This is a genomic window from Pedobacter kyungheensis, assembly GCF_000812965.1.
GTDB classification, from domain to species: domain Bacteria; phylum Bacteroidota; class Bacteroidia; order Sphingobacteriales; family Sphingobacteriaceae; genus Pedobacter; species Pedobacter kyungheensis.
In genome coordinates this window covers 115,343-173,013 of record NZ_JSYN01000017.1, presented here as the reverse complement: position 1 = coordinate 173,013, position 57,671 = coordinate 115,343, and the positions used below count along the sequence as shown (strand labels likewise).

The following is a 57,671-nucleotide window of genomic DNA, read 5'->3' as shown; positions in this document are numbered from 1 at the left end:
TGAGCGACAAAAATTTCGATTTCAATTACCTGGATGGTTCTACCATCGATTTTTCTGACCAGAATTATATTTCGAATATCAGCGCACTCCTCACCTACTATGCCTATACCATTATTGGCATGGATAAAGATAGTTTTAGCAAAATGGGTGGCACACCTTTCTATAAAAAAGCGCAAAATATCATTAATCTGGCACAGGCCTCGGGCAATACGGGCTGGAAAGCCGCCGATGGTTTACGCAACCGTTTTTGGTTTAACGAGAATGTACTGAATCCGATTTTTAGCGAGCTGCGCAGCTTTATTTACAGCTACCATTTAAGTGGATTAGATCAGCTAACCGATAACGATAAGGGCCTAACCCAAATTGTAGCTGCACTACCTGCCCTGCAACAAATGGATAAACAGAAATTGGGCTCCATTTTCCCGAATGTTTATTTTGCCTCAAAAGCCGAAGAAGTAACCAATGTACTGGCCAAACTTAATGTACAGGAACGTTTAAAAGCCTACAACATGCTGGCCGAAATCGATCCGGCAAATATTGGTAAGTATGAAGGCCTGAAGAAAAACTAATTCAATGGTTAACTGGTAAATTGTTTAAATCGGTTAACTGTTCGGTAGCATATTCATTAACTAACCTTTTACTGAACAGATCTCACGGTTAACCAATTAACCAGTTTAAACAATTAACCGCTTTATACAGTTTGCAGTTACTAATGACTAATGAACCACTGAACAAGTTTAGACTTTGAAGTGGCAGACAGTTAACCGATTAACCAGTTCAAACGATTAACCTTTTTCGCCAGATGCAACTTTCTCTTCTCTCCTGCGTCTTATACCCAACAAACAATTAACCCTTTATTGGACTCCAGATTACAGTTAACCGGTTAATCAGTTTAAGCAATTAACCAATAAGTTAAATTTTTGTTAAAACATTTTGATATTACGAATATCTTCGTACATTTGATTACGAAATAATTCGTACAACCTGTAACATATGGCGAATAACAACATCAAACCAACAGAAGGCGAAATGGAAATCCTCCAGGTGCTTTGGCAAAAGGGGAATGCAACGGTAAGAGAGGTGCATGAGGCGTTGAACAAAAAAGACTCTGGCTATACCACTACCCTGAAGCTAATGCAGATTATGCACGAAAAAGGAATGGTAGAAAGAGATACTAACCAAAAAACACACATTTATAAAGCATTGGCCAGCAGAGATAAAACCGAAAAGCAATTGGTTAACAAAATGATCGATAATGTATTTAACGGATCGGCAGCACGACTGGTAATGCAAGCTTTGGGTAACCACAGTGCAAGTGCAGATGAGATTGATGAAATTAAAAAATATTTAGACAGCCTTAAATAAGGCCAAAAGTTGAGGGTTGAAAGGTGTAGGGTTTAGATCCCTAATTTGAAATGATTACCCGGGTTTAACCCGTTAAAAAATTAAAACCACCATTATGGAAACTTTATTACAACAATTCATCAAAGCATTTGGCTGGAGCATTTTAAACTCCTTGTGGCAAAGTGCTGTTATTTACGGTGTGTTATTTATCGTAATGCTTAGTTTACCTAAGCTGGCCGCAAAGCACAAACATAACCTTGCCTTTAGTGCCATTATTCTAATGTTTATTGGTTTTGGCTATAATTTTATCAGTCAGATGATGCTGAGTACCAATAATCAGGCACCTGCTATTACCCCGCAAAATATTCAGGTTTATCAATACTTTAATAATCTGCCGCCCAGCTTTAGCAGCAAGGCCGAACAGTATTTCCCGGTAGTGGTAGCTTTCTACATTATTGGTATCTTATTACAGCTGTTTGTAATTATTAAAGGCTACAACCAACTGGGAAAACTGAAAAAAGACAGTTTAAGTGCGATCCCTGAAAGCTGGAAAGCCATTTTCAGCCAGGTAACTACGCAGCTTAAAATTAAAAAGAGCATTCAGTTCCACTTGTCGGCAATTGTTAATGTACCCTTAGTTATTGGTTACTTAAAACCGGTAGTATTGTTTCCTCTGGCATTGGTAAATCAATTGGATAACGATCAGGTAGAAGCCATCCTTATCCACGAACTATCGCACATCAGGAGAAATGATTTTCTGTTAAACCTGATTAAAACAGCCATAGAAACCTTGCTTTTCTACAATCCATTTGTTTGGATGGCAGGCCGTTTTATCCACATCGAACGCGAACATGCCTGCGATGACCTGGTACTTAAAATTACCGGAAAACCATTAAACTATGCCCATGCCCTGCTTAAGCTCGAATTGCTTAAAGACAAAAACAGTCCGGCTTATGCGCTGGCTGCAACAGGCAAAACCCAAAATTTATATCAACGTATTAAAAGAATAACCAACATGAAAACGAATTATTTAAATGCCAAACAACAAATGGCAGCCCTAACGCTTGGTATAGCCTGCCTGTTTTCTATAGCCTGGATCAATCCAACAGAGAAGAAAAAAGAAACTAAAAAAACAACCAAACAGGAAATGGTGAGGTTTGTTGCTTCAACTCCAACTTTTAATCCTACTGCCTGCACCGATACCACCAAGAAACGCAAAATCAAAATTGTAACCATCGATGCAAACGGCAAAAAAACTGAATACAATTCGGTAAAGGAAATGCCAGATAGCATCCGCAAAGATTTTTACAGGGATGAACTTTTTGCAGGTAAAAACGCATTCAGGATCCAGATGGATAGCGGATTTAAATTTAAAGATTCATTATTCAGGGTTAAAATTGATCGGGAGTTTAATTCGCCTGAAGCACAGGCTAAATGGAAAAAATTTGGAGACGACATAGCCAAACAATATAACTCACCAGAAGCGCAAGCCAAATGGAAAAAGTTTGGAGATGATATTGCCAAACAATACAACTCGCCGGAAGCACAAGCTAAATGGAAAAAATTCGGAGAGGACATGCAAAAGAAAATGAACTCGCCGGAAGCGCAGGCTAAATGGAAAAAAATGGCTGAAGACATGTCTAAACAATTCAGCTCGCCAGAAGCGCAGGCCAAATGGAAAAAATTTGGAGAAGATATTGCAGCTAAAGTAAATACACCTGAATTCAGGGCGCAGATTGAAAATATTAAATTAAATGGCGATTTAGCAAGACTATCAGCTATCCGTGCTGATTCTTTAGGCCATCAATTCAGAGATACCTATTTTTTAAAATTAGATAACAGCAACAATAAGGTAAGACAAACCGAAGAGTACAAAAAGTTAAGAGAAAAATTTGATAAAGAGGTAAAAGAGCTGCAAGAGAAGATTGAGAAAAAAGAAAAAGTTGAGCGTGGAAACAAAGGTACCCAGGTAGTACCGGCAGTTATGCTTTACAACAACAAAAACTTTACCAGCCCTGTTAAAGCATTAAATGCACAAAACGCACTGGTAACCTATAAAGACAAAGACTTTAAAGTTGCTGATCAGCTGGCCTTAAAAACTTTTATCAAAACCGATAATATCAATCTGTTGGATAATAATAACATCAGTATTGTAGTTAAATAAAAGAAGCTAAACCACACAAATTAATTTGAGCAGCGAAGAGAATATTCTTCGCTGTTTTTGTTTTGCATCTACCTGTTGAAATAACTTTTTAGTATTTTCGCAAAGCTATGCTTCAAAAACTTTCTATTCGTAATTACGCATTAATTGATAGCCTGGATATCGAATTCGATAAAGGCTTAAATATTATCACAGGTGAAACTGGTGCTGGTAAATCCATCATACTTGGTGCATTATCGCTTATTCTCGGTCAGCGGGCAGAAAGCAAGTACTTTTTTAACCAGGATAAAAAATGTGTTATTGAAGGCAGTTTTAACCTGGCCGACGAAAATCTGAAAGAGCTTTTTGAAGAAAACGACCTCGACTTTTACAAAGAAAGTCTGTTGCGCCGCGAAATTTCTATTGATGGAAAATCGCGTTCGTTTATAAACGATACCCCTGTTAATTTATCGATACTGAAACAGATTGGCGAAAAACTGATCGATATCCATTCGCAGCATGCCACACAGGAAATTAATGATACCGATTTCCAGTTATTGATTGTTGATTCGCTGGCCAGCCATGAGGTACTTCTAGCCGACTACCGCAGCGGGTTTAAAAAACTGAAGCAAGACAATAACCTGTTAAAAAAATTGGTGAGCGAAGCAAGCGAAGCCAGAAACAGACAGGATTACGAGCAATTTTTGTTTAACGAGCTGGAGCAAGCTAAATTACAGGAAGGCGAACAGGAAGAACTGGAACAGGAACTGGAGCGCTTAACACATGCCGAAACCATTAAAAGGGCATTGCTTACTGCCTCGGGTTTAATTAACGAAAGCGAACCTTCGGCACTGCAAATTTTAAAAGAAGCATCGTTACAGCTGCAGGGGATAGAAAAATTCGATCCCGCTGTTAACGTACTTTACGAACGCCTGCGCTCGTCGATTATAGAAATTAAAGATATTACCGACGAGATTGCAACCATTGAAGAAAATACCCTGCATAGTGCCGATCGTTTGGAAATCGTAAACCAAAGACTCGATTTATTTTACTCGCTGCAACAGAAACACCGTGTAGCCAATAATACCGAGCTTCTGGCTCTTCAAAAACAACTGGAAGATAACCTGAATCAGCTTTTATCTTCTGATGAGCATATTGAAAAACTTCAAAAAGAAATTGCTCAACTGCAACAAGAACTACACAAAAAAGCCACGCTGTTAAGCACCAATCGAAAAAAAGCGATCAAACAGGTTGAAGAACAAACCAGCCTTACCCTGAAAAAAGTAGGCATGCTTAACGCCAGGTTATTTTTAGACCAGAAAGTTGTAGCCGACCTGAATAAAGATGGTTTAGACGAAATTAACTTATTATTTACGGCCAATGCCGGTCAGGCACCTGCACCGGTAAGTAAGGTAGCTTCGGGTGGTGAATTATCGCGCTTAATGCTGGCCATTAAAGCTTTGTTGGCTCAACATACTTCGCTCCCAACCATTATTTTCGATGAGATTGACACCGGTATCTCAGGTGAAACAGCCTTGAAAGTTGGTGAAGTAATTGCCGGTTTGGGCAAAAACATGCAGGTAATTTCGATTACCCACCTGCCGCAGATTGCTGCCAAAGGCGAATCGCATTATTTCGTACATAAACACGAGGATAGTGGAAAAACTACCACAGGAATTCGTAAATTGAAGCAGGAGGAACGTATTGGTATTATCGCCGAAATGTTAAGCGGTAAAAACCCAGGTGCATCGGCTGTAGAAAACGCAAAGGAATTGTTGGCGTAATGTATTTGTGCTGTCAGATGTTACCATCTGACAGATAGAAATTTTGAGTGCCCCAATACTGCATCATAGCTGACACCACAAAAAAATTTTCATTAAGCATTATTAAAACTAAATAATTAGTTTATATTTAATCGATGAAATCATTATTAATCTTATTCTCTCTGGTTATTGCCGGTACCCTATGTCCCGCGCAAAACTATACCCTTACCGGTGTGGTGAAAGATAAGCGTGGAGAAGCTCTACCTGGTGCTGGAGTATATGTAAGTGGTTATAAAATTGCCGTCTCTTCTGACAATAACGGGGCTTATAAACTAAGCTTAAAACCCGGAAATTACGATATCCTGGTACAGCTAATCGGTTATAAAGCGCTGAACAAAAATGTGGTTATTGCCGATAAAGATGTAAAACTTGATCTGGTTCTGGAAGAAAGCGTTACCCAACTTGATGAAGTAACCATCAAACCTGACCCTAACAGGGCCTATTATATTGCCTTATTCAAAGATTTTTTTGTCGGCACCACGCCTAACGCTGCGCAGTGTAAACTCATTAACCCCAATGTGCTTATTATCGATTACGATCAGGACAATGCTTTCCTGACCGTTAAAAGCAATCAGTTTCTCATCATCGAAAACAAAGCGCTGGGCTACCGCATCAAATACCTGATTAATAATTTCGAATATAGCCGCAAAACCAATATTGTTTATTATCAGGGTTTTCCTACTTACGAAGATTTAAAAGGTTCTAAACGCAAAAAAGCAGCCTGGGATAAAATGCGTTTAACTGCCTATCTCGGTTCTCCGCAGCACTTTTTCAAATCATTATTCAATAAAAGAGTTACCGAAGAAGGCTTTATCATTAACAAATTAAAAAGCGTTCCCAACAGTAACCGGCCTAAAGATAGCCTGATTAATGCCAGCATCAGGCGTTTTACACAGGCACAAACTTTTACGGGTAACATCCACCTCACCGTTGGCGATTCGCTAAATTACTGGATGAGGAAGAAAAACCTGCCTAAAGAAGTTTCGGTACTGAGCAAAGCTCCGGTATTACAGGATACATTAGCCCGCCCGACAAGCGAGCAGGCCATTCAGGAAATTAATTTTACCGATAAACTTTATGTGGTTTATACCAAAGAACCTGAGGATGCAGCATTTACGGGCAGACTTAGTTTTTCGATCAGCAGGCCACCCGAGTACTTTGGGCATCAGATCTCAACCATTACTTTACAGCAACCACCGGTTTATTTTTACGAAAACGGCGGCATATACAACCCACGATCGATGCTTTTTTCAGGCTATTGGGCCTGGGAAAAAATTGCAGATAGCGTACCCATGGATTATTTACCCCCAAAACCGTAAAAAAATCGTAGCTAAGTGTTAAAATCGTTAAAAATATTTTAGCTTTTTAATAAATATTAAGCCTTTTGGTTACATTCGTCTCCATGATTAAAAGCCTTTTAGCGTCGCTAATTTTCCTGATCTGGGGCGCTAACGCTATTGCTCAAAACACCTTTTCCATCAGTGGAATAGTACGCGATCAGAAAGATGGCTTACCGGGTGCAAGCATTTATTTAAGCGGATATAAAATTGCCACTGTGGCCGATAACGATGGGCGTTTCAAACTAACGAATCTAAAACCGGGCAGTTACGATTTACTGGTTCAGATTGTAGGCTATCTCCCCTACTCTAAAAGCGTAATCATATCTGATAAATCGGTACAGGTTGAGCTGGTTTTAAAAGAAAATGTTGCCCAGCTGGATGAAGTAACCGTTAGGGCCGATCCCAACAGACAAAAATACATTAACCAGTTTAAAGAATTTTTTATCGGCAAAACGCCCAATGCCCTGCAATGCAAAATTCTTAATCCTCAGGTTTTAAATGTTGATTTCGATATAACTAAAAGTACCTTAACCGTTTCTACAACTGAGTTTCTGGTGGTTGAAAATAAGGCTTTGGGCTACCGCCTGAAATATATGCTCGATCGTTTTGAATATAACTCACGCACGCATATTATTTATTATTCTGGTCACCCATTTTTCGAAGAACTCAAAGCATCAGCATCAAAAAAGAAGAAATACATTGCAGCACGAGAAGTGGCCTACTATGGCTCATCACAACATTTCTTCCGTTCGTTGTATGCCAACAAGGCCCAGGAGGAAGGTTTTATCATCAACAAAATGATCAAAGTACCTAATCCAAACCGTTATCCGGAATATGTAATTAATACTAATCTCGAGAAAATAAAAGCGGTGCCTGAGAAAACAGGGATCAGGCAAACCAAAGGCAAAGTAGATACAGCCCTGCTCGCGTTCTGGACCAAGCAAAAAGAAATGCCGCGTACCATTGATAGATTTTCGCGGGCTGATGTACTTACCGATACTTTGGTACATTACTACAACCAAAACCTCAAATATTTGAGTTATACCGATGCCTTATTGATTCAATACACCAAAGAGAAAGAGTCGCTGGCTTATTCTAAAACCGGTTTCTGGATTTTCAGGCCTTTAGATGTACCCGAAAATGAAATCTCTGTTGCCAATTTAACCGGCGAAGGTGTTCGCTTTTATGAAAATGGCGGCATTTACGATTCCAGATCGCTGCTTTATGAAGGTTACTGGGCTTACGAAAAAGTAGCCGATATGGTACCGATGGATTATATTCCGCTCCCTAAAAAGTAAAATCACCAGGTTTATTGTGGAAAAGTAGCATTCACTAAAATTTAAAATTGCTAATATTTTTAGTAATTTTATACTATGACTAGTGGAGATGAAAAACAGTATTTTAAGGGCCGGGGCGCTCAGGTTAACCCGCACAATCGCTTTTTGAAAGATGTTTACGTAAAAGAACACGACGAAGGGATAGATGACTGGGAAGAAAGCGACCGCAAAACTTCGTTTATTTTTGAGCATTCCAAAACCATTGTCAATAAGGTTGATAGTCCGGATGTAGGCATGGCTTATTCCTTAAATCCTTACCAAGGCTGCGAACATGGTTGCACTTATTGTTATGCCCGTAATTCGCATCAATACTGGGGTTATAGTGCAGGTATTGAATTTGAGCGAAAAATTATTGTGAAACAGGATGCTCCTGCCCTATTTAAAAAATTTTTAGAGAAAAAAGGATGGGACGCTACTACCATTTCCCTTTCGGGCAATACTGATTGCTACCAGCCTGCTGAAAGAAAATTTAAGTTAACCCGGCAGCTGCTCGAAATTGCCCTGGCTTATAAACAGCCTATTGGTATGATTACCAAAAATTCGTTAATCCTGCGGGATAAAGATATTTTACAGGAAATGGCCAAGCTCAATCTTTGCATGGTTTATGTTTCTATTAACAGTTTAAATGAAGATTTGAGGCAGGTGATGGAGCCGCGTACCGCAACGGCTAAGCAACGTTTAAGAGTAGTTGAAGAATTGAGCAAAGCCGGCATCCCGATGGGCGTGATGGTAGCACCGCTTGTACCCGGTTTAAGTGATCATGAAATCCCCAAAATATTAAAAGCCATTGCCAATGCCGGTGCCATAAAAGCGGGTTATACCGTTGTACGCCTAAACGGAGCCATTGGACAGATATTTGAAGACTGGCTGCGCAAAAATTTCCCCGACCGTTTTGATAAAGTCTGGCACATGATCCAGAGCTGCCATGGTGGCCAGGTAAATGACAGCCGCTTTGGTGACCGCATGCGTGGAGATGGCAACATTTCGCAAATGATAAGAGATAATTTCAGGCTGCATTGCCGTTTAAATGGCCTAAACGTAAAGGATATTATTTTAGACCACAGCCTGTTTAAAATCCCAAGTGATCAGATCAGTTTGTTTTAACCAATAATATGTGTTGGCCCGGAAATGTTTTCCGGACTGCAGGGATTGTGGATTTGCAATCCACTGGGATATAACTTAGTTTTAGCACCATGAATATTGCATTGGTAACCTACCTTGATAAAGGCGCTTATGATAGTGCTACTGTTGAAAACGAAGATGATAAGCTCTTGAATTTCTTAAAAGAGAAAGGCCTGAACATTGAAAAAATGATTTGGAACGATCCGAATGCGAACTGGAAAAGCTATGATTTGGCTATTTTAAAATCGCCATGGGATTATTTCGATTTGATTAATGATTTTTATCAATGGCTTAATCAATTGGAAAATTTAAAGGTTAGGCTACTTAATCCAATTGAAACTGTAAAATGGAATTCCAATAAACTTTACCTGCAGGAAATTGAAGCAGCGGGCTTGAAAATCACCCCCAGTACTTTCATCCGCAAACAGGAAAGTGTTAATCTGAACGAGTTTTTCGGAAAATATGGAGTAGATAAACTGATTGTAAAACCCTCCGTAAGTGGCGGTGCTAAAAATACATTTAAGGTTACAGCTGATAATGTGGCTGAAGTAAACCAGAAGCTAAACAACCTGCTGCAGGAAGAAGATTTTATTGTGCAACCTTTTTTACCCGAGATCCTCGAAAATGGAGAATGGTCTTTTATCTTCTTTAACGGCGCATACAGTCATGCTTTGGTTAAGCAGGCAAAACCAGGCGATTTTAGGGTTCAGCCCGCACACGGCGGCTCAGTACATCCGCAAAACCCTGGCGAAGAGCAGATTGCCACGGCACAGCAATATATAGATTCATTTGCCAAAAACTGCCTGTATGCACGGGTTGATGGTACTTTTGTAAACGGCGAGTTTTTACTGATGGAACTTGAACTTATTGAACCGTTTTTATTCCTGAATACGGATCCACAAAATTATGAGCGCTATTATCAGGCTTTAAAAGAACTGCTGCTATAGCCCGTGTTGTCAGGTATTGCTACCTGACAATTGGTTTGAATCAATAAATTATATATCTGACTTCACCGCGATGATACTCGTATTTTATTTTGCACCAAAAACCTGTGTCCAGTAGTTATCGGCGCGGGCAGCGCCCATTTCTTTAAAAGATGCTGTCATGATATTTTTGCAGTGGCTTTCGCTTGCCATCCAATCATTAAAAACCTGCAGCTCGGTAGTTTGTCCGGTAGCAATATTCTCCCCTACAGTTGTCCAGTTGTAGCCTGATGCGGTAACCCTCGTACCAACTGTTTCGCCATTTGCAGAGGTATGTACCATGCTTTTGATCGATGCCATGTATTTACTTTGATAAATCGCAGCTGAGGCCAGGTTAGCATTCCAGGTTAAGGCTGCTACAGGTGGCATTTTAGTGCTGCCACAATTGCATCCTGCCAAACGGATATCGTTAACCAGCTTTAAAAGCACATCGTTATTGATATTTGTAGTAGTAGAAGCTTCTATTTTTAAGGTTGTAGGGGTCTCAGGCGAGGTAGAATCGGTTCCTTTTTTACAAGACAAAAACGCACAGCATAGCGCTACGCACATTAATTTGGGGACGATAGATTTCATGACTATAGTTTGTTCATCGAAAGATACTATGTTTTTTATAAAAAGAACTATTCCGGAATCATTTTCATACTCCTTACACAGCTAACTACAACTGTATTGAAACAAAAAACTCCCGGTTTTTGACCGGGAGTTTTTTAATTATTTAGCTGAAGAATCTTCTTCGGCTGATTGCTCTTTCTTCTTTTCGCCTTTTTTGTGATTTACCGAAATTACATCTGTTGTTTTATCGTAATCGATTTCCAACACATCGCCTTCAGTTAATTCACCTTTAAGGATTTCTTCGGCAATCGGATCTTCCAGGTATTTCTGGATGGCCCTCTTTAACGGACGGGCACCGAAGTTACTGTCGAAACCTTTTTCGGCAATATATTCTTTTGCGTTTTCAGTTAAGGCAATATCATAACCCAAAGTATGTACGCGACCGAATAATGCTTTTAATTCGATATCGATAATTTTGAAGATTTCTTCTTTACCTAAGCTGTTAAATACAACTACATCATCTACACGGTTTAAGAACTCTGGTGCAAAAGCACGTTTTAAAGCACTCTCAATCACACCGCGGCTATGCGCTTCTGCCTGGTTGTTTTTAGCTGAAGTAGAGAAACCAACACCTTGTCCAAAATCTTTCAATTGGCGTGCACCAATATTCGATGTCATGATGATGATCGTATTTCTAAAATCAACTTTACGGCCTAAACTGTCAGTTAACTGTCCTTCGTCTAATACCTGCAATAAGATATTAAATACATCTGGGTGCGCTTTCTCAATCTCATCCAATAAGATTACCGCATAAGGTTTTCTTCTAACTTTTTCAGTTAACTGTCCACCTTCTTCGTAACCTACATATCCCGGAGGCGCTCCTACCAAACGTGATACCGCAAATTTCTCCATGTACTCACTCATGTCGATTTGAATCAAAGCATCATCGCTATCAAACATGAAACGAGCCAATTCTTTTGCCAATTCTGTTTTACCTACACCGGTTGGACCTAAGAAAATGAACGAACCAATTGGTTTTTTAGGATCTTTTAATCCAGCTCTTGTACGTTGGATGGCTTTGGTTAATTTCTTAATCGCATCATCCTGACCGATAATTTTCTCAGCCACTTTATCGTACATGTTCAACAATTTCTGGCTATCAGTTTGTCCAACACGTTGCACCGGAATACCAGTCATCATGGCTACCACCTCGGCTACGTTATCTTCCGATACTTCGTAACGTTTGGTTTTGGTTTCAGCTTCCCACTCTGCTTTGGCTTTATCTAATTCTTCAATTAAATTTTTCTCAGTATCGCGGAGTTTTGCAGCTTCTTCATATTTCTGGCTACGTACAACCTTGTTTTTCTCCAGTTTGATATCTTCAATTTTCGCTTCGATATCGATAATGTTCTGTGGAACATGGATATTGGTTAAGTGTACCCTTGATCCTGCTTCATCTAAAGCATCAATGGCTTTATCTGGCAAGAAACGGTCAGAAATGTAACGTGAGGTTAATGTAACGCAAGCCTCAATTGCTTCCTGGGTATACGTTACGCCATGGTGCTCTTCGTACTTATCTTTAATGCGGCTTAAAATCTCGATGGTTTCATCAGGAGTAGCAGGCTCAACCATCACTTTTTGGAAACGACGGTCTAAAGCGCCATCTTTCTCAATGTACTGACGGTACTCATCTAAAGTAGTGGCACCAATACATTGAATTTCGCCCCTGGCCAAAGCCGGTTTGAACATGTTTGAGGCATCAAGCGAACCAGATGCACCTCCAGCGCCAACAATGGTATGAATCTCATCAATAAACAGAATTACATCTGTAGATTTTTCAAGCTCGTTCATTACCGCTTTCATACGCTCTTCGAACTGACCACGATATTTTGTACCAGCTACCAATGAAGCTAAATCTAAGGTAACTACACGTTTGCCAAAAAGCACACGCGAAACTTTACGTTGTACAATTCGTAAGGCCAGGCCTTCTGCAATTGCAGATTTACCAACTCCCGGCTCACCAATTAAAATCGGGTTGTTCTTTTTCCTGCGGGATAAAATTTGCGATACACGCTCAATTTCTTTCTCGCGGCCAACAATCGGGTCTAAACGGCCCTCTTCTGCAGCCTTGGTTAAATCGCGACCGAAATTATCCAAAACAGGCGTTTTAGATTTGATATCCGAAACTTTTTTAGGTGTACTAAAGCTTTCTTCTTCGCGATAATCGTCGTCGCCACCTGTAGAGGCACTGTTCGAAATATCGTCTCTGAAGCCGTTCTTATTTACTTCTACCTCTTGTTTAAAAACATCGTAAGTAACGCCGTACTGCAATAAGATTTGTGAGGCGATGTTATCATCATCTCTCAAAACCGACAACAATAAATGTTCGGTGCCAATTAAATCGCTTTTAAATATTTTAGCTTCTAAGTAAGTAATCTTTAAAACTTTTTCGGCCTGTTTCGTCAACGGAATATTGCCTAAGTTTACTGTAACACTCGATGTACCGCGAACGGCATCTTCAATTGAGCGGCGCAATTTACCAGTATCAACTCCTAACGATCGTAAAATTTTTATTGCCATGCCATCGCCTTCGCGGATGAGGCCTAATAATAAATGCTCGGTTCCGATGTAATCGTGCCCTAAGCGGAGCGCTTCCTCCCTACTAAAAGAGATTACATCTTTAACCTGTGGTGAAAATTTTGCTTCCATAATACCTTTCTTAACAGCTACGTCCCTAAACTATAAAATAAATTATAAAAAGAGTAGGTGCTGTTTTCTTTATTTTATCAACAATTGCGCCATCCGGGTGGATAAAGAGGCCTATACACGCCTGAAAGCCCTAAAATTAATGTAAGAATGTCGTCGTGATAAATATTATTTTATTTCTATTTATCTACGTATTAAGTGTTACAAAGGTTTTAAAGGGATTTTTGCCAAAAACATCCGCTTAAAATAATTTTATTGTCGGTTTATTGTAAGTATTTCCCAACACTTAAAAACTGACAAATTGTATCTATTTATATAGGCAATTTACAAGTTTTGACAGAAAAATAAAAGGAACATGCCATCATTTAACATTTTATTGAGACAAAAGTCAACAATCTAATCACTCCTCTAAAACACCTATCTAAACTACTATACGGAATTAACATAAAATTGGTTGTTTTTGTTTAGGGGAAATACAGCAGAATCCTGCATTGATTTTTAAAAAAAGCAAAGCCAGCAATACGGAAACAAACGTTTGCGTATATATTAATTCACAATAGCAGTCATTAGAATCTGTCAAACCTGTAAAAAGAGTTTAAAGCCCGCATATTATCTATACTACACTTCATTTCGGGCAAACGTTTGCGCTGTATTAGGCATTTGAAGTTAATTTCTAAGGTAATAGTTTAGTAATAACCGGGTAAATAAAACAGCAGATATGAATATGAAAGTAACCTTTGCTCCTCCTTAAGCGCATCCAGTGCTCCAAAAACAAAAAACAACAAACTTAAAACTCGTCTAACCTAAAAAACATGAAGAAATTAATTTTAATAATTTCCCTTATGGCCTGTGCTTTTTTATTAAAGGCACAAAACCGCGCCATTACTGGTACTGTAACTGACAGTAAAAAACTTCCACTGCCGGGCATCACGGTAACCGTACTTGGCACTAAAACTGCCACACAAACTGATGCAAACGGAAAATATACCATTAATGCAGAAAATGAAAGTACCCTTGAGTTTAAGGCATTGGGTTTTAGTTCCCAAACCATTAAAGTTGGGACAAATACTACGCTAAACATTTCACTGACAGATGAAACTACAAATCTTGATGCTGTAACAGTTGTAGGCTACACTACAAAAAAGAAATCAGAAATTTCGAGTGCGGTTACTACCGTAAGTGGCGCTCAGCTTAACGATGTAACCTCAGTAAATCTGGGAAACCTGTTACAGGGTAAAGCACCTGGCGTTGTGGCAAGCTCAGCTTCTGGTGATCCGACAGCAGGCTCAACAGTCGTTGTACGTGGTGTTGGCACCATCAACGCAGGTATTGGGCCACTCGTTGTAGTTGACGGAAATATTGGCGGTACCTACAACCCTGCTGATGTGGACAACATTACCATATTAAGAGATGCTGCCGCTACAGGTTTATATGGATCGCGTGCTGCAAACGGTGTAATTATTGTAACCACTAAGAAAGGCAAAGCAGGAGAAACCCGCTTTAGTTTAAACTCAGCCGTGGGTTTTGCTAAGGCTACAACTGGTAATTTCCAATTGATGGATGCTCAGCAGCTCTACGATTATCAGAAAACATTTTTCACCACTCCTCCCGCCCCTTCATTAGTAAATACCAATACCAATTGGTGGGATGAGGCTTTTAGAACTGCCATGGTAAATAACCATACTTTAACTGCCTCTGGCGGAAGCGAAAAAAGTCAATTTTATATCTCTGGCAATTATTTTAAAGAAGAAGGTACACTCATCAATAATGATAAAACCCAATATAGCTTGAGAGCCAACCTTACCTCACAGCTGACTAAAAAATTAAAATTAAATGCATTGTTAAGTGGTATTGTAATTAATGATAATATTAACCCGGAAAGTGCAGTTTACCAGGCCTACCTGAATATGCCTTACGATCCTGCATATAATGCTGATGGTAGCCCAACCGATCCGAGAAATATACCGTCATGGAAAGGCAGAGACCGGTCAAACTTTTTACAGAGTTTACAGTACAACTATTCGAGGGCCAGAAGTTTCACCAGCACTGGCGACATTAACCTGGATTATGACCTGCTTAAAAACTTAACCATTTCGAGTTATAACAGGGCTACAATAGCAAGTGGCCGCTCTAACAATTATTATGACAGAAGAAGCCAAAGCGGAGCTACCAACTTAGGCACAGCATCTTTAAGCAATACTTTTGCTACCACCTTACTGTCATCAAACAGGATTAAGTACTCGGTAAACATTGGCCAGCATAATTTTAGCATTTTGGGTGTTGCAGAAATTGAAAGTTATAAATACGATGTAAACGGGATCACAGCAAAAGGGCTTCCTGCCGGAATGGATGCCATTAACACCGCTACAGATATTACCAACAAACCAACCGGCAGCTATGATGGTTACAAAAACATAAAATATTTAGCACAGGCCGATTATAGCTACCAGAGCAAGTATTACCTGGTTGCATCTGTTGTAAATGAATATGCTTCGCGTTTTGGGAAAAACAATCCTGCTGCCACTTTTTATCAGTTCGGAACCTCCTGGATTTTATCGAATGAAAGCTTTTTAAAAGACAATAAAACGATTTCCTTTTTAAAACTTAGGGCAAGTGCCGGTACTACCGGGAATCAGGGCGGTATCGATTATTACCAATCGTTTGGTCTATATAATTTAAATGCGGCAGCTTCGTACAATGGCCAAACAGGCGCTTTCCCAACACAGATAGCTAACCCTGATTTAACCTGGGAGAAATCAAGGACTTATAACCTCGGACTAGACTTTAGCTTGTTTAAGCGCATAGACGTTACTATTGATGCCTATGACAAGCGCAATTCGGATTTGCTGTTTGCAGTACCACTGCCTTCAACCGTAGGTTATGCGAATATCAGAAGAAATATAGGCGCAATCAGAAACCGAGGTATAGAGTTTACCATCAACTCCAAGAACATTCAGCTAAAAGATTTTAACTGGGAAACCAACTTTAACATGTCGTTCAACCGGAACAAAGTGATGGAACTTAATCAAGGCTTGCTGGTTGTAAATACCAGTACGCAGCCAATTGCCCTGGGCCATGATATGGATGAATGGTACATGCAAAAATGGGCTGGGGTTAATCCGGCTGATGGCAAGCCACTGTGGGAAAAACTAGACGACCCGACTGGGGTAACCAGTACCTACAACCAGGCTACGAGGCAATATACCGGTAAATCTTCGGCGCCTAAATTTAGTGGTGGATTAACCAATACACTGAATTATAAAAACTTCACCCTTTCTGCCTTCTTAAATTTTGTTTACGGCAACTGGGTGTATAACGATAGCCGTTTCTATTTCGATAATGATGGCGTTTATGAAAGCTATAACCAGCAGGTACTTCCTAAAGGATCGGTAAGGTGGACCACGCCAGGTCAAACAGATGCAACACATCCGCAGGCTAAGTTTGGAGGCAACCTGCAATCGCACCAAACTTCAACCCGTTTCTTAGAGAATGGCAGTTACTTAAGATTAAGAAACGTAACGGTGGGCTACAATTTACCAGCAAACTGGCTTAAAAAAGCTTCAATAAATGCGGCACGCCTTTATGTAAGTGGCGATAACTTATTTACTGCAACTAAATTTTCGGGTGTAGATCCCGAGGTAGATCTTACCGGAGGTATATCATCTTTCAGGTATCCTACAAGCAGGAGATTTGTATTTGGCGTTAATTTAACTTTCTAAACTAAAATGAAATTCGAAATGAAAATCTATCACAACCACATTATAAAAATAGCCATCGCAACAGCTGTTATTTTTTCAGCATCTTCCTGCCGGAAAAACTTCTTCCCTTCGGATAGGGTTGAAGATAGTGGCTTATTGAATACCATTGAAGGGATGCGTACTGCAACTTTAGGGAATTATGCAACCTTAAAAGGCTTAAACTACGAGAATAACTATCATTGGCTGGCAGAACTTCCTTCTGATGAAGTGGCACAGGGCCAAAACTCATCGAGCGATGTAACCAATTTATACAAATACACGCATTTGGTAAATTCGGCCAATGCAACGGCATACTTCCAACAAGCCTATTATATTGCCGCAGCAGCAAATAAAATTATCAGGCTTATTCCGGATAATGCCTCTGCCGATCAGCTACAGGTGAAGGGCGAAAACCTGTTTCTAAGGGCTATGCTACACTTTAATTTAGTACGCATGTTTGGAAGGCCATACGCACAAACCCCAACAACCAATCCAGGGGTACCTATTTTAAGCGAAAACCTAACCGAATCGGAAGCTGCTACCGTTAAAAGAAGTACAGTTGCCCAGGTATACGATTTTGTGCTGGCCGATCTCTTAAAGGCTGCACAGTTTATGACGGTTGAAAAGAGCAATAGCTTTGCAACCAAAATGGCAGCCTATGCGCTGTTGTCAAGGGTTTATCTCTACATGGATAACAATGCCAAAGCAATAGAATATGCCGATCTGGTAATCAATTCTAATAAGTACCAGCTGTTGCAAAACACGCAGTACCAAAATTATTTCAGGGTAGATCCTGAGACCAACCGCGAAAGTATTTTTGCCATAAAGCACACCAAAACCGAAAATTACGATTATTCTGCTGTAGGTTCGTTGTATTACAGTGGCGATGCCAACGGAAATGCGCTGGGTCAGGGTGAGAGCGGATGGGGAGAAATATATGCTTCTGCCAAGTATTATAATTTTCTAAACAAATTCCCTCAGGATAAGCGCAAAAGTTTTATTTCTCCGTATGTAGTAGGTGGCACACAGCAACTTAATGGCAAACTTACACCACCAGCTCCCATTTACTATGTAAATAAAAACAACTTACAGGAAGGTGTAATTAACCTAACTTCGCCAGTTTACCTTCGTTTGGCCGAACAATATTTAAACCGGGCAGAAGCTAATGCCAAACTAAACAAGGCACAATTAGCGCTTGATGATGTGAATGTAATTAGAACACGTGCAGGCATACCTGTTTATACACTAATTGATGTTACCCCTACGCATACCATTTTAGATATTGTACTGGAAGAAAGATGGCTGGAACTGGCCTTTGAAGGGCATCGGGCATATGATCTGTTCAGGAACAACCGTCCGGTAGTAAGAGATTATCCCGGAACACATTCTACAATTAATGGTTCAGTTAATCAAACCATCAATCCGACTGATGCCCGGGTAATTTATTTTATACCACAAACGGAAAGAGATAAAAACCCAAACTTATCTCAAAACCCTTAATCTCAAAAAATGAAAAGCCTTTCAATCCTGAAAGGCTTTTCATTTTACTAACGTTTACGGTATCTACTAAAAATTAATCCGTGCATTAAAAGTAGCACATTTTCCAAGCCGCAAAGGCTACATCTTATATTATGAAAATAGGCTGATAATTAAATTAAAACTGAATTAGAGCACCCTGTTTAAACGCCATTATTCCTTTGGATAGCGCACTGTAATTTCCTGCTGCTGAAATGGAATGTTAATATTATGGGCTTTAAAAGCCTCGTTAATGGCAACAATTAAATCGCTTTTTGTGGCCAGTGCCTGACCAATGTGCCTGCTCCAGAAATAAACCTTTATATCTATGGCACTGCTGGCAAATTGTTCGAATTGCACTACCGGGCCAGGGTTTTTGGCTATCCGGTCTTCATTACCCAATACCTCCATTAAAACCCGTCTGGCTTTTTCAAGATCGGTTTCATAGGCAACCCCAACCACGATTGATAACCGTTTACGGTTGCCACCCAGCGACCAGTTAATGAGGTGTGCATTGAGTAAATCGCCGTTGGGCATTACCACATCCGCGCCATCCCAGGTAGAGATAACACTACTCCTGAAACCTATCGATTTCATGGTCCCCCCCTGCCCGTCAACATCTACAATATCGCCTACGTTTACCGGTTTTTCGAAAGCAATAATTAAACCGCTTACCAGATTATTTACCAATGTTTGCAAACCAAAACCAATACCTACACCCAATGCTCCCAATATAATCGTAATCCTATCGACCGGAATGCCTGCAGCCGCAATGGCCAAAAACAAACCTATTGCCAAAATGGCAATGCGCACCAAAAGTAACCAACTGCCAATGCCATAACGTTTCTGATCGTCTTTATGCTCCAGGTGTTTATCGGTAGCGAAGAACGAAACTACTTTCGATACAATCATTGAAATCACAATAATGACAATGAACAGTAAAACGGTATTGATGCTAAAAGTGTAATCGCCAATGGTCCTGTCAGCACTAAAAAACTCCTTTAAAGGTTTCGAAAAATAGTTATAGGCTGGAAAATTGCGTCCGAACAATACTAACCAACCTGCAACCAGCAAACCATAAAATAATAGCGGCGCCCGTTTACCAACTTTAGAAAAATTAAGGTAAAACAGTTTTTTATCCTGCCCCGAGTAAATATTGAAAGCCAGAAACAATCCTTCGTTAATGAGCCTTACCGTCCAAAGGAACAGAATGGCTACCACTACATTTAAATAGCCGCTGATAAATAGTGTTTTGGCCATGTTATACCTGCCCAGTATGTTGGCCAGCATCGAAAATACCTCCAGCAATACCATAAAGCCTATCGAATATACGATCCACTTCTCTCTCAAGGTATCCCTTTTGCCTTTCAACAAAGTAAATAAACCAAAAACTACCCCAGCCGCTGAAATGATCAGAATGAGCCATCTTTCGGTTCTCGATGCCTGTAACACCAGGTTATCGACCGCAGCAAGCATAAAAAGTATCACCATGAAAGTCCATACCCGCATCCAATACTTATTGATAAACTTGCTGAAAATAATACTTAGTGATACACAGGATATGAGCCAGAAGATGACATTAAGTACAAAGGGTGGCGACCTGAAAATGAACTGAAATATACTGATTATGATGAGCAGGGCAGATAAAAAAGGATACCTGATTACCAGCTGTCCTTCCATATCTGGCCGCAACAGGTTTGATTCGGTATAAATCCCCTTAAGCGATTTAAGATAAGTGTAAGATAAAAACACCAATAGCAACAGGGTAAACAGCTTGCCGTAGTTATTTTCGGCGTAAAAACCCAAAGTCATGCCACCTTTTACCCAGGAGTGTGACAATATTTCGCCAAAAGGCCTGTAATGTCCTTCGGGATCCAACAGACTACCAAATTCTTTTTTAAAACTGTTATCCGCCATCGCTTCCTGGTAGGCAGCAATTTCATCTAAATGGTTCTGCAACTTAAACACCGTCACGTTTACCTGTGCCAAAAGGCTTTGGATATTGGTATTGGCAATTTTCAGCATGCTATCAACCGGTTTAATTTCGTAAGCTACCAATACCACCTTTTGCAGGTATTTGGTTAGCGAAACGGAATCCTGCGGAAACTTAAAAAGTGCGGGTTCGCCCGACAAAGAATCGAGCTGATAGCGAAAATTATTCAGCTGTTGCTGGTTGGCATCCAGATTGATTTTACGGGTATTGGCCTTATTGAGTAATTCGGTTAATATTTTAGCTGTTGCTGTAAGGTTGCGAAAAGTTTGCGCAGTACCTTTATTGATAAAAACTCCATCACTTGCGCGGGTAAAGTCTTCATCAATTTCTTTGAGTTCGGTTTTTATCCCCGGGGTATCCAAACCATTGTTCAGGTAATTCTTAGCCTTTTGTATCGCTTTGCGCACCTGTTCAAATATCCTGATCTGATCGATAACAGCCTTATCGGCCTCCAGCTCTGCTTTGCTTTTTTTGGCTGAACTTTTGGCAAAATCCTGCATCCGATCTACAAAGCTCTGCTTAAGGCTGTCAGATAAATCCCCTTTTTTCAAACTATCGGTATTTTGCGCCCTACCCCAGTTAAAAGTGCACATTAACAACAGCAAAAGAAACAGATTTTTGATTTTCATGGACAGTAGAATTAAATCAATAATACAAAAAACCTCCAGAACTATCAACCATAACACCTGTTATCAGGCATGCTATTGTTATCACCACCTCTATTCTCCAATACCCGAAGCTGCCGTTTAATCCACATTTTAAATCCATGCGAGTTAAGTAAAATAAGAATGGACTTTGCGAGTATACTAAAGACATTAAGTTTTTTGACAAACGTGATTTAAAGAGGTATGATTAAAATATTTTAAAAAACTTCAAATTAAAAAATTTCCATGGCAGCAATAAGAGACCTATGCCTATCAAACAATAAACAACCCGCTGTTTATATAAATATAACAATCCTGGGAGATAGTAGTAATCATACTTTTTATTATAAAACAATTGTACAGTATCGCCAACAGCATAATTAATACATCTTTTTGCAGGGAGCTCAATTGAATACCTTCTACCACTTTTAATGATCTTAATTGAAGATGTTGATTGGGAAGCAAAGCTACACCGAACCTGAGAAATAACCTCCTTACTTTTTGAGCTTTCAGCTTCCAAGATATGATTCTGGCGATATTTAAAAACTGAATGGATAAGAAACAATATTATTAGGAATAAAAAGAATAGCTGATTTTTATAAACTAAATTGTACATATTACATTATGACTTCAGGGAAGGAAATTTCCCGACCAATATTCCAGTTTTTTATTTGGGCTTTTATAAATAATTTATCTACGAGGGCTGCAACATTTTTCACCACCGTATTAGATGTCCAAAGTATTTATAGAAAATTTTTATTCTTTCAGCTATAGCTTATCCTACAGCTATTAACAAGTATCAGGCAGCTACAATTGTATAAAGAGGCATTTCTGAACGTACAATTTTTCATAGAGATAGCTGTATTTAATTAATCCGTTAATGTGACTGTAAATATAATCTATAAATCAACTCAAAAAGTCATTTATCTAAAACTTAAACATGTTAACATTAGTATAGAAGGATTTATATAGCCATCTTATCTCTCAAAAATAATATATACTTAACAAAGCCCTTTGTTATACTGTCATGGTTCTTATCTTTGTAAAAAAAATTGGAATTTCTGCAGGTTATCCACCTTATCATTACATTAAATTAATTAAATCACCTATATATAATGTCTGACGAAAAAATAATCTTTTCTATGGCAGGTGTAAATAAAATTTACCCTCCACAAAAACAGGTTTTAAAAAATATCTATCTATCTTTCTTTTACGGTGCCAAAATCGGCGTTATCGGTTTAAATGGTTCTGGTAAATCGTCACTTTTAAAAATTATTGCCGGTTTAGATAAATCGTACCAGGGCGAAGTAGTTTTCTCGCCAGGCTATTCGGTTGGTTATCTGGCACAAGAGCCAATTCTTGATCCCGAAAAAACCGTTCGTGAGGTTGTAGAAGAAGGTGTCGCAGAAGTTACTGCCATTTTAAAAGAGTACGAAGAAGTAAACGAAGCTTTCGGTTTGGAGGAAAATTATTCTGATCCAGATAAAATGGATAAGTTAATGGCCAGACAGGGCGAGCTTCAGGATAAAATAGATTCTTTGGGTGCATGGGAAATCGACTCGAAACTGGAAAGAGCCATGGATGCCCTGCGTTGCCCTGATCCGGATACTAAAATTGCTGTACTTTCAGGTGGTGAGCGCCGCCGCGTGGCCATGTGCCGTTTATTGCTGCAACACCCTGATGTATTGTTACTGGATGAGCCTACCAACCACCTGGATGCAGAAAGTATCGACTGGTTAGAGCAATTCTTACAAAATTACGAAGGAACTGTTATTGCGGTTACCCACGACAGGTACTTTCTGGACAATGTGGCCGGATGGATTTTAGAATTAGATCGTGGCGAAGGTATTCCGTGGAAAGGAAATTACAGCAGCTGGTTAGACCAGAAAGCGAAACGTTTGGCTCAGGAAGAAAAAACCGAAAGCAAACGTCAGAAAACCTTGGAGCGTGAGCTGGAATGGGTACGCATGGCACCGAAAGCCCGCCATGCCAAATCAAAAGCACGTATTGCCAACTATGACAAATTAGCCTCTGAAGATGGCAGAGAAAGAGAAGATAAATTGGAACTTTTCATCCCTGCCGGACCGCGTTTGGGTAATGTGGTAATTGAGGCTACCAATGTAACCAAAGCTTATGGCGATAAGGTATTGTTCGATAACTTGAATTTCTCACTTCCGCCAGCCGGTATTGTGGGCATTATTGGTCCGAATGGTGCCGGTAAAACCACTTTATTCCGTTTAATTACGGGTCAGGAAGAAGCCGATGCCGGAACTTTCCGCGTGGGCGAAACGGTTGAACTGGGTTATGTAGATCAGATGCACAACGATTTAGATGCCGATAAAACTGTTTACGAGAATATTACCGATGGTTTAGACAATATCCAGTTAGGTAATAAAGCCGTTAACGGACGTGCTTATGTTTCGAAATTCAACTTTAACGGTGGCGATCAGCAGAAAAAAGTAGGTATTTTATCTGGTGGTGAACGTAACCGCGTGCATTTGGCCATTACATTGAAAAAAGGAGCCAACGTATTGTTACTGGATGAGCCTACCAACGATATCGACGTAAATACACTACGTGCACTGGAAGAAGCTTTAGAAAACTTTGGTGGTTGCGCAGTGGTGATTAGTCACGACAGGTGGTTCTTAGACCGGATTTGTACACACATCCTGGCCTTTGAGGGCAACTCTGAAGTGTATTTCTTTGAAGGTAACTACTCTGATTACGAAGAAAACCGCAAAAAACGTTTGGGTGATGTTACTCCGAAACGCATCAGATACAAAAAATTAAGTTAAAGCAAAGTCCCGACTAAAAATCGGGACTTTTTGTTTGAGAAGCGCAATTTGAAAAGCATTATAAATTCCCCAAGTTTAAAACCAGATACTTGGGAAGTTTTCCTCAGAGAAGTCAAGTTTTAATAGTACGGTGCACATTAAAACTTGACTTCTCTTATAGCGATTACATCGAAGCAGCAAAAGGATTCGGTCTTTGGCTCTCTTTCGCTTTGCGCTTGCCCCTGAAGAAAAAATACAGGTTGATGAACAGCATGATGCCGAGGTAAATAGAAAACCCGCCAATTTTAGAACTTAAAGCCTCAATGATATTCCTGTAATCGTTAACACTAATTTCGATCTTCATAATCCTCAACGCAAAACCAATATTTAACAAGTAGAAACCTGTTTCAAACAGTTTGTTCGTGGCAAAGGCTATTTCTTCCCTCCCCTTAAAAATATCAAGCATATACACCTTACTATTTTTAAACAAGGTTTTTGAAACATAAAAAGTTAAGAAAAGTGCAACAGGTAAATAAACTGCATAGCCGATTAAAATTTTTGTCGTTTCCATAATCCGGATTTTTAGATTGTTATTTAATTAATTTATGAATGGTATTGGTAAGCAAAAAGATATTTAAGTAATGAAGCACCGAGAGGATGCAAATGATAGTAGCCACTTTTACGGCCATGATTTCAATAAGCTGTAACGATGAGGTGATGGTCTCCCAACCTATTAATGTCATACTGGCGTAGCCAATATTGACCAGATAATAAGCTACCAACAAAGATTTATTAATCTGCTGGCAGAGCTCCAGATGATCGGGAATCAATTCGTCTACAAATATATTTCCATTGCGATAACATATTTTTCCCACCACCACAATGATGAATACGATGATCGAAATAAAAATGCCATAGCCCAGTATATTGTAATCCATGATAAGCTGATTTAGCGTAAATAAATTAAACTTTCAGAAAAATTTGAAAATATAGACTAAAAAATTTAGGGATATCCCCCCATTTCTTCTAATACTTTTCTACTCTCTCTTTGATGATGTAAACATAAAATAATATTATTGAAATTTCAAATATTATTGAAAGTTTATTTTTAAAAGAACACAAAAAAAGAATAAATAAAACTTAATAAGTTTTTTCCATGGAAATACGGGGTCGACAGAATTATCATCTAATCTTTTCCGTGCTTTCAGCGTTTCTGTGGCTATTTATACAGGTGGTAAGTGCAGATTGTTTTTGCCACGGAAACACGGAGCACACAGAATTTTTATCTAACCTTTTCTTTTGTGTTTCTGTGGCTACTTTTTGGCAAAGACTAGTTTCGGCTTTTAAGCGCTTTCTTTATGGCAGCATCAGTTACTGTTTCCATAATCTTGTAGCCATCTACATTAGGATGAACACCATCAACAGTCAGCTCGGCACGCTGCCCATTGCGTTCATCAACCAGAGGTGTCCAATAATCTAAAACAGTAAAATGTTTTTGCTTGGCATAAGCTACAATCAGCTCATTCAGGGCCATAATTTGTTCGGCAGCGGGCACACTTTTATTCCACGGATACTGATAAACCGGTAAGTATTTGCAGAGGATAACCTTAATGTGATGTAGTTTGGCCAGTTCGGCCATAGATTTAATGTTATCCATAATCTTTTCGAGCGTAACATGCCCGGTATTGCCGGCAATATCATTACTGCCTGCCAAAATAATCACCACCTTCGGTTTGAGGTTAATTACATCCTGCCTGAAGCGGATTAACAGTTGAGGAGAAATCTGACCGCTAATGCCTCTATCCAGGTATCTCCCATTGTTAAAGTATTTAGGATCTTTCTGCTTCCAGAACTCAAAAATCGAACTTCCCAAAAACACCACCCGCTTCTCTTTTCTTTTTGGTGGCAATAAAGCTGCATTTTCTTGCTGATATTTGGTTAAGGCAGCCCAATCATCGGCGAAATTTTCTTTTTTGGGTTTATTTTTTAAAGAATCAGTATCCACATTTTGTGCAGATAAACTGCCCGCAGTAATCAATAAAAGAAAAAACAAAATACAGCTTCTCATAAGGCTTTGTAAGGTTATAAAGAACCGCTAAACTAAAATTTAATTTCTGGTTTAGTTCAATTCGCCTGTATTAAAGTTGTTAACCCGGGTACGTGCTCTTTTATCGCCAAATGTGCTGATGTTATAGGTAAGGGTGGCCTGCACAAATCTGCTGATAAACCGGGTTCTGTTTTCGGAAATGGAATTATTGGTAATACTCGTTTTAAACAACGCGCCCTGATTAAACAAATCATTGGCCTGAACTGCAAAACTAAGCCGGTTATCTTTTAAGAAATTGGCATTCATGCCCATGTTTACCAGTAAAGGATTACCAGCATTTAAATTATAACCAAAATTAAGGCTTTTGGAAGCTGACGCATTTAGCCTGAAACGCTTACCCGGAATGTAGCTGGCGCCGCCATTTAAGGCTAAAACCTGCACGTTTTTAATATTCTGGTTTAAAACTGAATAGGTATTGGAGCTAAAACTATATGAAACACTGCTGTTTACTGAAAATTTCTTTTCATTGAGATTAAACCTGAAAGCATTGGAAAGATTAATTCCACTACTTCTGTTTAAAACGTTATCGGTATAAAATACATTATGGCTATAGCCCACATTTCCATTTAAAGAAAGGGAAAGTTTGTTAGTCAATAGCCGCTTGTTTAATGAATAATTGCCCCCCATGTTGTAAATACCATTTACGTTCTCGTAGGTAGTTTGCTGCTTTAAACTATTTAAGGTATCTCTCAAAAAAATGGTATTGCTCACCACACTGTTAAAAGCGAAAGAGCCCGATAAGCCGGCCATAATGCTCCACCCTGATTTGGTACCGAACTGGTTATAGCTCAAATCGGCCGAATGACTGGTGGTGGCTTTCAGATCGGGATTTCCGATAATGAGGTTTTGCACATCGTTATTATTGCGGATAGGCTGAAGTTTGTTAAAATCGGGCGAACTGGTATAACCATTGTAACCGAAACTTAAACTTCTGTTTTCTTTAATCTGGTAACTCAGATTGCCAGAAGGCGAAAAATTTAACTGGTAATTGCGCAACTGCTGTCCGGTATTCTGGTATTTACCAATAATAATGCTGGGCGAAAAATTTAACCCGAAATTATAGCTGATCTTTTTTGCATTGGTATTAAAGCCAATGCTAATGTTCTGGTTGATGAAATTCGAAACATAGTCCTGCCCCAACGAATCGACCAGAAAGCTTGCACCAAATTTATCCGTCACCGTAGTATTTTGAGTGTTTTGGCTTCTGCTTACTGAAAAGCGATACGATAGATTGATAAAGCTATAGCCTGTGCTGTCGTTAGCCCGCTTTAGCGAATTGGAAAACTGGATGTTCCCCCCTACATTAGAACTCCGCGTATCATTTTCGACCAGGCGGTTCAGGAGCGAATCTTTAACCAGTACATTGGTTGTTTCGTTATAATAACGGATAATATCGTTAATAGTGCTGTTCGATTTTCCTCCGTTGCTACTAAAATTAAAACCCATTGACAGCGACCGCCTGTTGTTTGATAGGCGCCTCGACCAGTTGATGTTACCCCCTATATTGGGGTTACTGTTTCGCGAACCGGAATTGGAAATAAGATCTTGTTTAATAATCCCGGTTTTATCGGAAGTAGAAAAAGCATCGTTGCGGCTGCTCCCCAGCGTTCCAGAAAGTGCGGCATTAAAATAGTTCTTTTTAGTTGCGCCGTTTAATCCGAGGTTAATACTGTTGTTAACCGAATTGCTATTGTTGGCACTCTCCCTTAAATCGTAAATGGTTCCCTGCGGATTAAACGTTTCAAGATAAGTGCTCTGAATGGAGTTGTTGCGGCTATTGTTAAAGTTGTAATTGGCGTTAACACTAAATTCTTTTGAAATCTTATCTCTGATGTTTCCGTTTAAACCGGCATTATATAGCTTACTAAATTCATTATCGGTCATTCCATACCGACCGCCAAAGCCAATTTGCTTTGTTTTTTTCCAGATGCTGCCATTTGTCCCCAGGTTATGTGCATTATTGGTGGCTGACGATACATTTACTCCGCCAAAAACACCTTTATCCATCCCCGGTTTGGTAACCAGGTTTAACATTTTTTGTGGAGTACCTATTTTTATGCCAGTAAAATTGGCTTCATCGCCATAATCGTCAATTACCTGCAGCTTGGCAATAATATCAGCTGGTAACTGTCTGATGTAATCTTCTACATTACTGGTAAAAAAATCTTCGCCGTTAACCCGCAACTTGGTCATTTTTTTACCCATAGCGGTAACAGCACCTTTCTCATCAACCTCAACCCCCTGTAGCTGTTTCAGCAGGTCTTCTACCTTATCGTTTTCCCTTACCGTGTAGGCCGCGGCATTGTACTCGATGGTATCTTTTTTAATTTTTATGGGATCGACTTTCACCTTAACCTCTACATCTTCCAAATTGATGGGGTCCGTTTTGAGTACAATGGGCTCTAAAACTGTTCCTTTTTTAGCAAGTTCGATTTCGTAAACCGAGGCAAAAGGTTTGTAGCCTAAAGCCTTTACAACAAGATAAAATTTATTGCTGTTTACTTTAGGGAAGGTAAAACTACCCTTACTATCTGAGGTTGCCCGCAGGGTATCCTTATCGGTTGTTACCAGAATACTTACCCCTTCGATAGGCTTTTTCAGCGAATCGATTACGGTACCATTTACTTTAGATTGAGCGCGCGCGTTAAAAGAGAGAATAAGCAGTACAAAAAATAATAAAAAGCAGAAATTATTGCTTTTTTTCATCTCTTGGGCCCCTTTTATAAATGACAAGACCATTTAAAAAATTACGCAGGATCTGATCACCGCAAGGCTTAAAATTTTCGTGGTCTTCATTTCTGAAAATATCGCCCAGCTCTGCCTTGGTAACCTTAAAACCTACCAAATCGCAAATGGTGATAATATCTTCTGTTTTAAGTGATAAAGCTACTCTAAGTTTTTTTAATATATCGTTGTTGCTCATGCAATTTTAATGTTTTAATGTCTGAATGTTTTAATGTTGGAAAGCTGTAATGTTGGAAGGTTAGCCTCCCAACTCCGAACTAAAGACTCCCTACTTTTTTAACTGGCTATCTCTAATTTAAGTTTCTTTCCCTTAATTTTTTCGCCGTTTAGCTTTTTTAACAATTGTGTAACCTTGCTTCGTTTTACCGCTACATAACTGGTGGTATCTTTAACTTCAATTAGGCCCAAATCATCTTTGGCTAAGTTTCCCTTTTGTAAAAACAGCCCTACGATATCGATTTTATTAATTTTATCTTTCTTACCATGTGCCAGGTATAAGGTTACCCAATCGCTTGCCTCAGGTAAAGCATAGCTGTCTTCCAAAACCTCCTCCTCAATATCATCTGGCAGATATTTATAGTTCTCTTCGCTGGTTAAAATAGCGTAGGCGGTTCCTTTTGCGTGCATACGCGCCGTACGCCCGTTGCGGTGAATGTATGCATCTTCGGTATAAGGCAATTGGTAGTGTACAATATGCTCAACCTCCGGAATATCTAAACCACGGGCAGCCAGATCGGTTGTAATTAAAATTTTATGGCTCCCGTTCCTGAATTTTAACAGCGCTTTTTCCCGGTCGAACTGCTCCATGCCACCATGAAAAACATCATGCCCGAGGCCATGCTCAAAAAGCAGATCACTAATGCGATCGACAGTTTCGCGGTGATTACAGAAAACGAGTGTGTTTTTATTTCCGATCTTGCTCAGCAATCTAAACAGGTAATCGAGCTTATCGGCTGCAGGAGCAGTGATTTTTTTAAGCTTTAAGGCCGGCTTAACGGCTACATTTTGCGAAAAATCTACTTCAGCAGGTGCATTAATTTTTACAAAATCAGGAATTTCTTCCATTTTGGTAGCCGAAGTAAGGATACGTTGCTTTAATGATAATAATGAACCGATGATATAAGACATATCGCTTTCGAAGCCAAATTCGAGCGATTTATCAAATTCATCCAAAACAAGCGTTTCGATAAAAGATTCGTCGAAGTTCTGGTTATCGAGGTGATAAGCAATCCTGCCTGGGGTACCGATAAGTATGGCCGGTGGATGCGCCAGATTATTTTTTTCTACGCGTACAGCATGCCCGCCATAGCAACAATTTACCTTAAAAGAGGTGCCCATTTGTTTAAATACCTGCTCAATCTGCAAGGCAAGCTCGCGCGAGGGAACCAGAACCAAAGCCTGCACCCCTTTAACACCTTGCTTTAAATTGGCCAGAACAGGCAATAAAAAAGCAAGCGTTTTGCCCGAACCGGTTGGTGCAATTAATACCACATCTTTACCGGTTTTGGCTGCCTGTACGGCCGACTCCTGCATCTGGTTAAGCGCAGTAATATTTAGTTTTTTTAAGGCGTTTGCTATCATTCGGCCATAAAGGTAAGCATTTCTGTTTATGGCTAAATCGAACTTTGGGCTTACTGTTTAAAAAATCTGGTCCGCAGTTTACGGAGCGTCTCAAAATTTAATCTTTTATCTAACAGCATCAGCATTTTGCCCCGCAGCGATACCGACGAAGCAAGTTTCTCGTTCACGGCATCAACGGATGATAAAATCCTGTCGGTCAATTCATCGGCAAATTTATTGGCCCTACTGTTTTGTAATAACTGTAATTCCTGAATTAATTCTGCTTTCATAGTAAAGAATTGTTGTTGATTAATGTAAATATAACGACTCTTAATTGCATTTGTTTCAAAAATTAGCCGCTTAAAACGGACTATTTTTACTAACTTGTTGATAACTAACTTTTTGTTAGCAAATAAACAATCAACCCTTAACACATATTTAATTTTTAGCGCCTATTTTTATTAAAAACCTGATTACCATTTATTAACCTCAAAAAACTACAATGTATGACGTGGAAAAAATTTAGTGGTGAAGTGATCCAATCTTCGATCCTCGAAGAAATTGAAAAAGCAATTATCAGAGAAACAGAAAATGGCTTTAAGCTAAAAGTTTGCATCGGTACCGACTCACAGGTTAAAGGGGCTATAACCGATTTTGCGACAGTTATTGTGCTGTTAAGAGAGCATCATGGTGGTTTTATGTACATCCACCAGGAAAAAAACTCGGCCCAGGTAACGATTAAGGAAAGAATGTTAATGGAAGTGCAAAAATCGATTGAAACGGCCTACTCCATTTGCGATTTGCTTGATATTTACGATGTGGCTTTAGAGGTACATGCCGATATTAACACCAACCCATCATTTAAATCGAACAAGGCGCTTAACGATGCCATGGGCTATATTTTAAGCATGGGCTTTATTTTTAAAGCGAAGCCAGAAGCATTTGCCAGCTCTACCTGTGCAGATAAGATGGTGCATTAATAAACAACCTTGCAGGTTAAAAAAATCGTCATCTCGACTGGAACGCAGTGGAATGCCCGCCTGTACGGGCAGGCCTGCCCGTTGCAGGCGGGGAGAGATCTGTCAAAGACAGATTTCTCGACTGCGCTCGAAATGACGATTTTTCTTTACGATCTCTGTGCGTAACCCCTGCAAGGTTTTGAATAATAAATCTATTTGTTCTTAACAAAACCGCATCTTTGCTGTTGTCTTTTTAAAACAATAGCCGTGAAGACTTATAGATTAGAATTTACACAAAAACTTCCTGTTGACCTGGCCACTGCCTGGGATTTTTTCTCTTCGCCAATGAACCTGGCCGAAATTACGCCAACGGATATGACTTTCGATGTAACTTCGCCCAATATGGATGGCACTAAAATGTATCCGGGCCTGATTATTACCTATAAAGTTGCGCCAATAGCCGGCATTAAATTAAACTGGGTGACCGAAATTACGCACGTAAAAGATCAGGAGTATTTTATAGACGAACAGCGCTTCGGGCCATTTGCATTCTGGCATCACCAGCACCATTTCGAAAAAATTGCAGACGGGGTTCTGATGCACGACATTCTGCATTATGCTATTGGCTGGGGGCCAATTGGTGGTATTGCCAATGCGCTTATCGTAAATAAAAGAGTAAACGAAATTTTTAAATTCCGTTACCAGAAAGTGGCTGGTTTATTTGGCACCTTATAGCTCATTACTTATTACCACTTTTTGGTAGAGATGGTTTCGGGTTTCTTTTTAGCAGGTACTGCTACCCTGCTGGTGGCCATAAACTTTTTAAACTCTGCGCCAAACTTCTCTACTTTAGTATAAGTACTGTTTAAAATATCTTTCCATGCACCGGCACTCAATTTACCAGGTGTACGCTCTAAAGGGGTACCTATTTGGGTTGTGGCCACAAAATTTCCATAACGGTCGCGCTGGTATGGAATAAACTGCAAATCGGTTAACCAAAAGCGATACTTTCCATTGCGCACTTCGCAAACAAACTGATAGCTTACTTCGCCACTTGGGTGACCAGCTACGAGAATGGTTTTATCGATAACCATCGTGCCTTTTGCCGAAATGGAAGAATCGCTAACATTTTCCTGCTTCATTGTTTTTTTATACAACACATTCACAAAAGTTTTAGCCCTTTGCAGCAAGGTATCTTTAGCTACAGCTTGCGAATCGACAACCTGATAATAAATAAATTTACCTGAATCATCTTTTGAAAACTGTTTTTGCTGAGCGGCTAAGCTGACCGAAAAAGTGGCGAGTACAATAAAAAGGATATATTTCATGCAAATGGGTTAAACAATTAAGCTGAATAGGTAAAGTTACTAAAAAGCCGTCCCGATTTTAACCAGGACGGCTTAATATTTAATCTGTTTTATTTTCTTAGAACGCGTAAACTGCGGCTAAAGAGAACTGACCAGCGTTTGGAGCTGCTGCGCCACTTTCTTTAAAGAATGGTTTATCGCCGCTGTGGTCTAATCTTACCTCAGGGATAAAGGTTAATCCGCCCGATTTAATATTTGCCGTAAAAGTTACCGCAGTATATTTCAATCCCTGCACAGCGCCTACATTTTTATACTTAAAGTACTCTCCTCTTAATCCTAATGTTACACCATCGGCAACAGCATATTGAGGATAAAGTGCAGCACCGGCATAACCACCACCATCGTTATCGATATCGTAGTTGGCCGCATTTAAACCTAATTTAAACTTCTCTGTAATCTGATAAGAAGTAGTTAAATCTTCGATGGTACCATAACCGCCTGCACCAGCGCCTGATAATACGTTCAGGTAAGCGGTCCAGCCTTCAACAGGGGCAACCATTAACTGGCCACCAACTGCAGAAACGCCACGGGTTGCACTGTAAAGATTCCAGTCGTTAAATACACCAGCCATTAAACTCACTTTATCAGAGAATTTATAGGTGGCTTTAATTCCAGCATTCTGGAACGGGCCATTGGTAAATAAATACGATGTAGAGTAGTTAAAGTTACCAACCGGCGAAATTACCTCGTAACCAATAAAGGTCCCCATGTAACCGGCAGTCATTGAAAACTGATCGGTAAAATCATAGTTTACATATAAGTTCTGAATGTGAAAAGATGAACCGCCGGCAGCAGCATCAGGAATAGATTGCGACTGTCCTCTCGGTCCGAAAGAAAGTTCGCCAACAAATGATGCTTTACCTGTTTTCTTCTTCAATGCAATATCAATCATTCCTAATGAAACCGAATTGTGGTCGCTGGCAAAAGAAGTGGTAATATTGTTTGGTTTTTTGGCAAAGTCGTATTTAAAATAAGTATCTACCGACCCTGAAATTTCAAGTGGTGATGTTGTGGTTTCCTGAGCCATGGCACAGCTTGCGCTGGCCATCGCGAAAATAGCGGTTAAAATTTTCTTCATGTTTGAGCTTGTTTTTGAGTTTAGATATTAAAAATCCTTAAGAAATTGCTTCGGTTACCGGACTGTTTTTTTCGATATAGATGGCTCTTTCTTCGACCAATAAAGTACCTTGCGAGTATTTTTCATCGTGTTGAGATTCATCAAGACCGATTTCTTCTTCTTCGTCAGAAACCCTGATTGGATTGATTAAGTTAACCAGTTTGAAAATCACGAAGGATACGATGAAACTGAATGCGATTACAATAACAGCACCTTTCAATTGGGTAATAAAGAAAGCAGGGTTACCGTAAAATAAACCATCGTTACCACCTGCATTAACTGTTTTGGTTGCAAAAACACCAGTTAACAACATACCTACGATACCGCCCACACCATGGCAAGGGAAAACATCTAAAGTATCGTCTAAGCTGGTTTTTTGTTTCCATGAAACGGTAAGATTAGAAATTACAGCTGCAATTGCACCGATAAAAATACTTGAAGGAATGCTTACAAAACCTGCACCCGGGGTAATGGCTACCAAACCTACAACGGCACCGATACAGAAACCTAATACCGAAGGTTTTTTACCTCGTGCTACATCGAAGAACATCCAGGCTAAACCTGCAGCACCAGCGGCAGTATTGGTAGTTAAGAATGCTGAAACAGCTAAGCTACCTGCGCTTAAAGCCGAACCTGCGTTAAAACCGAACCAACCGAACCACAATAAACCGGTACCAATTAATACGTAAGGAATATTTGCAGGTGGCACTTCTTTGTGCTCTAAGTGTGATTTTCTACGTTTTAAAACCAATGCACCAGCTAATGCAGCCATACCAGCAGAAATGTGAACTACGGTACCACCAGCAAAATCTAATACACCCATTTTAAACAAGAAACCTTGTGGATGCCAGGTCCAGTGTGCCAATGGCGAGTAAACGAATATGGCGAATAATACAATAAACAGGATATAAGAAGTAAAACGGATCCGTTCTGCAACGGCACCTACAACCAAACCTGGTGTAATAATGGCGAACATTAACTGGAAAACGGCAAATAATGAAAGCGGAATGGTTAAATCGGCACCTCCCTGTAAATGCGGAGCACCAGAGTTAACCCCTTTAAAGAAAAGGAAAGTTGAAGGATTACCGATGAAACCGCCAATGGTATCGCCAAAAGCTAAACTAAAACCAACTACGGTCCATAAAACGGTAATTACACCTGCTGCTACCACACTTTTAATCATGGTAGAGAGAATGTTTTTACGGTGAACCATACCACCATAGAAAAATGCAAGGCCTGGTGTCATTAAAAATACCAATGCAGCAGCGATTAAAATGAAAGCTGTATCAGCTGCGCTGTACTTGCCTTCATCAAAATTAGGTAGAAGTGGAGTAAATAGAGCTAAAATTGCGACAATCATCAATATCGCGAAGGGCGCATACTGTTTAAAGGAGAATCTACTCATAGTTTTTAGTTTAATTAGTTTGTATTGTTTAAATATTTGAAAATGTTGTCATTTATTTTTATAAAAATACGACATATTGTAATTTTAACACCATAAAATTGAATTTTTCTAACAAAAACGAATGATTTTTATAAAACACAACAAAAAAACAGCTCAAAAATGAAAATAGTAAAAAAATAGAGCATTTTAAATATAAGTTTTTAATAAAAACAAAAACACACAATACAGGCATTTTACCACATTTACATAAAAATTGAAGCAAAATCAGCAATAAAAACCATACAAAAACAAAAAAACACATGAAATTTCATGTGTTTTTCTAAAAATTAATAAAAAATATCAGATTTTAACCGAAATATTTAGAACCCTGAATAATCCCGCGTTTTTCGATTTCTTTATCCATATAAGTTTGAATTGCCGATTTATTAAGCCCCCAATTCGGCGCAATTAGTAAATCCCAGTCTGAAATACCAAAAAGACGTTGAATAACAATATCTGGACGCAGCAACGGAATAAGTTCGCAAAGTAAATCGGTATATTCTTCGAGGGTAAATAGCTTAAAGGGCTCTTTTTTGTATTTAGCACCCATAATAGAGCCATCTACTACATGTAAATGATGGAATTTAACGAATTTGATCTGGGGGAAACGGTTAATCTCGTGAATATAACCCCGCATTTGTTCTCTGGTTTCCCATGGGAAGCCAAAAATGGTATGCACACACAAATCGAGCTTGCTATCTTTTAACAATTCGACCGCAGCAACAAACTCGCCATGACTGCAGCCCCGGTTAATCTGATCGAGGGTTTCATCGTAAATAGATTCCATACCCATTTCGAGGTCGACATCAAAACGATCGGTATAACTTTCTAGTAAAGCTACTTTCTCAGCATCGATACAATCTGGCCGTGTACCCACTGCAAAACCTACAATATCTTCGGTATTGATGGATAAAGCTTCATCGTACATCATCTTTAAATAATGTACCGGTGCATAGGTATTGGTATTGGGCTGAAAATAGACAATATATTTATCTGCCCGGTAAGAATTTTTAGCCCTGAACATCCCCTCAACCAACTGATCTTTGATGTTGGGGTTTTTACGCGAAGGCTCAGGCGTAAACGAATCGACGTTGCAGTAGGTGCAACCGCCGTAACCCTTACTTCCATCGCGGTTAGGGCAGGTAAAACCGCCATCAACAATTACTTTAAATACACGCTGCCCTTTATATTTCTCGCGCAGGTACGTGCCGTAATTTTTATATCCTTTTATACCTAAATCTACCTGTGTTCCCATTGGCTGCAAAAATACGCAATTACTTTTACAATGCTGATTAAGGGAGAGAAGATGTGAAAAGGATGAAAATTGAGCAGTAAAGTACCGTTAGTTTAATTTATACCTTATTATACCACAATTTTCACGGCAAATGCTTTAATCTTTACCAGCCGATCTATCCTTTATTTATACTTTAAAACCTCTACTGTAATTACATTTGCCAGGCTAAGCTGCTTATTGTGGTTGATTGTTAATTTTAATGCAGTTGCCTCATCAACTTTTAAATTTACCGGCAACGGCTGCCCGGTTGCTGCAATAGCTGCATCTTCTTTTTTAAGTTCTCCAAAGCGTCGGGTAAAATCGGCCACCTGTATCGAATCTGAAAGTGATTTGGGCAGAAGAAAAATGGCGCCTGCTTTAATGGGGTTGGCGGTATCGTTATTTCGATAAGGCTGCATAATGATACTGGCCTCGTTGGCCTGTTCGCCGGCAAAAACAACCAGTTGCAAGGAGGCCGGCGCTGCCTGGTTTAACGCTTCAATATGGCTTTGATCAAAATCAGTTAAAGGCAATTTTGCTATTTCATCTATATAGCTCATGAACATTTGCACCCTTGACACCTGCTGAGTACCTGAAGCCTTAGATTGGTTAACTACTTTCTGCTCTTGCTTTGCATTGTTACAGCTTATAAAGGTAGCAAGTATAAGGATACCCAGGCTTACTGAAAGTACTTTAAGGTTAACTATTGAACGCAACATGTATATATAATTAAGGTAGGAGATATTATTGATTAATGCAGCCTTAACTGCCGGCGCTAACCAGTCCAAATATCAGGCCAATTAAACACTGTTAGTTTCATTAATAACAGCTAATGATTAAGCCCCAATTTATAGGGTAGGTTAGTAAACTGTTGTGTATTGCATAAGCCCGGGTAAACTAAACCCGGTAGCAGCGGCACGAAGTAAAGCGGATAACGGGACTACCGGAACCGATTGATGCCGGAGCCTGCTTTTCAAATGCGTAAAGGAGATTTGAGAGATGAGATGTTAGATATGAGACGTGAGATTTGAGGTGTACCCCATAGAAATACTTAAGAAGCAAAAAACCCCGCAGTTTTAAACGCTGCGAGGTTTGATATGCAATTAAGGTGTTACTAGCCTTGTGATTCTTTTTTATTGATGAAAAAATATACCGGAACGCCTAATAATACGATTAATAAGCCCGGCCAGGTGTATTGTTGTTTATAAATAAGGAGTAAGATGGAAAATGCCGCACCGATTAATAAATAAATAACTGGTGTAACAGGATATAACCAGGTTTTGTAAGGCCTTTCTAAATCGGGCTTTTTAAACCTTAAATAAATTACACCGGCAACGGTAATCATATAAAAGAGCACAATTACGAAAGAAATCATATCTAAAAGATTACCGTATTGCCCGCTTAAACATAAAACTGAAGCCCAGATGCCCTGCATCCAAAGTGATTTTTCGGGAACGCCGTTTTTATTGTTGTGGAGTGCTGCTTTAAAAAACATACCATCTTGTGCCATGCTTTGAAAAACCCTTGCCCCAGCCAGCACGATCCCGTTAACGCAACCGAAGGTAGAAATCATTACCAAAACTGCAATAACAATGGTACCAATGCCGCTGCCAAAAATCTGCTCGGAAGCTGCAACCGCTACCCTATCGTTTGGCGCAAAAGCAATACTATCTCTGTTTAGTGTATTGAGATATATAAAATTCACCAATAAATACAGAATCATTACCGCGGTAGTACCCAAAACCATTGAGCGCACTACATTTTTCTTTGGATTTTCAATTTCGCCCGAAACGAAGGTTACATTCTCCCAGGCCACACTCGAAAACACCGAGCCCACCATAGCAGCAGCAATGCCGCCTACAATGGTCATCCCTGAAATGGATTCCCAGCCTGATTTAAGAAAATTACCACTCGGATCGGTTTTAAGATTATTAAAGGCCGCCCAACCGAAACTCATATTATCGCCCCAGAAATTATTTTTAACCAAGAGGAAACCTAAAATAATTAAACCAATTAAGGCTACAATTTTAGATCCGGTAAAGATGTTCTGCAGCAACTTCCCACTCTCCACACCTTTGGTATTAATATAGGTAAGGAGCATAATTACGCCAATGGCTAAAATTTGTATCCAGGTAATTTTATAACTGCCACTTTGAAAAATCGGAGCTGCATCGTTTAGCGCAGGAATTAAATAAGCGGTAAATTTACCGAAAGCCACCGCAACGGCTGCAATGGTTCCAGTCTGGATTACCGTAAAGAGCCCCCAGCCATACAGGAAGCCCATCATTTTACCAAAAATCTCTTTCAGGTAAGTATATTGCCCTCCGGCTTTGGGAAACATAGATGAAAGTTCGCCGTAAGAAATTGCCGCTGCAACTGTCATTACCCCGGTAATTACCCACACCACAATTAGCCAGTATCCGGAGCCCAGATTTCGCATAATATCGGCACTCACTATGAAGATACCGCTTCCAATCATGGAGCCCATTACCAGCATGGTGGCATCAAAAAGGGTTAATTTCCGTTTGGAAGCCCCTTCTTCGTTTTGAATTTTCATATTGTTCAGTTCAGTTTGATTTAGTTTAGGGGCTAATTTATTTGAAAAAAACGACAATCTATGTATTATTTTACTGAACAATTTTTTATTCGCTACTACATTTATATACGGATGATAAATATTTTATTAACTTGCTAGATATAACTTTTTCAGTTGGCAGTTTTAAGTTTACAATTAACAGTTTAAACAATTAATCACCAGAAAAACAAATAACCAAATATAAACCAATTATTAACTATGGATTTTTTACAAAACAATTTAATTTACTGTATTCCGGCCCTGGGCCTTGTCGGTATTATAGTTATGCTAATTAAAAGTGCCTGGGTAAGCAAACAGGATGCCGGTGAAAAAAACATGCAGGAGCTTGCCGGCTATATTGCTGATGGTGCGATGGCCTTTTTAAAAGCCGAATGGCGGGTTTTGAGTATTTTTGCCGTTTTTACAGCAGCCTTGCTGGCCTATTCGGGTACCGTTACAGAAATTAAAGGTGTTCCCTTGCATTCGAGCTGGATCATCTCAATTTCCTTTATTATTGGAGCTGTATTCTCGGCAACTGCTGGTTATATTGGGATGAAAGCGGCCACCAAAGCCAATGTACGTACCACACAGGCAGCAAGAACCAGTTTAAAACAAGCTTTAAAAGTTTCGTTTACGGGCGGTACGGTTATGGGACTTGGCGTTGCCGGTCTGGCCGTTTTGGGTTTAGGTGGTTTATTTATTGTTTTTCTAAAGCATTTCAATGTTGTTTCGGTTAACAGCACCGAAATGAAAACAGCCATAGAGGTTTTAACAGGTTTCTCTTTAGGAGCCGAGTCTATTGCCTTATTTGCTCGTGTGGGTGGAGGTATTTACACCAAAGCAGCCGATGTTGGTGCCGATTTAGTGGGTAAGGTTGAGGCTGGTATTCCTGAGGATGATGTACGTAACCCTGCAACTATTGCCGATAACGTAGGCGACAATGTGGGCGATGTTGCCGGCATGGGTGCCGATTTATTCGGCTCGTACGTGGCAACTATATTAGCCACCATGGTTTTAGGACAGGAAATTAACGTAACCGATAACTTTGGCGGCATGTCGCCAATTCTTTTACCGATGGTAATTTGTGGTCTGGGTATTATATTCTCCATTATCGGAACCTGGTTTGTAACCATTAAAGACGAAAAATCGAACGTTCAAAATGCCCTGAACCTGGGTAACTGGTCGTCTATTATAATCACCGCAGTAGCCTCATTTTTTATTGTTAAGTGGATGTTACCAGAAACTTTAAACCTGCGTGGTTATGAGTTTTCGAGCATGAATGTATTTTATGCCATTATTGTAGGTTTAGTAGTGGGTACCATTATGAGTGTGGTTACCGAATATTTTACAGCAATGGGCAAAAAGCCGGTTAATTCAATCATCCAGCAATCATCTACCGGTCACGCTACCAATATTATTGCAGGTTTATCGGTTGGTATGAAATCGACAGTGGTTCCGATCCTGGTACTGGCGGGTGGTATTATGGCTTCTTATCATTTTGCTGGTTTATATGGTGTAGCCATTGCTGCAGCCGGAATGATGGCCACTACAGCCATGCAATTAGCCATTGATGCTTTTGGACCAATTGCCGATAACGCCGGTGGTATTGCCGAAATGAGCCAGTTGCCACCAGAAGTACGCGAACGTACCGATAATTTGGATGCGGTTGGAAATACTACCGCAGCTACCGGAAAAGGTTTTGCAATTGCTTCGGCTGCACTTACCTCGTTAGCCTTATTTGCGGCTTTTGTAGGCATTGCGGGTATTTCTGCCATTGATATCTATAAAGCACCGGTTTTAGCTGGTTTATTTGTTGGCGGAATGATTCCTTTCATTTTCTCAGCTTTATGTATACAGGCCGTAGGAAAGGCGGCGATGGATATGGTACAGGAAGTACGTCGCCAGTTTCGCGAAATACCTGGCATTATGGAATACAAAGCCAAACCAGAATATGAAAAATGTGTGGCCATTTCTACCAAAGCCTCTATCCGCGAAATGTTAATGCCTGGTGCCATTGCCTTAATTACCCCGGTAATTGTGGGCTTTACCTTTGGTCCTGAAGTTTTGGGTGGTTTACTTGCGGGCGTTACCGTAACTGGTGTATTGATGGGAATTTTTCAGAGCAATGCAGGTGGTGCCTGGGATAATGCCAAAAAATCTTTTGAACAAGGTGTAATCATTAATGGCGAAACACACTATAAAAAATCAGAACCGCACAAGGCTTCGGTTACCGGAGATACGGTTGGAGATCCTTTTAAAGATACATCGGGGCCTTCGATGAATATTTTGATCAAATTAATGTCTATCGTTTCACTGGTTATTGCTCCTTACATCGCAGTTAAGGCAATTGCAGGCGAACACCGCACAGAAGTTCGTAAAGAAATCAGAATAGAGCAAAAAACAGATAGCGCAGGACATACAATAACGGACACTATTACCAATACGACAGATACTTTGCAACGTTAGTTGTAAAAACCTAGATAGAAAAAGTGTAAAAGGGATTTTTAAACAGGATCCCTTTTACTTTTCCGTAATTTTTAATTACGTTTGGGGCTGAAAAATTTATATTCACAAATAAATCAAAACAACAACTAACTTTTATGAGTTTATTTCTTAAGAAATCAATTACTCAACTTTTAGCAGATTCGTCCGAATCTGAGAAAAGCTTAAAACGCACCCTATCAGCGGGTTCGTTAGTTGCGCTAGGTATCGGAGCAATTATAGGCGCAGGCCTTTTTGTTCGTACTGCAAATGCAGCTGCCCAAAGTGCTGGTCCATCAGTAACTTTCGGGTTTATCTTAGCTGCCATTGGTTGCGCACTTGCGGGTCTTTGCTACGCAGAATTATCATCTTCTATTCCAATCTCAGGTAGTGCCTACACTTACACCTATGCCACTATGGGTGAATTTATGGCCTGGATCATCGGATGGGATTTGGTTTTAGAATATGCAGTAGGTGCTGCTACAGTGGGTATCGCCTGGAGCGAGTATCTTAACAAATTACTCACAGAAGTTATACACGTCAGTCCCATACCCTACGAATGGTGCCACTCTCCATTCCAAAGTGAAGGTGGTGTTCATGGAATTATGAACGTACCTGCCTTGTTTATTATCTTCTTATTAAGTCTTCTATTAATTAAAGGAACACAAGAATCGGCATTTGTAAACGGATTAATTGTAATTACCAAAGTAGCCATTGTATTGTTAATTATTGCTTTCGGCTGGTCGTTCATTAACCCGGTTAACCATACACCATACATTCCTGAAGCTACAAAATATGTTGATAAAGAAGGCTTAACCCATAACTTCGGTGGTTTCTGGGGTATTGTTGGTGCCGCAGGTACGGTATTCTTTGCCTTTATTGGTTTTGATGCAGTAAGTACCGCAGCACAGGAAACTAAAAACCCTAAAACAGCCATGCCAATTGGTATTTTAGGTTCACTTGCAGTATGTACGGTTTTATACATCTTATTTGCTCACGTTTTAACCGGTATGGCACCTATCGAGTTCTTCAGAACCAAAGGTGGTGAAGCTTCTGTTGTAGCCGCCATTATTGATTACATGCCGGGTTATGGCTGGTTAGCCAAATTGGTAACTGTAGCTATTCTTGCAGGTTTTTCTTCTGTAATTCTGGTGATGTTATTAGGTCAGAGCCGTGTATTCTATTCGATGAGTAAAGACGGTTTATTGCCTAGAGTTTTCAGCGATTTGCACCCTAAATTTAAAACGCCATACAAAGCCAACATGATTATTTTTGTAATCTGTGCTTTATTTGCAGCCTTTGTACCTGGTGATGTGGTAGGTGATATGACTTCAATCGGTACTTTATTTGCCTTCATTTTAGTGTGTGCTGCGGTAATTGTACTGAGAAAAACAGATCCGGATTTGCACAGAGAGTTTAAAACCCCATTTGTGCCTTTATTGCCTATTTTAGGTATTATTGCCTGTACGTTAATGATATTAGGCTTACACTGGACTAACTGGTTAAGGTTATTCGGCTGGTTAGCATTAGGCTTCATCATTTACTTTGGTTACAGCCGTAAACATTCGGTTTTAGCAAATACTGGCAAAACAGTTGATCCTGTTGATCCTCCCAAACCAGAATTATAATCGAAAATGATATTTTCCATAAGCCCCGATCAAAAGTCGGGGCTTTTTTTGTGTTAAATTATTGTTAATAAATTACCTTTGCAAAAAAATCATTACATGAACCGTTATTCTGCTTCTGTTAAGCACATTTTCATTTTTGCAACGATATTATTGCTTTTTATTTCCTCAAAAGGTTATGCACAAAGAACAATTAACGATGTAATGGATTCGACAACCGTAAATCACTTGTTAATTATCTCGAAGAAATATGGTTCATTGTCTTTTAGCGGTTATTTACAGCCTCAGTTTCAGCTGGCACAATCGAAAGGTACACAGGCCGAATTTCAGGGTGGAAATTTTGGCGATTTTACCAATAACCGGTTCAGGTTGAGAAGAGGCCGCTTAAGGGCCGATTATATGATGTTAACCGAAGATGGCGCACCATCTACTTATTTTGTACTTCAATTTGATGGTACCGAACAAGGCGTGGCCATCCGCGATTTCTGGGGACGTTATTACGAAAATAAATGGAAAATATTGGCCGTAACGCTGGGTTTATCGGGTCGTCCGTTTGGTAATGAGCTCCAATTGTCTTCATCGGTTAGAGAGGCTCCGGAACGTGGCAGAATGTCGCAGATTTTAATGAAAACCGAACGTGATCTGGGGGTGACCTTTACTTTAAACCCACGCTGGAAAGATGCCAAACTCAAAAATCTGGTGCTCGATTTTGGTGTTTATAACGGACAGGGCTTAGCGGGTAACGGAGAGTTCGATAACAGTAAAGATTATATTTTACGGTTAAGTCATAAAACTTACGCGTTTAAAAACTTTACCATTGCAGGTGGCATAAGCACGTTGCAAGGCGGATTAGATCATCGTTTGCCGGTGAGCTACAAAATGGAGCAAACCAACAATGTCTGGAAAATGGTTAAAGATTCATCGACAGCTACCGTAAACAAGGTGGCTCCGAGAAGGTACTATGGTGCCGACATTCAACTGGCAACCAAAACCCAGAGCTGGAAATCGGAGCTTAGGGCCGAAGTAATATCAGGCTTACAAACCGGTACTTCAACTACATCAACTACGCCCGGCTCTTATCCTGTAGACAATAAGGCAATAGCGCTACCTTTTTATACCCGTACTTTTAACGGTGCTTACTTTACCTTTGTACAAACCTTAAACAGTACCGATAACCAGCTCATTTTAAAGTACGACTGGTACGATCCGAATGCTAAAGTTAAGGGAATGGACATTTCGGCCGATAAAGGCCTTTCGCCAGCCGATGTTCGTTTTGATACTTTTGGCTTTGGTTTTTTACACCATTTTAATCCACATTTTAAAGCTGTATTGTATTACGATATCATTAAAAATGAATCAACCCAGATTTCGGGTTATACAGCTGATAGAAAAGACAATGTGCTTACCTTACGCACCCAGTTCTATTTCTAATAAATAATGTACCTATTGAGGAATTGATACAAATTCCGCTACCTTTGCTTAAAATTGCCCTGCTATGAAAGCTGATTTTATGACGTTCAACTTAAGCCAGATATTATCGACAACGATGGTACTGTTTGCCATAATCGATATTTTGGGTGCCATCCCGGTAGTGATCGAGTTGCGCAGAAAGGCTGGTCATATCGAATCGGAAAAGGCTTCGCTGGTAGCCGCAGGCTTAATGATCCTTTTCCTTTTCCTGGGCGAATCGTTACTCAAAGTAATTGGTTTGGATGTAGAATCTTTCGCTATTGCAGGTTCATTTGTAATCTTTTTTATTGCCATGGAAATGGTTTTAGGCCTAACCATTTTTAAAGAAGAAGCACCCGAAACGGTTTCGATCGTGCCCCTCGCCTTCCCTTTAATTGCCGGTGCCGGAACAATGACTACGCTACTTTCGTTAAAAACCGAATACCATACGCAGAATATTCTGGTTGGTATTTTACTGAATATGCTTTTCGTGTACTTCGTTTTAAAGAATACTAACCGTTTAGAGAAGCTATTTGGCAAAACAGGGTTAAATATACTACGGAAAGCATTTGGAGTAATTCTATTGGCTATTGCGATTAAGCTATTCAGGAATAATACGGGGTTGTAAAGAAACGGACTTGCACTAGCGCGGGAGATGCTGAAACAAGTTCAGCATGACGTAAAATGTATTTTCCATGACTATAATTACAATTACTACATCAATCTGTAACAAAAATTGCGTATATTCATCTAAACAGAAAGCTCATTACATTATGAACAGCTTTGAAGAATATACCTTAATTATTGGAGCAGTAGCCGTTTTAATCGAAGCGGTAAAATACTTCAAAAAGAATTTCAGATCCTGGTTTGAACATACTTAGTGTTTGACCGCAAAATCGTCATTGCGAGAAGGCTTTTCTGCCGACAAAGCAATCTTTTAAGAAAGAAGAATTGAACCTTATTTTTTAATCCTAGCTTTTCTTAATCAACCGTGCCACAAACATGGTATCGGCCTGGTTTTCATATCCCTTTATCAATTCCATTTTTTCGAGTTCGAGCGGTAGCGTATCGGTAAGGTGTTTAACCACTGCTTCATTTTCTGCTGCAAAGGCCGAACAGGTAATATAAATTAACGGTTTACCCGGTTTAAGGTATTTTACTACGTTTTGAGCTATCCCCTTCTGTATCGTTGCAAACTGATTAATTTTGCGTTCATCGAAAAAGGTCAGCATTTCGGGTGTACGCCCCCAAGTGCCCGATCCGGTACATGGTGCATCTAAAATTATCCCGTCAAACTGATAGTGGTGTAAAACCTGATCGTTGTTCTGCAGCAGATCGAGTTCTTTTTTGTGGTATTTTTTAATTCCTGCCAAACGGAAACGTTCGTCGAGGTTCTGGAGTACACTTTCTCTTAAATCGGTTACCAGAAGCTCAATTACAGGCTCAAAGCTATGCAAGAGCAAGGTCTTCCCGCCCGATGCGGCGCAACAATCCCACCACTTATCCCATTTATTGGGTTTAAAGTACTCACCTGTATGCTGCGATGAAAGGTCTTGCACCTGGTAACTGCCTTCTGCTAAAATAGTTTCGAGTTTGGTACCATTGGGTAGAGCCAAAGCGGTATTGGAAATGGTTTTTACAGCAATATTTTCACTTTGTAACTTAGCTACAATACCAGCTGAATCATCAGCAGCAACACGGATAAATAAATCAGGCTGCTGAAAAAAGGAAGCAAAAAACTGTTGCTTATCTACCTCTTCAGAAAGCGCCGCATGAAAGGGATATACCTGTGTTAAATCGAAGTCAGGATATTTTGTCTTCATCCGCAAGAGCTTTTCTTCCAGGGGCAAAGTAATGTCATTTGCTAAATCAGGCAGGTTCTTCTCTACAATGAGGCTTAATGTATCATGACACAAAAAATCGGCAATACTTAAATGTTCTTCATTACTGAGTGCCGGCAAAGCCTTTCCTAAGCGGAAATAACTGTAAATATGACGTGTAGCCCACCTTCTGTCTGATGACCCCATCTGCTTATGCTGTTTAAAATAAGCTGGCAGAAAGCGATGTAAAGGCAAACTTCCATCGTAACTGTTTAAAATCTGTTCAAAAGCCCTGATCTGATGGTCTACTCTCATGTATAATTGGGGTGGAAGAAATTTATCGTTTACTCAACAATGTTTAAGGCAAAGTTCTTAAACTTTAACAACATTAAACTGGTGTTAATATAACCTAATTTTTCATCATGGATAAACGAAAAATTATTGTGTAAACCTTTATATCGATCTTTTACCAGATAATCTTTATAATCTTCGCCATAAGTGGTTAATAAGCGGCCAAAATAATAGCCAATATCAAAACCTTTAAAGGCGTATTCGCCCGGTTCGAAACCATATTGGAAACGATATTTTTTAATAAAGGTAGTTACCGCACTGTTTTTATAATCGATTTTGTAAGATGAGCTGATAATGGTATTCAAATCCTGCATTTTATCAGTCGGGTAGTTTTGTTTTACCCAGTTTGGATGCCCGAATAGTGAAATGTTATAGCCACCTGCCGGAAGATGTTTTAGCTTGTACAGTTTTTCGATAGTAGGCAGCACAAAAGCACGATCAGATGAAGTTACCACAACTGCATATTGTTTGCCCTTAATCATCTTAGTTTCGAAAGCATAGGCCGAAGCATACTCCTGCACAATGAATTTGGTATTGCCCTGAAAATAGCTTCTGATGGGTGCTGCAAATTGCTCATCTTCTGTTTTCCGCGGATTGATGAGCACCACAATGGTATTGGTTGGATTAAAGTTTTTGGCAATGTAGGCCCCGATCTTTTTCGCGTGCAAATCGATATTGTTTACAATAGAAATCAGGTTCGGGTTGTTAAAATCTGCAGGTTGCGAAGCCGCCAGCGGAGATACTACCAGTGCATTGTTCTCTTTCGAATAGTTGGAGATAAATTTCAAGCCATCCGGAAAAACAGGACCTATAATTAAATTACTTTGCTTAAAACGTTCGTTTCTCAAAACGGTAGCAATATGTGCATTGTCATCATCCGTATCAAAAACATTGAGCTTGAAATTTAGACCTTGAGCAGCTGCCGAATCTAAACCCAGTTTAAAGCCCTGGTAAAAATCGATGGGCATGGCATATTTTTCAATCTCTGCTTTGGTAGCCGTTTTTAAATTCAGTTCGCTTAACTTAAAGGGAACCAGTAAAGAAACACTGGCACCTTGTGCAAACTTTTTAACCGGCTTTTTCTCAACAGGTTTTTCTTTCTCAACAGGTTTAGCCGGCTCAGGTTTAGGGGTTTTAATTTTAGGCGAACATGCCGCTAAAACCAACACAGACCAAACCAGTAATCCATAAACCTTTTTGAAATTCATACCTATCGTTTTTAACAAAATATGCCAGCAAAGTTTATTCCACCTTGCCAGCATAAGCCTATTTTTTTAAATAAAGACTCCCGATTATAAACTCAGGACTCAAAATTAAACACTATTCCCACTCAATAGTTGCCGGTGGTTTAGAGCTGATATCATATACCACCCTGTTAATACCTTTCACCTTGTTGATGATCTCGTTCGAAATTTTAGCCAATACCGGATAAGGTAAGTGGCACCAATCGGCAGTCATACCATCAAGCGATTCTACCGCTCTTAAAGCAATTACGTTTTCGTAAGTACGCTCATCGCCCATTACACCAACCGATCTCACCGGCAAAAAGATTGCTCCTGCCTGCCAAACTTTATCGTATAGCCCTGCTTCTTTCAGGTTATCGATATAAATTTTATCGGCATCCTGTAAAATAGCCACTTTTTCGGCAGTAACTTCACCAATGATACGGATACCTAAACCTGGTCCAGGGAAAGGGTGACGACCTAAAATAAATGATTCTAAACCTAAGGCAGTACCTACTCTTCTTACTTCATCTTTAAACAAAGTTTTAAGTGGCTCTACTACTTTAAGTTTCATGAAATCTGGCAAGCCACCCACGTTGTGGTGCGACTTAATTGTAGCCGACGGGCCTTTTACCGATACCGATTCGATGATATCAGGATAAATAGTACCTTGAGCCAGCCATTTTACATCTTGTATTAAGTGCGATTCTTCATCGAATACTTCGATAAATACACGACCGATGATTTTACGTTTTTGCTCCGGATCTTCAACACCAGCCAGCTGGCTTAAAAATTTATCTTTTGCATCAACACCTTTAATGTTCAGACCAAAATCTTTGTATTGTTCTAAAACACTTTCATATTCGTTTTTACGCAATAAACCATTATCCACAAATATACAGTGTAGGTTTGTACCTATAGCTTTATGCAATAATACTGCGGCAACGCTGCTATCTACACCACCCGAAAGGGCTAAAACAACCTTATCGTTACCTACGGTAGCTTTAATATCGGCAATAGTAGTTTCAACAAAAGCTGCCGAGGTCCAGTCCTGGCTGCAACCACAAATATCTACAAGGAAGTTTTCTAAAAGAATCTTTCCGTCGATACTGTGCGTTACCTCAGGGTGAAACTGAATGGCATAGGTATCAGAATCTTTAATGTGGTAAGCAGCAACCCTTACACTATCGGTACTGGCAATCAGTTCAAAATTATCAGGAATGCTGGTAATCGTATCGCCATGGCTCATCCATACCTGCGAATCGATGTTAATGCCTTTAAATAATTTGTTTTCCTGGTTAACGAAGTTAAGGTTTGCACGGCCGTACTCACGTGTTGAAGAAGGCTGTACATCGCCACCTGAGTGTTGTGCAATGTATTGTGCACCATAACAAACAGCCAGTAAGGGGTATTTTAAATGGTATTTCGATAAATCGATTTGAGGGGCATCTTCCTGACGAACAGAGTATGGACTACCTGAAAAGATGATCCCTTTTACATCGGGGCTAATCTCAGGAAGATTGTTGTATGGATATATTTCACAGTAAATATTTAGTTCGCGAACCCTGCGGGCAATGAGTTGTGTAAACTGCGAACCAAAATCGACGATAATGATTTTTTCTTGCATCCGCAAAGGTACCAATTAGATATGAGATTTGAGACGGTAGATTTGAGATTTTTAGAGCGAGCAAAGGGTTTCCAGCAAAGGGCATGGAGATGAGCATTTAATTTGAGGTGTTCGGCACTAATTAACCACTAGTTAACCAATGAAAGTAATTACCAAACCACCTTTAAGCCTGCTGATTGATATTTGTTAATATTTTCGTCTTTAGTAATTAAGGTGATATTTTTTTGAATCGCCTGCCATATTAACATCCTATCAAAAGGATCTTTATGCCATGTAGCTTTTAAGTGATGGTAATTAGCTACCTCATTTGGCAGTAAAGGCAGAAGCTCATACCCCGCCTTAATTGCGAGTTCAGGAAAGACATCGGGCATCAATCCTAAAATTTCCAATTTATTTAAAGAATGTTTTAAAGATATTTCCCAAAAACTTATAGCACTTACAAATATTGTGTTTTTTTTATTTTTTAAAATTTCTAAGCAGTTATCAGAGAGCTTAGAAGAATACATTAACGACCAAATTAATATGTGAGTATCTAACAAGTAAATCATAGTCCTAAAAACTCCTCTTCAGTCATTTCGAAATCGTCTTTAAATATTACTTCAGCCTTTCCATCAAGCATACCGATCTTGCGTTCACCATTATTTTTTTCTAAATCAGGAACAAAGTAACCAATAACTTCCTTTTTTCTTCCATAAGTTACAGCAATACCAATACCTGCCTTAACATCTTCCAATACTTCAGAAAAGTGCGCTTTAAATTCTCCAACCGACATTGTTTTCATCGCTAATTATTTTAGAATCAAATATAAACAAAACTTGTCAAGTTGTCAAGATAGATTTTAGCGATATAATTACGTTCCGATCTATTAAAAACCAATCAACAAACGACCAATTGCCAATATATAGTTGTCAATTTAAAGTTTACAGTTTTAAATGAACCTATCGATATTTGATCCCGGAACAAGTCCGATAGCTATCGAACCAGGAGGATGGATTGAGTAGAAGGTACAATTAACCGATTTAAACAATTAACCGGTTAACCAGTATACAACTTGCAGTTACCAATGGCAAATGAACCAATGAACCGCTACGATTCCAGCAAAATCACCTCTACCCCAAACTTTCTCAAAAAGTCAACACCTTCATCACTTGGTAAGCCTTTGTAAGCTGCATAAGATTTAGAATAGTATACCAATTTGATACCTGATGATAAAATAAGCCGCGCGCAGGCAATACAGGGAGATAAAGTGGTGTACAGCGTGCATCCTTCAATTTTCGCCCCATTTTTTGAGGCATAAAGAATTGCATTTTCTTCGGCATGTAAAGCCAAAGAACAGCTTCCCTTACTATCGCGGGCACAACCATGCTCAGGCCATTCCTCGTCACAATTGTGGGTGCCAGCCGGCGGCCCGTTGTAACCAATAGAAATAATGCGCGTATCTTTTGTTAAAACTGCACCTACATGCGCACGCACACAATGTGAGCGGGCGGCCAAGTCGGTGGCCAGGTTCATAAAAATAGAATCGAAACTCGGTTTATCTGTCATGTGTTCAAATAAAAAAGCCACAAAGAAATGCATCTTTGTGGCTGCTAAATTAGTTGATTAAAAATTAATGTCCGCCAGAAATTTTCTGATCGAAGTTAATTCCTTGTGATCTTAATATCGATGCCACTCTCCAGGCATAAAATGCCAGATAAGCAAAACAGATAATTCCTACAATATAGCTATACTGAATACCTGTAACTTCCGAAACAGCACCTTGTAACCAGCTGATGATACCACCACCCATAATCATCATGATTAAGAAGCTGCTACCCTGACTGGTATGTTTACCTAAACCACTAACAGCTAAAGTAAAAATACATGGCCATAAAGTACTGCAGAACAAACCTACACTGGTAATGGCGTATACACTTACCATTCCGGTTGTGAGCATTCCAATTAACAATGCCGTAATTCCTATACCAGAGAAGATTAACAACATACGCGCCGGATTACCCTTACTTGCCATATCGGCAACAATTAATACTAATATGATAAATCCGTAAACATAAAAAGGAGCTAAATCATGCCCCATAAACGCGTTTACGCCTAAGAAAATGGCAAAAGCTAAATAAGGAGCAATAAAACGTAATATTTTTTGCGTGCTCACATTATCAGTAAAAGCTTCAACAGCTCCGGTCCAGCGACCAATCATCATACTGGCCCAGTACAGTGAAATATATGGTGCAATATCATGAATCGCAAAACCTAAATCCTTCTCCATGTAGGCTGGTAAATTACTTGCCGTAGATACCTCAACACCAACGTATACAAAAATGGCAATCATACCCAAAACCAGTTGCGGGTAGTTCAATGCCGATCCCTTAATCGATTTAGTATCATCTGCCGAGGCTTCCACTAAAGCAGGTCGATCAGGCAAAGGTGATAATTTTAAGAAAATTGCTACAGCAATAAAGGCTACGCCTAAAATCAAATATGGAATTTTAACACTTTCAATACTGATGTCTGAACTTGCATTTGCTGCAGATCCGAAAATTGCTGTACTAACCACTAACGGACCTATAGTTGTTCCAAAGTTATTAATACCACCAGCTAAAGTTAAACGTTGCGAACCAGTTCTGATAGGGCCTAAAGCAATAGCCAATGGGTTTGCAACTGTTTGTTGTAATGAAAAACCCAGTGCAACGATAAATAAACCAGAAAGCATTAGCGGAAATGATCCCAGGTTTGCAGCAGGATAGAATAAAAGAGTTCCCAGTGCTGAAATAACCAGGCCGAGCGCTAAAGAGTTTTTATATCCTAATTTATTTACAATATCCTGGCCCATTACTACAGAAATACCATTATAAATTAGTGCTCCAACGGTATATGCAATATAAAAGGCCAAAGAAACCAACTGACTTTCGGCTTGCGATAAATCAAAAGCTTTTTTAAATACCGGGATGAGAATGTCGTTACTGGCGGCTACAAAGCCCCAAAAGAAGAATACAGTGACCAGCGGGATAAACTGCCCCCACTTGGTTTGTGTTTGTTCTGAATTCATATTATAAATTTAGTTTTAGTGGGTCTAAACATAAATAAAAAAAATTAATAACCAGTATTTTTTATGCAACCTGTGCAACAAAAATAAATGTTATATGTTTAGGTATAAAATTGCATATTCGCATATTCTAAACAACACAATGCATGTTTGAAGCCATATTACTAGGTATAGGAGCAGGGATTATTTCGTCGTTTTTAACAGGGCCGGTATTTTTCGCAATGATTAAAACCAGCATAGAAAGGGGCTTCAAAGCAGGTTTTTCTTTAGCAGTTGGGGTGATTATCAGTGATGTTATCCTCATTGGCCTAGTGCTGTTCGGCAGTCAGTTTTTCGATTATAAAGCCGAATTCGATAAATATGTAGGTAGTATTGGCGGTGTGTTTCTGCTTGCCGTCGGCATTTATTACCTGGTTTCTAAAATCACTGTGCATTACGATAGTACTACCCTCCAAAAAGTTAGCAAACGGGGTTATGTACTCAAAGGTTTTTTAATGTGCATCCTCACCCCTTCTACGCTCATGTTCTGGATTATTGTGAGTGGTATTATTTCCGTTAAGCTTAACAACATGCTTAACGAAAAGCTGGTTTGTTTTTTCATTGCCATGGCTACCCAACTCAGTATCGATGGCGCCAAGAGTTTTTACTCCAGTAAACTCCGTTATAAAATAAAGGAAGATGCGCTTAAGAAGCTGAATAAAATTGCAGGTGTAGTAATCATCTTTTTCGCTTTCTGGCTCATTATTAAAACCTACCTGAAGTTTTACGCATAATCTTAATTGTCCGGCATACCGTTTAGTGTCCTTTGTGCCTTAGTGGTTAATATTTTTTCGAAAAGCAATGTCAGTGCTGCTATTAAGCGTTAGCCCTGCCAATGCTGCAAGTCCTCGCCCGGTGAAAAACCGGCCTCCGGGCTTTCCGCGAATGTCAGGTTTAGGTACGAAAAGACAGTAGCATTATCGGAATATGACCAGAACAAATATTTGAAACCTGCTTTGTGTCTTTGTGCCTTAGTGGTAAAATTACCTACCGGATCGTCTCGAGAGGTTAGTTCTAGAAAAAACAAAAAAGTAGGAATGACATCGCACCCTCTAATAGGATCGTCATTGCGAGGCACGAAGCAATCTTAATGCGAATGCTGGTTATGCTACATTGTAAGATTGCTTCGTCGTTCCTCCTCGCAATGACGTGATTTTTATATAAATTACTCCGTACTCGGTGGTAAAAAAACAAAAAAAATAGCCCATATCAGCGATATGAGCTATTCGTTATTCAAGTCCCCTTTAGGGGATTTAGGGGTCTAGTAAGCCCTTTGGTTATTTCCTTCTTTCCAGTTAACAAAAGCTTTGTTAACCACCTTGTTACCACCCGGTGTAGGGTAATTTCCAGAGAAATACCAGTCGCCTTTGTTTTTCGGACAAGCTTCGTGCAGGTTCTCTAAACTTTGGTAAATTACTTCAACCTCGGCAACAGTACCTTTTGGGGTAATAATCTGCGCAATTTTGGCCGAAATTTCTTCTGGTGTAAAAGGCTTGTAAATATCCTTAACGTGGTTTACAATTTCCTCTTTAGGCAATAATAACGATGCTTTACATTTGGTGTAAACATCTTCAATTACCTGCCACATACCGCGCTCGGTAAGTAATTGTATAGCTGCATCAAAAGCCACAAACTGCCCCATCCGGCTCATATCTATACCATAACAATCAGGATAACGGATTTGAGGTGCCGAAGAAACAATGATAATTTTCTTAGGATGTAAACGGTCTACAATTTTAATGATACTTTGCTTAAGCGTAGTACCACGAACAATCGAATCATCTAACGCTACCAAAGTATCCTGGTGGTTGTTAATAATACCATAAGTAGTATCGTACACGTGAGCTACCATTTCGCTTCTATCCGCATCCTGCGTAATAAAAGTACGTAGCTTCACATCTTTAACCGCCAATTTTTCTACCCTTGGCGCAAGTGATAACAACTCGTCTAACTGCTCGTCGTTTAGCTGCTCCTTTTTATGTAAAAGCGTTTCTTTCTGCAGGTTACGTACATAACGCTGTACGCCATCAACCATACCAAAAAAGGCCACTTCGGCTGTATTCGGGATGAAAGAAAATACCGTGTTTTTTAAATCGTAGTTAACGGCTTTTAAAATTTTATCGCTCAATAAACGACCTAGCTGTTTACGCTCGCGGTAAATTTCAACATCACTTCCTTTCGAGAAATAAATGCGCTCAAATGAGCAAGATAATCTTTCGGTAGGCTCGCGGAACTGCTCCATGCTTACCTCACCGTTTTTCTTGATAATTAAAGCATGACCGGGATCAATCTCTTTAACATCTTTATACTGAATGTTGAATGCAGTTTGTAAAGCCGGACGCTCTGAAGCTGCAACTACAATCTCGTCATCGTAATAATAGTAGGCCGGACGTATACCTGCCGGATCGCGCATGATGAACGAATCACCATTACCCACCATACCGCAAATAGAGTATCCACCATCCCAGGTTTTAGCCGAGCGGCGAAGGATATTGGCAATATCTAAATGCTCAGCAATTTTTTGCGTGATGGCAACATTGTCATGTCCTTCTTTTTTATACTGATCGAAAAGCTCCTGATTTTCATCATCTAAAAAGTGACCGATTTTTTCCAGTACGGTAACCGTATCCGCTTTTTCTTTAGGATGCTGCCCCAATTCGTACAATTGCTCCAATAACTCATCAACATTGGTCATGTTAAAGTTACCGGCAATTACCAGGTTCCGGGTCATCCAGTTGTTTTGCCTTAAAAAAGGGTGGCAATTTTCAATGCTGTTTTTACCATGCGTACCATAACGCAAATGGCCCAATAACACCTCGCCAATAAAGCTTACGTTGTTTTTGAGCCATTCTGTATCCTGCATTAATTCAGGGGTATTTTCCTGGATATCGACAAATTTGTTCTGCACATATTCGAAAATATCTGCTACCGCATTAGAGGCCATGCTCCGGTATCGGCTAATGTACCTGCTTCCAGGTTTCATATCCAGTTTAATGGTGGCAATACCCGCGCCGTCCTGGCCCCGGTTATGCTGTTTTTCCATTAAAAGGTATAATTTGTTAAGGCCGTAAAGTGCTGTACCGTACTTTTGCTGGTAGTAAGAAAGTGGTTTTAACAGGCGAATGAAAGCGATTCCGCATTCGTGTTTTATCTGATCACTCATTGTGTGGGTTTGAAGCCGCAAAGTTATCTTTTTAAATCATCAGAACCTAAACAAAAATGCTTTCTTTTATTATGATGAGTTTAGGCTGACAGACAGCTTAAAGATCCTTTATTCCCTTACAATTCGTATTATTAATTAGAATCTTTCTAAATAATTTGCATAGCTAGTGTAGAATTCACACCTTTGCAGCGTTATTAAGATTTAGTCTAAATTGAAGAAACTTTACACATCCCTATTATTCTTCTTTATTTGTTACACTGCGCTGGCGCAAATCAAGAACGTGGTTACCGGAAAAGTGGTCGACCCGCAAAATAAGCCATTGGAGCTTGTTAACATTAAAATTGTAGAAACCAACCAATATGCCATTACCGATAAGTATGGCACGTTCAGGGTTAACGGTTCGGAAACGAACAATGTTTTAACCCTCGAGTTTTCTTACATCGGCTACCAGAAGTTAAGCCTACCCATAACTGTTAAAGCCGGAGAAACCAATCTCGGAAATATTCAGTTAAAGGTTTTAGATCTAAGTCTGGAGAATATCGAGATCAACGCCAAGCGGAATTATTCGGGTTCAACCAACTCCTCGCTGATTATTACCAGAGATATGATTGAGCAGACACCTGCATTGAGCGTAAACGATTTGTTGAACCAGATTCCGAATAGAAAAATCCAACCGCCTTCATTACAAAATGTTCAAAACATTAATTTAAGGGCTGCCTATGCACCTACTACCGACGGGAAAGGCGCCTTCGAACTCAATAATGCATTTGGTATTGCCATTATTATGGATGGAAATACCATTAGCAATAATGCGAACATGCAGAGCTACAATCCCGGAAGATCCGGCGGTGTGGGATCGTCATTCTTGCAAAGCGGAAGCTATGGAATTCGTGGAACCGGGGATGATAAAACAGGGTATACAGGTGATTACACATTTGGCGGAACCGATTTACGCCAAATCCCTGCTGATAATATTGAAAGCATTGAAGTTATTTCCGGTATTGCTCCTGCTAAATATGGTGATTTAACAGATGGTGCCATTATTATTGAGCGCCAGGCAGGTAAATCGCCAGCATACGTACGCATGCAGTTACGGGATAACGCTACTTCTTATGGTTTTTCCAAAGGTTTCGAAATCAGCCCAAAATATGGCGCAGTAAATGTTGGTATCAACTATGTAAATTCCTTTCAGGATAATCGGGACAAGCTAAAAGCTTACCGCAGAATCACTACCAATGCCATGTGGTCTAACGCTTTTGGAAAAAGTAAGCAGCTAAAGAATACTTTTAGCATAGATTATGGCAGGAATCTAGATGGGATCAAATTTGACCCTGATGATGAAAAAAGTACCAGAACAAAATTCGACAGCTGGAATTTAAGTGTAGCCAACCGTAGTAATTACCGGTTTAGCACAGGTTTTTTAAAAAATGTGGGCTTAAACCTAAGATATTCTGAAGGCCACCAGATCAGTTATAAGGAAGAGTTAGTAAATGATCCGTATGTGCTGTATACAACAGCAACCACCACAGGTATACACGAAGGCACTTATGATACAGGTGTTTATACTGCTAAATCGTTAATTGATGGCCGGCCGGTAACAGCCTCTGCTAATCTTGATTTTACAGGCGGTTTTACCACTGGAACCATTGTTCACAACCTTTCTTTTGGTACAAGCCTGAATTACAGCGCTAAT

Annotated in this window: 44 protein-coding genes (2 of these 44 running past the window's edge); 20 read left to right on the top strand and 24 right to left on the bottom strand. The window is 39.6% G+C overall.

Features of this window, described 5'->3' with window-relative positions; genetic code table 11:
* From porD to OC25_RS15150, 8 genes are all read left to right on the top strand, one after another.
* A protein-coding gene (gene porD, locus OC25_RS15185; RefSeq protein WP_039477598.1) for a type IX secretion system protein PorD crosses the window boundary here: on the top strand, window positions 1-569 show its 3' portion. The gene continues 328 nt to the left of window position 1, outside the view; 569 of the gene's 897 nt are visible here — the last part of the coding sequence; its start codon lies beyond the left edge, outside the window; the stop codon is at window positions 567-569.
* Window positions 570-993: 424 nt separating this feature from the next.
* Entirely contained in the window at window positions 994-1,365 is a 372-nt protein-coding gene (locus tag OC25_RS15180; protein WP_039477597.1) for a BlaI/MecI/CopY family transcriptional regulator, read from the top strand.
* A 94-nt stretch (window positions 1,366-1,459) separates the two neighbouring features.
* On the top strand, window positions 1,460-3,508 hold the full coding sequence (locus OC25_RS15175; RefSeq protein WP_052266236.1) for a M56 family metallopeptidase: 2,049 nt from the start codon (window positions 1,460-1,462) through the stop codon (window positions 3,506-3,508).
* Between the two features lie 107 nt (window positions 3,509-3,615).
* Window positions 3,616-5,268, top strand: a complete 1,653-nt coding sequence (gene recN / locus OC25_RS15170) for a DNA repair protein RecN (RefSeq protein WP_039477596.1) — start codon at window positions 3,616-3,618, stop codon at window positions 5,266-5,268.
* 134 nt (window positions 5,269-5,402) lie between these two features.
* Window positions 5,403-6,626 (top strand): carboxypeptidase-like regulatory domain-containing protein, encoded by a 1,224-nt coding sequence (locus OC25_RS15165; RefSeq protein WP_039477593.1) that lies wholly within the window; start codon window positions 5,403-5,405, stop codon window positions 6,624-6,626.
* A gap of 83 nt (window positions 6,627-6,709) precedes the next feature.
* A complete protein-coding gene (locus tag OC25_RS15160; protein WP_039477592.1) occupies window positions 6,710-7,945 on the top strand; it encodes a carboxypeptidase-like regulatory domain-containing protein in 1,236 nt (411 codons plus the stop codon).
* Window positions 7,946-8,020: 75 nt separating this feature from the next.
* Entirely contained in the window at window positions 8,021-9,088 is a 1,068-nt protein-coding gene (locus tag OC25_RS15155; protein ID WP_039477590.1) for a PA0069 family radical SAM protein, read from the top strand.
* An 89-nt stretch (window positions 9,089-9,177) separates the two neighbouring features.
* A complete protein-coding gene (locus tag OC25_RS15150; protein ID WP_039477589.1) occupies window positions 9,178-10,053 on the top strand; it encodes an ATP-grasp domain-containing protein in 876 nt (291 codons plus the stop codon).
* 84 nt (window positions 10,054-10,137) lie between these two features.
* Here OC25_RS15150 and OC25_RS15145 read toward each other — a convergent pair whose 3' ends face one another.
* Window positions 10,138-10,662: a CAP domain-containing protein gene (locus OC25_RS15145; protein ID WP_082018611.1), complete on the bottom strand. Its 525-nt coding sequence runs from the start codon at window positions 10,660-10,662 to the stop codon at window positions 10,138-10,140.
* Between the two features lie 138 nt (window positions 10,663-10,800).
* On the bottom strand, window positions 10,801-13,350 hold the full coding sequence (locus tag OC25_RS15140) for an ATP-dependent Clp protease ATP-binding subunit (protein ID WP_039477587.1): 2,550 nt from the start codon (window positions 13,348-13,350) through the stop codon (window positions 10,801-10,803).
* 809 nt (window positions 13,351-14,159) lie between these two features.
* On the opposite strand from OC25_RS15140, the gene OC25_RS15135 reads away from it, so the two are divergent.
* Together OC25_RS15135 and OC25_RS15130 are read left to right on the top strand one after the other, a co-directional pair.
* Complete coding sequence (locus OC25_RS15135; protein ID WP_039477585.1) at window positions 14,160-17,066, top strand: SusC/RagA family TonB-linked outer membrane protein; 2,907 nt, start codon at window positions 14,160-14,162, stop codon at window positions 17,064-17,066.
* Between the two features lie 18 nt (window positions 17,067-17,084).
* Window positions 17,085-18,584 carry a RagB/SusD family nutrient uptake outer membrane protein gene (locus OC25_RS15130; protein WP_039477657.1) on the top strand — a complete coding sequence of 500 codons (1,500 nt, stop codon included), beginning with the start codon at window positions 17,085-17,087 and terminating at the stop codon, window positions 18,582-18,584.
* 189 nt (window positions 18,585-18,773) lie between these two features.
* Here OC25_RS15130 and OC25_RS15125 read toward each other — a convergent pair whose 3' ends face one another.
* Window positions 18,774-21,221, bottom strand: a complete 2,448-nt coding sequence (locus OC25_RS15125) for a mechanosensitive ion channel family protein (protein WP_039477583.1) — start codon at window positions 21,219-21,221, stop codon at window positions 18,774-18,776.
* 1,130 nt (window positions 21,222-22,351) lie between these two features.
* On the opposite strand from OC25_RS15125, the gene ettA reads away from it, so the two are divergent.
* A complete protein-coding gene (ettA, locus tag OC25_RS15115; RefSeq protein WP_039477580.1) occupies window positions 22,352-24,031 on the top strand; it encodes an energy-dependent translational throttle protein EttA in 1,680 nt (559 codons plus the stop codon).
* Between the two features lie 163 nt (window positions 24,032-24,194).
* Here the strand turns inward: ettA and OC25_RS15110 are convergent, their stop codons facing one another.
* From OC25_RS15110 to OC25_RS15080, 7 genes are all read right to left on the bottom strand, one after another.
* On the bottom strand, window positions 24,195-24,581 hold the full coding sequence (locus OC25_RS15110; protein ID WP_039477577.1) for a hypothetical protein: 387 nt from the start codon (window positions 24,579-24,581) through the stop codon (window positions 24,195-24,197).
* A gap of 19 nt (window positions 24,582-24,600) precedes the next feature.
* Window positions 24,601-24,948 carry a hypothetical protein gene (locus tag OC25_RS15105; protein ID WP_039477575.1) on the bottom strand — a complete coding sequence of 116 codons (348 nt, stop codon included), beginning with the start codon at window positions 24,946-24,948 and terminating at the stop codon, window positions 24,601-24,603.
* Window positions 24,949-25,340: 392 nt separating this feature from the next.
* The gene (locus tag OC25_RS15100; protein WP_039477573.1) at window positions 25,341-26,078 is read right to left on the bottom strand and encodes a GDSL-type esterase/lipase family protein; all 738 of its coding nucleotides are present in this window, start codon (window positions 26,076-26,078) and stop codon (window positions 25,341-25,343) included.
* A gap of 51 nt (window positions 26,079-26,129) precedes the next feature.
* On the bottom strand, window positions 26,130-28,823 hold the full coding sequence (locus OC25_RS15095; RefSeq protein WP_039477572.1) for a TonB-dependent receptor domain-containing protein: 2,694 nt from the start codon (window positions 28,821-28,823) through the stop codon (window positions 26,130-26,132).
* Window positions 28,807-29,040: a DUF1456 family protein gene (locus tag OC25_RS15090; protein WP_029274124.1), complete on the bottom strand. Its 234-nt coding sequence runs from the start codon at window positions 29,038-29,040 to the stop codon at window positions 28,807-28,809. The genes OC25_RS15095 and OC25_RS15090 overlap by 17 nt, the downstream gene beginning before the upstream one ends.
* Before the next feature lie 98 nt (window positions 29,041-29,138).
* Window positions 29,139-30,443, bottom strand: a complete 1,305-nt coding sequence (locus OC25_RS15085) for a DEAD/DEAH box helicase (RefSeq protein ID WP_039477556.1) — start codon at window positions 30,441-30,443, stop codon at window positions 29,139-29,141.
* Window positions 30,444-30,493: 50 nt separating this feature from the next.
* Entirely contained in the window at window positions 30,494-30,712 is a 219-nt protein-coding gene (locus OC25_RS15080; RefSeq protein ID WP_039477550.1) for a hypothetical protein, read from the bottom strand.
* Between the two features lie 216 nt (window positions 30,713-30,928).
* On the opposite strand from OC25_RS15080, the gene OC25_RS15075 reads away from it, so the two are divergent.
* The gene (locus OC25_RS15075; protein ID WP_039477549.1) at window positions 30,929-31,402 is read left to right on the top strand and encodes a ribonuclease H-like YkuK family protein; all 474 of its coding nucleotides are present in this window, start codon (window positions 30,929-30,931) and stop codon (window positions 31,400-31,402) included.
* Window positions 31,403-31,648: 246 nt separating this feature from the next.
* On the top strand, window positions 31,649-32,116 hold the full coding sequence (locus OC25_RS15070; RefSeq protein ID WP_039477548.1) for an SRPBCC family protein: 468 nt from the start codon (window positions 31,649-31,651) through the stop codon (window positions 32,114-32,116).
* A gap of 11 nt (window positions 32,117-32,127) precedes the next feature.
* On the opposite strand, the gene OC25_RS15065 is transcribed toward OC25_RS15070, so the two are convergent.
* From OC25_RS15065 to OC25_RS15035, 6 genes are all read right to left on the bottom strand, one after another.
* Entirely contained in the window at window positions 32,128-32,709 is a 582-nt protein-coding gene (locus OC25_RS15065) for a DUF4468 domain-containing protein (protein WP_039477542.1), read from the bottom strand.
* A gap of 97 nt (window positions 32,710-32,806) precedes the next feature.
* Window positions 32,807-33,826 carry a porin gene (locus OC25_RS15060; protein WP_039477536.1) on the bottom strand — a complete coding sequence of 340 codons (1,020 nt, stop codon included), beginning with the start codon at window positions 33,824-33,826 and terminating at the stop codon, window positions 32,807-32,809.
* A 37-nt stretch (window positions 33,827-33,863) separates the two neighbouring features.
* Window positions 33,864-35,270 carry an ammonium transporter gene (locus OC25_RS15055; RefSeq protein WP_039477535.1) on the bottom strand — a complete coding sequence of 469 codons (1,407 nt, stop codon included), beginning with the start codon at window positions 35,268-35,270 and terminating at the stop codon, window positions 33,864-33,866.
* A 346-nt stretch (window positions 35,271-35,616) separates the two neighbouring features.
* Window positions 35,617-36,564: a tRNA modification radical SAM protein MnmL/YtqA gene (gene mnmL, locus OC25_RS15045; protein WP_039477533.1), complete on the bottom strand. Its 948-nt coding sequence runs from the start codon at window positions 36,562-36,564 to the stop codon at window positions 35,617-35,619.
* 161 nt (window positions 36,565-36,725) lie between these two features.
* The gene (locus OC25_RS15040) at window positions 36,726-37,301 is read right to left on the bottom strand and encodes a hypothetical protein (RefSeq protein ID WP_156131486.1); all 576 of its coding nucleotides are present in this window, start codon (window positions 37,299-37,301) and stop codon (window positions 36,726-36,728) included.
* A gap of 395 nt (window positions 37,302-37,696) precedes the next feature.
* Window positions 37,697-39,139: an APC family permease gene (locus OC25_RS15035; RefSeq protein ID WP_039477654.1), complete on the bottom strand. Its 1,443-nt coding sequence runs from the start codon at window positions 39,137-39,139 to the stop codon at window positions 37,697-37,699.
* Between the two features lie 237 nt (window positions 39,140-39,376).
* Between OC25_RS15035 and OC25_RS15030 the strand changes: the two genes are divergently transcribed.
* From OC25_RS15030 to OC25_RS27945, 5 genes are all read left to right on the top strand, one after another.
* The gene (locus OC25_RS15030; protein WP_039477530.1) at window positions 39,377-41,623 is read left to right on the top strand and encodes a sodium-translocating pyrophosphatase; all 2,247 of its coding nucleotides are present in this window, start codon (window positions 39,377-39,379) and stop codon (window positions 41,621-41,623) included.
* Window positions 41,624-41,757: 134 nt separating this feature from the next.
* Window positions 41,758-43,266: an amino acid permease gene (locus tag OC25_RS15025; RefSeq protein ID WP_039477529.1), complete on the top strand. Its 1,509-nt coding sequence runs from the start codon at window positions 41,758-41,760 to the stop codon at window positions 43,264-43,266.
* Between the two features lie 96 nt (window positions 43,267-43,362).
* Complete coding sequence (locus tag OC25_RS15020) at window positions 43,363-44,694, top strand: hypothetical protein (protein WP_052266232.1); 1,332 nt, start codon at window positions 43,363-43,365, stop codon at window positions 44,692-44,694.
* Between the two features lie 79 nt (window positions 44,695-44,773).
* On the top strand, window positions 44,774-45,340 hold the full coding sequence (locus OC25_RS15015) for a MarC family protein (RefSeq protein WP_039477650.1): 567 nt from the start codon (window positions 44,774-44,776) through the stop codon (window positions 45,338-45,340).
* 67 nt (window positions 45,341-45,407) lie between these two features.
* Window positions 45,408-45,593: a hypothetical protein gene (locus OC25_RS27945; RefSeq protein WP_156131485.1), complete on the top strand. Its 186-nt coding sequence runs from the start codon at window positions 45,408-45,410 to the stop codon at window positions 45,591-45,593.
* 90 nt (window positions 45,594-45,683) lie between these two features.
* On the opposite strand, the gene OC25_RS15010 is transcribed toward OC25_RS27945, so the two are convergent.
* The 7 genes from OC25_RS15010 to OC25_RS14980 all read right to left on the bottom strand — a co-directional run bounded on the left by OC25_RS15010 (window position 45,684) and on the right by OC25_RS14980 (window position 52,779).
* Complete coding sequence (locus tag OC25_RS15010) at window positions 45,684-46,847, bottom strand: RsmB/NOP family class I SAM-dependent RNA methyltransferase (RefSeq protein ID WP_039477528.1); 1,164 nt, start codon at window positions 46,845-46,847, stop codon at window positions 45,684-45,686.
* Window positions 46,848-46,876: 29 nt separating this feature from the next.
* The gene (locus OC25_RS15005) at window positions 46,877-48,091 is read right to left on the bottom strand and encodes an ABC transporter substrate-binding protein (RefSeq protein WP_039477527.1); all 1,215 of its coding nucleotides are present in this window, start codon (window positions 48,089-48,091) and stop codon (window positions 46,877-46,879) included.
* A 112-nt stretch (window positions 48,092-48,203) separates the two neighbouring features.
* Entirely contained in the window at window positions 48,204-49,733 is a 1,530-nt protein-coding gene (guaA, locus tag OC25_RS15000) for a glutamine-hydrolyzing GMP synthase (protein WP_039477525.1), read from the bottom strand.
* A gap of 149 nt (window positions 49,734-49,882) precedes the next feature.
* Window positions 49,883-50,281 (bottom strand): type II toxin-antitoxin system VapC family toxin, encoded by a 399-nt coding sequence (locus OC25_RS14995; RefSeq protein WP_039477513.1) that lies wholly within the window; start codon window positions 50,279-50,281, stop codon window positions 49,883-49,885.
* Window positions 50,278-50,514 (bottom strand): type II toxin-antitoxin system Phd/YefM family antitoxin, encoded by a 237-nt coding sequence (locus tag OC25_RS14990; protein WP_039477512.1) that lies wholly within the window; start codon window positions 50,512-50,514, stop codon window positions 50,278-50,280. Before OC25_RS14990 ends, OC25_RS14995 begins: the two co-directional genes overlap by 4 nt.
* 305 nt (window positions 50,515-50,819) lie before the next feature.
* Entirely contained in the window at window positions 50,820-51,278 is a 459-nt protein-coding gene (locus tag OC25_RS14985) for a deoxycytidylate deaminase (protein WP_039477648.1), read from the bottom strand.
* A gap of 64 nt (window positions 51,279-51,342) precedes the next feature.
* Window positions 51,343-52,779: an MFS transporter gene (locus tag OC25_RS14980; protein ID WP_039477511.1), complete on the bottom strand. Its 1,437-nt coding sequence runs from the start codon at window positions 52,777-52,779 to the stop codon at window positions 51,343-51,345.
* 143 nt (window positions 52,780-52,922) lie between these two features.
* On the opposite strand from OC25_RS14980, the gene OC25_RS14975 reads away from it, so the two are divergent.
* Window positions 52,923-53,549 (top strand): LysE family translocator, encoded by a 627-nt coding sequence (locus tag OC25_RS14975; protein WP_039477510.1) that lies wholly within the window; start codon window positions 52,923-52,925, stop codon window positions 53,547-53,549.
* A 527-nt stretch (window positions 53,550-54,076) separates the two neighbouring features.
* On the opposite strand, the gene OC25_RS14970 is transcribed toward OC25_RS14975, so the two are convergent.
* Window positions 54,077-55,978: an amidophosphoribosyltransferase gene (locus tag OC25_RS14970; RefSeq protein WP_039477508.1), complete on the bottom strand. Its 1,902-nt coding sequence runs from the start codon at window positions 55,976-55,978 to the stop codon at window positions 54,077-54,079.
* Between the two features lie 211 nt (window positions 55,979-56,189).
* On the opposite strand from OC25_RS14970, the gene OC25_RS14965 reads away from it, so the two are divergent.
* On the top strand, window positions 56,190-57,671 hold the 5' portion of the coding sequence (locus OC25_RS14965; protein WP_082018609.1) for a TonB-dependent receptor domain-containing protein. The gene runs 1,299 nt beyond the window's last position; 1,482 of the gene's 2,781 nt are visible here — the first part of the coding sequence; its start codon is at window positions 56,190-56,192; its stop codon lies off the right edge, out of view.

Excerpts from the sequence above, each read along its gene's own strand:
- OC25_RS15030 (WP_039477530.1), top strand. The coding sequence starts at position 39,377 with ATGGATTTTTTACAAAACAATTTAATTTACTGTATTCCGGCCCTGGGC.
- OC25_RS15130 (WP_039477657.1), top strand. The coding sequence starts at position 17,085 with ATGAAAATCTATCACAACCACATTATAAAAATAGCCATCGCAACAGCT.
- OC25_RS15135 (WP_039477585.1), top strand. The coding sequence starts at position 14,160 with ATGAAGAAATTAATTTTAATAATTTCCCTTATGGCCTGTGCTTTTTTA.
- OC25_RS15010 (WP_039477528.1), bottom strand. The coding sequence starts at position 46,847 with ATGAGAGTAGACCATCAGATCAGGGCTTTTGAACAGATTTTAAACAGT.
- OC25_RS15005 (WP_039477527.1), bottom strand. The coding sequence starts at position 48,091 with ATGAATTTCAAAAAGGTTTATGGATTACTGGTTTGGTCTGTGTTGGTT.
- OC25_RS14995 (WP_039477513.1), bottom strand. The coding sequence starts at position 50,281 with ATGATTTACTTGTTAGATACTCACATATTAATTTGGTCGTTAATGTAT.
- OC25_RS15140 (WP_039477587.1), bottom strand. The coding sequence starts at position 13,350 with ATGGAAGCAAAATTTTCACCACAGGTTAAAGATGTAATCTCTTTTAGT.
- OC25_RS15160 (WP_039477592.1), top strand. The coding sequence starts at position 6,710 with ATGATTAAAAGCCTTTTAGCGTCGCTAATTTTCCTGATCTGGGGCGCT.
- OC25_RS15080 (WP_039477550.1), bottom strand. The coding sequence starts at position 30,712 with ATGAAAGCAGAATTAATTCAGGAATTACAGTTATTACAAAACAGTAGG.
- OC25_RS15165 (WP_039477593.1), top strand. The coding sequence starts at position 5,403 with ATGAAATCATTATTAATCTTATTCTCTCTGGTTATTGCCGGTACCCTA.
- OC25_RS15150 (WP_039477589.1), top strand. The coding sequence starts at position 9,178 with ATGAATATTGCATTGGTAACCTACCTTGATAAAGGCGCTTATGATAGT.
- OC25_RS15180 (WP_039477597.1), top strand. The coding sequence starts at position 994 with ATGGCGAATAACAACATCAAACCAACAGAAGGCGAAATGGAAATCCTC.
- mnmL (WP_039477533.1), bottom strand. The coding sequence starts at position 36,564 with ATGGGAACACAGGTAGATTTAGGTATAAAAGGATATAAAAATTACGGC.
- OC25_RS15105 (WP_039477575.1), bottom strand. The coding sequence starts at position 24,948 with ATGGATTACAATATACTGGGCTATGGCATTTTTATTTCGATCATCGTA.
- OC25_RS14990 (WP_039477512.1), bottom strand. The coding sequence starts at position 50,514 with ATGAAAACAATGTCGGTTGGAGAATTTAAAGCGCACTTTTCTGAAGTA.
- OC25_RS15145 (WP_082018611.1), bottom strand. The coding sequence starts at position 10,662 with ATGAAATCTATCGTCCCCAAATTAATGTGCGTAGCGCTATGCTGTGCG.
- OC25_RS27945 (WP_156131485.1), top strand. The coding sequence starts at position 45,408 with ATGACTATAATTACAATTACTACATCAATCTGTAACAAAAATTGCGTA.
- OC25_RS15065 (WP_039477542.1), bottom strand. The coding sequence starts at position 32,709 with ATGAAATATATCCTTTTTATTGTACTCGCCACTTTTTCGGTCAGCTTA.
- OC25_RS15040 (WP_156131486.1), bottom strand. The coding sequence starts at position 37,301 with ATGTTGCGTTCAATAGTTAACCTTAAAGTACTTTCAGTAAGCCTGGGT.
- OC25_RS15055 (WP_039477535.1), bottom strand. The coding sequence starts at position 35,270 with ATGAGTAGATTCTCCTTTAAACAGTATGCGCCCTTCGCGATATTGATG.
- OC25_RS15025 (WP_039477529.1), top strand. The coding sequence starts at position 41,758 with ATGAGTTTATTTCTTAAGAAATCAATTACTCAACTTTTAGCAGATTCG.
- recN (WP_039477596.1), top strand. The coding sequence starts at position 3,616 with ATGCTTCAAAAACTTTCTATTCGTAATTACGCATTAATTGATAGCCTG.
- OC25_RS15060 (WP_039477536.1), bottom strand. The coding sequence starts at position 33,826 with ATGAAGAAAATTTTAACCGCTATTTTCGCGATGGCCAGCGCAAGCTGT.
- OC25_RS15075 (WP_039477549.1), top strand. The coding sequence starts at position 30,929 with ATGACGTGGAAAAAATTTAGTGGTGAAGTGATCCAATCTTCGATCCTC.
- OC25_RS15015 (WP_039477650.1), top strand. The coding sequence starts at position 44,774 with ATGACGTTCAACTTAAGCCAGATATTATCGACAACGATGGTACTGTTT.
- OC25_RS15175 (WP_052266236.1), top strand. The coding sequence starts at position 1,460 with ATGGAAACTTTATTACAACAATTCATCAAAGCATTTGGCTGGAGCATT.
- OC25_RS15035 (WP_039477654.1), bottom strand. The coding sequence starts at position 39,139 with ATGAAAATTCAAAACGAAGAAGGGGCTTCCAAACGGAAATTAACCCTT.
- OC25_RS14980 (WP_039477511.1), bottom strand. The coding sequence starts at position 52,779 with ATGAATTCAGAACAAACACAAACCAAGTGGGGGCAGTTTATCCCGCTG.
- OC25_RS15085 (WP_039477556.1), bottom strand. The coding sequence starts at position 30,443 with ATGATAGCAAACGCCTTAAAAAAACTAAATATTACTGCGCTTAACCAG.
- guaA (WP_039477525.1), bottom strand. The coding sequence starts at position 49,733 with ATGCAAGAAAAAATCATTATCGTCGATTTTGGTTCGCAGTTTACACAA.
- OC25_RS15090 (WP_029274124.1), bottom strand. The coding sequence starts at position 29,040 with ATGAGCAACAACGATATATTAAAAAAACTTAGAGTAGCTTTATCACTT.
- OC25_RS15095 (WP_039477572.1), bottom strand. The coding sequence starts at position 28,823 with ATGAAAAAAAGCAATAATTTCTGCTTTTTATTATTTTTTGTACTGCTT.
- ettA (WP_039477580.1), top strand. The coding sequence starts at position 22,352 with ATGTCTGACGAAAAAATAATCTTTTCTATGGCAGGTGTAAATAAAATT.
- OC25_RS14970 (WP_039477508.1), bottom strand. The coding sequence starts at position 55,978 with ATGAGTGATCAGATAAAACACGAATGCGGAATCGCTTTCATTCGCCTG.
- OC25_RS15110 (WP_039477577.1), bottom strand. The coding sequence starts at position 24,581 with ATGGAAACGACAAAAATTTTAATCGGCTATGCAGTTTATTTACCTGTT.
- OC25_RS14975 (WP_039477510.1), top strand. The coding sequence starts at position 52,923 with ATGTTTGAAGCCATATTACTAGGTATAGGAGCAGGGATTATTTCGTCG.
- OC25_RS15100 (WP_039477573.1), bottom strand. The coding sequence starts at position 26,078 with ATGAGAAGCTGTATTTTGTTTTTTCTTTTATTGATTACTGCGGGCAGT.
- OC25_RS14985 (WP_039477648.1), bottom strand. The coding sequence starts at position 51,278 with ATGACAGATAAACCGAGTTTCGATTCTATTTTTATGAACCTGGCCACC.
- OC25_RS15125 (WP_039477583.1), bottom strand. The coding sequence starts at position 21,221 with ATGAAAATCAAAAATCTGTTTCTTTTGCTGTTGTTAATGTGCACTTTT.
- OC25_RS15020 (WP_052266232.1), top strand. The coding sequence starts at position 43,363 with ATGAACCGTTATTCTGCTTCTGTTAAGCACATTTTCATTTTTGCAACG.
- OC25_RS15155 (WP_039477590.1), top strand. The coding sequence starts at position 8,021 with ATGACTAGTGGAGATGAAAAACAGTATTTTAAGGGCCGGGGCGCTCAG.